Raw genomic sequence first — 57,671 nt, 5'->3', positions numbered from 1 at the left:
ATATGTATGTAGCCGATGTGACTACACCGGCAAATATGTTCCATATTTTGCGTAGGCAAATGAAAGCCGGATTTAGAAAACCTTTGGTGATTTTTACGCCAAAGAGCTTGTTAAGGCATTCTAAAGTAATTTCAACCAAAGAAGATTTTTCAAAAGGCGGTTTTCAGCCTTTACTTGACGATCCAAAAGCAAAGGCAGAAGAGGTAAAAACCCTTGTGTTTTGTACCGGTAAATTTTACTACGATTTATTGGAGTATAAAGAGGAGAATGGGCGTGATGATGTGGCATTGGTGCGTGTGGAACAATTATTCCCGTTGCCTACAGATAAAATGAATAAAACTATTGAAAAATACAAGAATGCAGATGATATAGTTTGGGCCCAGGAAGAACCAAGAAATATGGGTGCTTATGGGCATATGTTATTGCATTTTGACCAAGCTAAAAACTTTAGGGTTTGCAGTAGAAAATTTTATGGTTCTCCTGCTGCCGGAAGTTCTGTAAGATTTAAAAAGCGTCACGAAAAGGTGATTGCAAGCGTTTTTGATAAAACAGTAGAGAATTAAAAAGAATTTAAAATAACGAATCCAATGTTTTCGCCTGGCGGAAACTTTAAATAAAAACAAAGATCATGGCCTTAGAAATGAAAGTTCCTTCTCCGGGAGAATCTATAACCGAAGTTGAAATAGCTGAATGGTTAGTTGAAGATGGCGACTATGTAGAAAAAGATCAGGCAATTGCCGAAGTAGATAGCGATAAAGCTACCCTGGAACTTCCGGCTGAAGCTAGCGGAATTATTACACTAAAAGCAGAGGAAGGTGATGCTGTGGCTGTAGGTGAAGTAGTTTGTCTTATAGATACCGAAGCTGAAAAGCCGGGTGGAAGTGACGATAAAAAGGAGTCTAAAGATGGGGCTTCAAATAAAGAGGAAGAAAATAAAGATAAGGCAGCACCTAAAACTGAGGAGCCTTCTAAGTCCACAACACCTGCGCAAAAGCAAGATTCTCACGCAAAAGGGAGCCCGTCTCCTGCAGCTAAAAAAATCCTGGACGAAAAAGGGATTGATAAGAAGGATGTAGAAGGTAGCGGAAAAGATGGTCGTATCACAAAAGAAGATGCGGTTCAGGCCAAAGCTTCTATGGGTAGCCCGGGTAAAGGAAAACGAGGGGAGTCTAAGAAGAAAATGTCTATGCTTCGTAGAAAAGTAGCTTCTCGTTTGGTTTCAGTTAAAAATGATACCGCTATGCTTACTACTTTTAATGAGGTAGATATGCAACCTATTTTTAATTTACGAAAGAAATATAAAGAAGAATTTAAAGATAAGCATGGGGTTGGTTTAGGCTTTATGTCTTTCTTTACCCTTGCAGTAGTGAGAGCCTTAAAGCAATTTCCTGATGTGAATTCTATGATAGATGGAGATCATCAGGTTAAGTTTGACTATCAGGATATTAGTATTGCAGTTTCTGGCCCAAAAGGCTTGATGGTGCCTGTAATAAGAAATGCTGAAAACTTAAGTTTTAGAGGTGTAGAAGATGAGGTGAAACGCCTTGCATTAAGAGCGCGTGATGGGAAAATTACTGTAGATGAAATGACCGGGGGTACTTTTACTATTACAAATGGTGGGGTATTTGGTTCTATGCTTTCTACTCCAATTATAAACCCTCCGCAAAGCGCAATTTTAGGAATGCATAATATAGTAGAGCGTCCTGTTGCTATAGATGGTCATGTAGAGATTCGACCTATTATGTATTTGGCACTTTCTTATGACCATAGAATTATTGATGGAAAAGAATCTGTGGGTTTCCTGGTGGCTGTTAAAGAAGCTATAGAAAACCCGGAGGAGCTATTGATGGATAACGATGTAAAAAGAGCTCTAGAACTTTAATTGGAAAGAGTGATAATCAAAAAAAAAGAGGCAACGAATTCGTTGCCTCTTTTTTTGGTAAAAACAAATTATAATAATAACAACAAATTCGCGATGTTTAAAGACAAAACACAAATCACAAAGATTCCCAATAGTATATAAAGGAAAATATGTGGATTTTTATTTTTTGAAACGCTGGACATTCTACTAACATTAATTAGCTCAAACTTAGGTAGAATGTGGTTTCACGACAAGGGGATAAACCCCCTTTTTTACTATTTTAAGTAAAGAGCCGGTGCTTTGTAGTCTATAATGGCTTTCCCTTTTTTTAACAGGTCTGCGCCAATAATTCCATGTACTTTTTCAGCTTCATGATTTGTAAGAGCTTCGTTTACATGTCTTAAATCAAAAAGTACAAGGTCTACTTTTTTCTTTTTCCAGCCTTTAATTTCAATTTGATTCTTTTGTGCAATTTGGGTAAGCATATTGGTTGCCCCAGCCCCGGCAGCTTTTATATCGCTATCTTCTGCAAGCAGTTTAAAGTGTTCTACTGCTTCAAGGCCTACACAAGTACTGGAGGCGCCTGTATCTAGAATAAAGTTTCCTTCAATCCCATTAATTCTGGCTACTAATTCCAGATGCTGTGTTTTTGTATATTTTAGCTTTACACGCTTAAAGCCTTTTTCTTTAAGTAATTTTTTTAAAGATGACATTCTTTGTATTTTTCACAAAGATAGGTCTTCAAAATAAATTATTTTTGCTTTTATGATTTTAACCGATACGCATATACATCTTTATAGCGAAGACTATGAAGATGACAGGGACCAGCTTATAGAAAATGCATTTAAGCAGCATATTGAAAGATTTTTTCTTCCGGCAATAGATTCTGAAACAACGCAGGCCATGTACGATCTGGAAGCTCGTTACCCCGAGCATGTTTTTTTAATGATGGGCTTGCACCCAACGCATGTTCAGGAGAATTTTGAAGACGAATTAAAGCATGTGGAGGAGCAGTTTGGGCAAAGAAGGTTTTATGCGGTGGGAGAGATAGGAATAGACTTGTATTGGGATAAAAGCACTTTGGCGATACAGCAGGAAGCTTTTAGAAGGCAGATTAGATTGGCAAAAAAACATAAATTGCCGGTTGTAATTCATTGTAGAAAGGCTTTTGATGAGGTTTTTGAGGTGTTAGAAGAGGAAAAAAGCGATGATCTTTTTGGGATTTTTCATTGTTTTACAGGTAACCTGGACCAAGCTAAAAGGGCGCTCTCTTATAATTTAAAGCTCGGCATTGGTGGGGTGGTTACGTTTAAAAATGGCGGCATCAATAAATTTTTGGATCAAGTTCCTTTAAAAGATATTGTTTTGGAGACCGATGGGCCATATTTGGCACCCTCGCCCTTCCGTGGAAAACGAAATGAGCCTGAGTATCTTCTAAAGGTAGCAGAAAAGATAGCAGACATTTACAAAAAACCCTTAGCTGAAATCGCTCAAATAACGACCCAAAATTCAAAAGATATCTTCGGGATATAAAGTAGGTTAGGATTAAAATTTGTTCATTTGCCTAGTTAATAAAATTTGCGTGAAAGAATTCGAAGACATAAGGTTTTATAAAGATAGCGAGGTACAGCCTGCCTTGATGGAATATTTGGGGCATCCTATGATAAAAGCGCTTCTACAATTTACTTTTCCCGAGAAAAGTTCAGAAGAAATTGCAGCTATATTGGGTACTTGCCATTCTATCAGGGATTTTCAGTCTAAAGTGATTTATAATTCTGTATTAAAAGTTATTGAAAAAAGTACCGAGGGGCTTACGTATAGTGGTTTTGATAAGTTAGATGGCCGGCAGGCGTATTTCTACATGTCAAATCATCGTGATATTATTCTTGATACCTGCTTGTTGAATACAACATTGTATGAGCAAGATCTAATAATGACAGCTTCGGCTATTGGTGATAATTTAGTACAGAAACCTTTTTTAATGACATTGTCTCGTTTAAATAGGAATTTTTTGGTAAAACGAGGGCTTGGTCCCCGGGAAATGCTTAAAAGTTCTATGGTCCTTTCAGCTTACATTAAAAAGTTGCTCTTAGAAGATGGTAGGTCGGTTTGGATGGCGCAAAGAGAGGGTAGAACCAAGGATGGAAGTGATTATACCCAGCAGGGAGTGTTGAAAATGCTTGGTATGGCCAAAGGCAAGCAAAGCCTGGCACAGTATTTTGCCGATCTTAAAATTGTTCCGGTGGCGATTTCCTATGAATTTGATCCTACAGATATTTTGAAAATGCCTGAAATTCTAGCCAAAAGAATGAAGGAGGAATACGTGAAGTCTGCGAATGAAGATTTTAATAGTATTATGCAAGGTGCGCTTGGTAATAAAGGGCGTATTCATATTAATGCAGGAGAAGTTTTAGGTAAAGAGGTTTTTGAAGAAATTGAAGAGAAACATGCTTCAATAAACGCACAGTTAAAAGCTATCGCTTCAAAAATAGACGAACATATTTATAGAAATTATAAATTATGGCCGGCTAATTATATCGCATTCGATTTGCTTAAAAATTCAGAAACCTATGCTGAAAAATATTCAGATAAAGAAAAAAGGCAATTTGAACGTCGCCTAACTCGTAGGATAGATGTGAAAAATCCGCTTGAGCTTAATAGTTACTTATTAATGTATGCAAATCCGGTAATTAATAAAGAAGCGCTTTATGAATAAAAAAGCTAAAATCCTTTTAATTTATACCGGCGGAACTATTGGGATGATAAAGGACTATGGTACAGGAGTCCTAAAAGCTTTTAATTTTGATGAATTATTACATAATATTCCTGAACTTAAAATTCTTGAACACGAAATAGATACCTTGAGCTTTGAAGATCCTATAGATTCTTCTAATATGAATGTAGCATGTTGGGTGAAAATAGCCAATACTATACATGATAATTTTAAAGCTTACGATGGTTTTGTGGTTTTGCATGGAAGTGATACCATGTCTTATACCGCTTCGGCCTTAAGTTTTATGTTTGAAAACTTAACCAAGCCTATCATCTTTACAGGGTCTCAGTTACCTATTGGAGATTTAAGAACTGACGCGAAGGAAAATCTTATTACCAGTATTCAAATTGCAGGCTTGCAAAAGAATGGGAAACCGGTAATCTCGGAAGTAGGTCTATATTTTGAATATAAATTATATAGGGCTAACAGGACTACAAAAATTAATGCTGAACATTTTCAGGCCTTTGCATCTCTAAATTATGAACCTTTGGCCGAGTCTGGTGTTTACCTGTCGGTAAATTATAATGCACTTTGGCGACCTAACCGAAGACAAAAAACAAAATTACATACCAATTTTAATAACGAGGTATTGGTTTTAAAAATGTTTCCTGGTGTAAATGCAGCTACGGTAGACCATATATTGTCTAAGCCAGGATTAAAGGGAGTGGTGTTGGAGACTTATGGGAGTGGTAATGCTCCTAGCGACGATTGGTTTCTGGATATTTTAAAGAAAAAAATTTTAGAAGGTTTAATTATAGTAAATGTTACACAGTGCATAGGAGGTAGTGTGGTGATGGGGCAGTATGAAACAAGCGTAGGGCTGAAAGAGATAGGTGTGATTTCGGGAAAAGACATAAGTACAGAGGCTGCGGTAGCCAAATTAATGTATCTTTTAGGGAAAGAATTGTCTCCAAAAGTGTTTAAAACCATCTTCGAAACTTCGTTAAGAGGGGAAATGTCATAAAAATAACGGCAGATGCTTGACGGAGTATATTTTTTTTCGTTATTTGGCGAACCGTTTTAGAAACGTTAACAAAAAGAGAGGTGGCCGAGTGGTCGAAGGCGCACGCCTGGAAAGTGTGTATACGTCACAAGCGTATCGAGGGTTCGAATCCCTTCCTCTCTGCTATAATTATTATATTTTTATTAAAAATTTATTTTTATATCTTTAACCCTTTAACTAATTAAATTAAGACAAACAGTAATGAAAAGATTATTTTCTATTTTGGTAATCGCCGCGGTGATGGTGCTTGGAGCCGGAAACCTGAATGCGGCCAACGATGTTAACACATTACCTGGAACAATTGTGAATTTTGTTCAGGATGAAGAGGCTGCAGCTTCCGCAGATGAGGCAGGCGAAGAAACTCTTGGTTTTCATCAGGAACTTAAAAAACGTTTTATAGAAGGTGGTCCTGCATTTATGGGGATTGTTCTTTTATGTTTAATTCTTGGTTTGGCTGTTGCCATTGAGAGAATTATCTTTTTAAATCTTTCTACTACGAACACTAGAAAATTAGCTAGAAATGTAGAAGATGCTTTAAATAGTGGTGGAGTAGAATCAGCTAAGGAGGTTTGTAGAAATACAAAAGGGCCTGTTGCTTCTATCTATTACCAGGGTCTGGATCGTGCAGACGAAAGTATTGATGCTGCAGAAAAAGCTGTTGTAGCTTACGGTGGTGTTCAAATGGGGCAATTAGAGAAAAACGTTTCCTGGTTGTCTTTATTTATCGCTATTGCTCCTATGCTTGGTTTCATGGGTACTGTAATTGGTATGATTACCGCCTTCGATAGAATTGAAGCAGCTGGTGATATGCAGCCATCTCTTGTTGCCGGAGGTATTAAAGTAGCACTTCTTACAACCGTATTTGGTTTGATCGTAGCTATTATTCTTCAAATATTTTACAACTATATTATTGCTAAGATAGATAGTATTGTAAATGATATGGAAGATGCATCTATCACTCTTATCGATATGTTGGTAGCTTACAAAAACAAAAAAAGAATCTAAGACCAGATTAAATTATGACTTTACATAAAATATTAAAATATGTATCTATCGTTATTGGCGTTATAGGGCTTATCCTTCTTGGAAGGATCCTTGCCGAAGACGGTGATGCTATAGAGGCCTCGGCCGATTTGCAAACCAGTTTGCTCAATCCATTTATGTATGTTGCATATTTAGTATTGGCAATAGTAGTTGCTTTGGTCCTTATCTTTGTGGTACAAGGCCTGTTTAAAGGAAATATAAAAAACACATTAATTGCCGTAGGAACATTTTTGGCAGTTATTGTAATAGCTTATCTTGTTACAGATGGTTCTCAAATGACGCTTAAAGACGGAGACATACTTTCGGCTAGCGCGGCCCACTGGATAAGTGCAGGTTTAGTAACTTTTTACATCCTTGCAGGAATCGCTATTTTAGCAATGGTAATTTCCGGAGTTAAAAAATTAATGAAGTAAAATTATGGCAAGAAGAGAAGCACCAGAAGTTAATGCCGGCTCTATGGCCGATATTGCTTTCTTGCTACTAATCTTCTTTTTGGTAACCACAACCATTGAGACAGATAGTGGGATTAGTAGAAAACTACCCCCATGGCAGCCAGAAGAGCAAGAGCCACCGGTAATTAAAGAACGAAATATCTTTCAGGTTTTGGTTAACAGTAACAACCAATTACTTGTAGAAGATGAGGAGATGGAGATAGAGGAGCTGCGACAAGCTGCAGTTGAATTTATCGATAATGGTGGAGGAACAGGTGATGAAGCTTGTGATTTCTGCCAGGGAGCGGGAGAAGCCACTTCTTCTGTAAACCCACAGAAAGCTATTATCTCTTTGGTAAATAACCGTGGAACCGAGTATGGAACTTATATCTCTGTACAAAACGAACTTGTGGCGGCTTATAACCAACTTAGAGATAGAGAAGCGCAGCGTTTATTCGGTACCAGCTTTACTGAGATGGAAGCTAAATATAACGATTCGCGTACAAGTGAAGGCGCTAAAGAAACGCTTAAAGAGAGAATTGAATTAATTAAAGATATGATTCCTCAAAAGCTTTCTGAAGCTGAACCGCAGAGTTAATAACCTAATTAAAACTTAAATTTAAGACTCAATTATGTCTAAATTCAAAAAGAAAAAGAGCGAAGGGCAACCAGCCATTAGTACAGCATCTTTACCAGATATTGTATTTATGTTACTGTTCTTCTTTATGGTTGTTACCGTTATGCGCCAGAATACGTTAATGGTACAAAATAAACTACCATTCGCCGATCAGGTTGAAAAGCTTGATAAGAAGGATCTTGTAATGTATATCTATGCAGGAAAGCCAAGTTCGAGATACCAGCAAACGTTTGGTACTGAGGCAAGGATTCAGTTGAACGATAAATTTGCCAGTGTTGGTGAAGTTCAACAGTTTATCTTTTCTGAAAGAGAAACAAAACGAGAAGAATTGATACCATATCTTACAACTGCCCTTAAGGTAGATGAAGAAACAAATATGGGGCTGGTTTCAGATATTAAACAAGAATTAAGAAAAGCTGAAGCTCTTAAAATCAACTATACAACCAAAGAAGGTGATGCATTACAAAATATGCAATAAAGACCAATAGGTCATTTTTTCAAAACTGTATTAAACATCCTGTCTAATTTTAAATATTAGGCAGGATGTTTTTTTTATATTTGAGTCTAAATATACCTGTAGACTAAAAATGAATAAATTATTCAAATTTCTTTATGGCTTGTTTGTTGTTTTTAGTCTGCCTTTATCAGCTCAAACCGAGATAGAGGAAGAATTGGAACGTATACCTGATTCGGTTCCATATATTTTAGATAGTTTATATCGCGAAGATCAATTCTACCTGGGACTAAGCTTTAATTTTATTAGTAATAAGCCTGAGGCTATTTCGCAATCTGGTTTTTCAGGAGGTATTCATGCCGGATTTACCAGGGATTTTCCACTTAATAAACGTCGAAATGTCGCTATAGCAGCCGGAGTAGGTTTTTCTTTAAATAGCTATAGTCAAAACCTCTTTATAGGGGAAGATAATAGTGGAGAAAGTATCTTTAGGGAACTGACAAATAATATCGACTATAGTGTTAATAGATTTACTACACAACTAATAGAGGTGCCTTTAGAGTTTAGATGGCGCACTTCTACGGCTGAAACTTATAAGTTCTGGAGGATTTATACCGGATTGCGATTTGGATACATCTATCACTTTAAAAGTAAATTTATTCAGCCCGGGAACGAGGTTATCCAAACCGATGTTCCAGAATTAGATCGCTTTCGAATGGGGGCAACTTTTACTTTTGGTTACAACACCTTTAATTTTCATTTGTATTATAGTTTAAACCCATTGTTTCCTGATGCATCAGTGAATGGTGCGCCAATAGATATTTCGGTATTTAGAGTGGGTCTTATGTTTTATATATTATAGCCATAAGTTTAGTACTATAATTTGCGTTAAGATTCCGCAAGCAAGGCCCAATACTAATTCGTTGATTGTGTGTGCTTTGTAATAAATCCTTGAAGAGGCTGTTAGCCCCAGTGCAAGTATTAAAAAACTAATGGTATATACTAAATTTATTTTAAAATTTAAACTGATGCCAATTAGAAAAACCAAAAGGGCGCCCATGCCTATCATATGTAAACTCAGTTTTACTTTTAATAAAACCAGGACAAAGGCGACTATAGTGGCGAATAGAATTCCAGTAAAGTAGTAATAAAGCGCAGCATAATTATAAGCGTTTAAAATCTGGTTTAGTACCATAGTAATTAGAATCGCGTAGAATAATAGTGGCCACTTTCGTTCTCTGGTATTTATTAAAAAGATAGATTGTGCTTTTCCCAAATTTTTTAATAGAAAATAAAATACAATAGGTATAAATATAGTAAGTATGGCTATTGCCAATAACTTTGCTTTTGCTATACCTTCAGGAAAAAACCTGGGGGTAAAAATAAAGTAGAAAAAACTTGCCGCTAATGGCAGCCATAGCGGGTGGAAAATAAAAGATGCACTTTTTAAAAGGAATCTCATTAAATTTCTTTTCGAAGTCTGGCCACAGGAATGTCTAATTGTTCTCTATATTTTGCAACCGTTCTTCGTGCAATTGGATAGCCTTTATCTTTTAATACCCTTGCGAGTTTTTCATCGGTAAGGGGTTTACGTTTATCTTCTTCCTCGATAGAAATTTCCAGTATTTTTTTAATCTCTCTGGTGGAAACATCTTCTCCCTGATCGTTTTTCATAGACTCAGAGAAGAATTCCTTAATGAGTTTGGTTCCGTAAGGTGTGTCTACATATTTACTGTTGGCCACCCTTGAAACTGTAGAAACATCCATCTCTATCTCATCGGCAATATCCTTTAAGATCATGGGCCTAAGGTTTCGCTCGTCGCCGGTCAAGAAATATTCTTTTTGGTAGTTCATAATAGCACTCATGGTAACCATAAGCGTTTGTTGTCTTTGCTGTATGGCTTCAATAAACCATTTTGCGGCATCCAGCTTTTGTTTTATAAACATAACTGCATCTTTCTGTGCCTTTGTTTTTTCTTTAGATTCTTTATAGCCTTTTAGCATGTCGCTATAATCGCGAGAGACGTGCATTTGTGGTGCATTGCGGCCATTAAGGCTTAACTCTAAATCCCCATCTACAATTTTAATGGTAAAGTCTGGGATTACGTGCTCTATCATTCTGGTGTTTCCAGAATAAGAACCTCCCGGTTTCGGGTTTAAATGTTCAATAACATCTATAGCTTCCCGAAGTTCATCTTCCGAAATATCGTGCCTGGAAATTATTTTGGTGTAATGTTTTTTGCTGAATTGGTCAAACGAGCGGTCCAGGATATCTTCGGCTAATTCTACGGCTTTTGTAGGCTCTTTGCGTTTAAGTTGAATAAGAAGACATTCTTGAAGAGATCTGGCTCCTACACCAGCTGGATCCAATTCCTGCACCTTTTTAAGTACCTTCTCTACCGCATCTTCATCTGTATAAATATTTTGGGTAAAGGCCAGGTCATCTACAATATCCTGCAGCTCTCTTCTTAAATAACCACTTTCATCTACGCTACCTACCAGAAAGGCAGCTATTTGTTTTTCGCTTTCATCAAATCTAAGCGTACTTAATTGAGTGGTTAGGTATTGTGTAAACGAAGTGCCGGCTGCATAAGGTACGCTTTTTTCGTCATCATCGGGACTATAATTATTGGCTTGAAGCCTATAGTTAGGTACCTCATCATCACTTAAATATTCGTCAACATCTATTTCAGCCTCAATAGATTCGGTTCCTTCATCTTCACGATCTCTTTCCTTGTAATCATCTTCATACTCCTCAAATTCATCTCTGGCTTCTAATTTGCCATCTTCCAAAGCTGGATTTTCCTCTAATTCCTGTTTTATACGCTGCTCAAATGCTTGCGTAGGAAGTTGTATAAGCTTCATGAGCTGTATCTGCTGCGGAGAAAGCTTTTGAGATAATTTGAGATTTAATTGCTGTTTAAGCATAAATTTTATAATCGAGATTTAAAAGAGCTGCTTTTAAAAGCCGTCACCTTAAGTTTACTTCAAGATCTAACATGTTTTGTACTCAGTGAGCATGTTAGAAACTGAAACGAATTTCAGCTTGATCAAAATAGACTTTCAGGCAGCCTCCTTTTCTTTTTGTTTAATCAGTTAACCTATTCAACGCCGCTTTGATATGTTTGTTGTCTCTAATTATAAGACCTATAAACTATCTGGGTGTCTTACTACAAAAATAGGCAAAACAACGCTAGTTAGGCTTTGGCACAGTAAATGATTGTGGTAAAATTTTGTTAAGTATTCTTAACTAATTCCTTAAAATCTCTAAATCTCTTTGGAAGATCGAGCTCAAAATAAAGCAATTTTTCTGTTATGGGGTGTCTAAACTCAATGGCAGTAGCTGCTAAAAATAAACCTCTTTTTTTTATATTTTCTGAAGCCTTTCCATATATTTTGTCGCCAACAATCGCATTTCCATTTTCAGCCAAATGAATTCTTATTTGATGCGTTCTCCCTGTTTTTGGAAACGCTTTTACCAAACTAAATGATTCATTTTTAAACAGAAACTCTTCAATAAGTTCTATTTTGGTTTCGGCGTTTTTGTTTTCGATAGATTTATTTATAACAACAGAATTTGATAGACTGCCTAATACCAGGGCATGATAAGTTTTTTCTATTTTTTTTTCTTCAAAAAGCCTATTTAAAGACACCTGCGCAGCTTTGGTTTTGGCAATTAATAATATTCCCGAGGTTGGATTATCTAATCTATGTACCGGCAGAGGAGCTGGCAAAGCATCTTTTTGGTTGGATGTGTTTAAATTAAATGGGAGGGCATTGCTAATGGTTTTAAAATAATTTCCGCTGGTAGGAATTCCGGCAGGTTTATGTATTACGGCAAGATAATCGTCTTCAAAAATAACCTGCAATTTTTTGGTAAACAGCTTTTGTGGTTTTTCTCTTGATTCCAGCAACTCTATTTTTTGACCTTCTTTAATCCAATCTGAAGTCTTTGCGGGCTGGCCGTTTAATAGAATGAGTTCCTTTTTTAGAGCTTTTTTAAGGGAGCTTTTAGTGGGAAGGGAAGGGAAAATTGCAATAGCATATTCCTGTAGCCTGATTTTTTCTGTAATCGCGGGAACAATATGCGTTTCTTTTATTTTCAATGGGTAGTTGGTTGTTGGGAAGAAATCATATTCTATTTTTAAGATCTTCATCCTGAATTTATCTCGGGATCTGATGAAGCTAAAATCATCCTGGAAGTTAAAACAAGTTTAGCTTGACGATTACTAATAAAAAACCTCACAGGTTTTAAAACCTGTGAGGCTAGAGAATATCTTAAAACTCGGCGTTTTGCGGAGTTCTGGGGAAAGGAATTACATCGCGTATATTTCCCATTCCGGTTACAAATTGTACCAGTCTTTCAAACCCAAGTCCAAAACCACTATGCATGCAGGTCCCGAATTTACGGGTATCCAGATACCACCAGAGTTCTTTTTCGTCTATATCCAGTTCTTTCATTTTACCTCGAAGTATATCCAGGCGCTCTTCTCTTTGCGAACCACCAACAATTTCACCAATTCCCGGGAAAAGTATATCCATAGCCCTTACGGTTTTGCCATCTTCGTTTAGGCGCATATAAAAGGCCTTGATATTTGCCGGGTAATCAAATAAAATTACAGGGCATTTAAAATGTTTTTCTACCAAATAACGTTCGTGTTCACTTTGTAGATCGGCGCCCCATTCTTCAATAATATAGTTGAATTTCTTCTTTTTGTTGGGTTTACAATTTTTAAGGATCTCTATTGCCTCAGTATAGCTTACCCTTTTAAAATTATTGTCTAAAACAAAGTGAAGTTTTTCCAGAAGTCCCATCCCGGTGCGTTCTGCCTTTGGTTTAGATTCTTCTTCCGTCTTAAAGCGTTTATCTAAGAATTCCAGGTCGTCCTGGCAGTTTTCTAAGATATATCTCAACACATATTTTATAAAATCTTCAGCTAAATCCATATTGCCGTCAAGATCGCAGAAAGCTACTTCGGGCTCTATCATCCAGAATTCAGCTAAATGGCGTGAAGTGTTTGAGTTTTCGGCCCTAAAAGTGGGTCCAAAGGTATAAATTTGACCAAGTCCCATGGCATAAGCCTCTCCTTCTAGTTGTCCCGAAACGGTTAAATTAGTTTCTTTTCCGAAGAAATCTTCACTAAAATCGATGCTGCCATCTTCTTTCTTTGGTGGGTTTTCCATATCTAAAGCACTCACTCTAAACATTTCCCCGGCTCCTTCGGCATCACTTCCGGTAATAATTGGTGTATTTACATAGTGGAAATTATTTTGCTGAAAATAACTGTGTACTGCAAAAGACAGTTTTGAACGTACACGCATAATAGCGCCAAAAGTGTTGGTACGAACCCTTAAATGGGCCTGCTGTCTCAATTTCTCGAGGCTGTGACGCTTTGGAGAAAGGATGGTAAGCTTCACTTCTTCAGGATTGGCATCTCCCAGAATTTTAAATTCCTTTACTTCAATTTCAACTCTTTGTTGATTTCCCTGGCTTTCAACCAGCGTACCTTTTACCGAAATTGCCGAGCCAACAGTGATTCGTTTGAGTTCGTCCTGGTCAAAATTTTCAAAATCTATTACACATTGTAGGTTGTTAATGGTAGAACCATCGTTTAAGGCAATAAAGCGATTGCTCCTAAAAGAACGTACCCAGCCGTTCACCTCAAATTCCTGTAGGAATTGATTGCTGTCTAATATTTCAGCAATTTTTGCTTGTATCATTTATGTAAGATTTTAGAAGAAACAAATATAATTTATCCGTCTCAGCCTGCAAAGCAAGCCGGTTTTTATTAATCTTTATAAATACATTAATTTTCCGGCGGCCTGCTACAATTAAAATAATTTTTCACTAAACCTCAAGAGACTAGCCACGAGGCTTAATTATCTTTTAGAACTCTTTGATGTTTCTTTTTCAATTTCATCTTCGTCTTCTTCGGTGTCAATAATTTTCATGGCCGGTTCCTTTAATACCTTTTTATTGGCAATATTCTTCTCTAAAGAAAGTAATAAAGAAGGTAGTAATAGTAAATTGGCAAGCATGGCAAAAAGCAAAGTTGCCGAAACCAGGCCACCAAGGGCCACCGTACCTCCAAAACTACTTATCATAAATACCGAAAATCCAAAGAAAAGCACGATAGAGGTATAAAACATGCTCACGCCGGTTTCACGTAAAGCGCCATAAACCGAACGTTTAATTTTCCAATTGTTGGCTTTAAGTTCCTGCCTGTATTTGGCTAAGAAGTGAATGGTATCGTCTACCGAAATTCCAAAAGCAATACTAAAAACCAGGATGGTAGAAGGTTTTATGGGAACGCCCAGGAACCCCATCATTCCGGCGGTTACCAACAATGGTAATAGGTTGGGGACAAGGGATACAATAATCATTCTAAAAGACCTAAACATCCAGGCCATAAGTAGGGCGATTAATAGAATGGCCAGGGAAAGGGATAGCACAAGGTTCTTAACCAAATAGTTGGTTCCTTTTTGAAAAATAAGGGCTTTCCCCGTCATGGAAACCTCGTAACGTTCTTCGGGGAAAATCTTGTTTATTTTTGGCCAAAGGTCTTCTTCTAAATCTTCCATTTTATCGGTGCCAATGTCTTTCATGTAGGTGGTAATTCTGGCATATCTTCCGGTGCTATCTACATAGGAAGACAGTAAATTCTCTCCTGACGAAAAACCTTTTGCGTAGGGCATAATAAAATTTTGTTCCTGGGAACTGGGCAGCTGATAATATTTAGCTTCACCATTATAAAATGCCTGCTTGGAATATTTTACAAGTCTTGTTACCGAAATTGGTTGCGAAAACTCGGGGATTTCGGCAAGATGGTTTTGTAATTCTTCCATGCGTTTAAGTGTAGCCAATTTTAAAACGCCATTCTTTCTTTTAGTGTCTACAAGAATTTCTAAAGGCATTACCCCGTCAAATTCTTTTTCGAAGAATTTTATATCCTGAAAAAACGCAGCTTCTTCAGGCATATCTTCTAATAAACTTCCTGATATTTTTATAGTATAAATTCCAATAATACTAGCTACCAGGAGTATTATTGATGTAATATAAATACTAATACGGTGGTGCCGTACCATTTGCTCCATCCAGTTTACAAAACCACCAATCCATCGTTTATTAAGATGTTTTAGGTGTTTGTATTTCGGTAAATTCATATAACTATAGATAATAGGAATTATCAATAGACTTAGAATAAATATGGCAACAATATTAATGGAAGCTACGATGCCAAACTCTTTTAATAAAGTGCTGTCGGTAAGTATAAAAGTTGCGAAACCAGATGCCGTGGTAATATTGGTCATTAAGGTGGCATTTCCCACTTTAGTAATTACACGTTGTAAGGATTTAGCCTGATTTCCATGTTTTTTTATTTCCTGTTGGTATTTATTTATCAGGAAAATGCAATTGGGAATTCCTATTACAATTATTAGCGGCGGAATAAGTGCGGTAAGTACTGTTATTTCGTAATGTAAAAAACCAATAACTCCAAAAGCCCACATTACACCAATACAAACGGTGATCATTGAAATAATGGTTGCCCTAATAGACCTGAAAAAGAAGAAGAATATAAGCGAAGTAACCGCAAGTGCTGCGAGGATAAAAAGCTCGATTTCATCTATAATATTCTGTGAATTCAGGGTTCTTATATAAGGCATCCCCGATACTTTTACATCTATGCCTGTATTTTCTTCAAAATTGAGAATAAGTGGTTGTAGCTCATCTATTATAAAGGTTTTACGCTCTTTAGAGTTTACAATTTCTTTGTTCATATAGATCGCCGACTGTACCGTATTGGAGTGCGAGCTATACACCAGGTTTTCGTAAAAAGGAAGTTGGTTATAAAGTTTGTCCTGATATTGTTGAAGTGCTTCTTTTGTAGGTTTTTCTTCACTAATAAAAGGAACCATCTCAAATCGGCTGGGATCTTCAAACTTTTTTAATTGTTGAAGATTGCTTAGGGATATGGTAAAATCTACGGCTGGAGACGACTCTAATGTGTGGGTTAGCTTCTTCCAGGCCTGAAAATTTTCAGGTTCAAAAAGTGCCGAATCCTGAATTCCAAGTAGTACTACGTTTCCCTCTTCGCCAAACTTATCTAAAAATTCGTTATAAGCAATATTGTCTTGATGATCGTCGGGCAAAAGATTGGCTTCTGTAAAAGAAAAGCGCATATTCTTCCACTGGCTGGCAAAAAACACAGTGGTAGCTATAATAAGTAGAAGTATAATAATTCTGTTACGCAATATTAAACGCGCAATAGAATTCCAAAATCCGAAACTAAAAATCTTGGCCATGGGAAATTTTTAAGCGAGCGCAAAGGTATAAAAAGGAAGCCTATTAATCAGGCTTTAAGCAACTAAAGTAAAACTTGTTTAGATATCTAAATGAAAGGTGAATTTAAAGGCGAAGTTTTCATCAAAAGTAGATAGGCTATAAGGGCCGTATCTATAGGCGGCTCCTAGCCCAAAACCTAATAATACTTTTTGTAATTCTATTCCAAATTCATGGTAGCCATGCTTTAAACTTTTTATTGGAATACTGTGTCTTTCGGGATTACTAATATCCCCAATTGCGTGACGGGATATAAAAACGAGCTCTGGTTTAATTAACTTATGTATAGTTATGGGTCTTAGTTGATGTTTAAGATGCAACATGGCTTGTTTGTCGCTAAAAAACTCATTGTAGTACATGGTTTCAAAGCTGCGCCTACCTGCCACCGAAAACCTTCTTAAGATACCGTTTCGCCTGGGGCTATTTGGTAAGGCATGAAATAAATGCGTGAGCGGTACCTGCCCCGTGGCATAATTGCCCTCCAGGATAATTTCTGTTCGAGACTGGTTGAGTCTTTTAATTTCGTGTTCTACCAACAGCCCAAATTTAGTGTAGTCAAAATCGCCTCCAAAAATACCAGAAAAGCCTTTGGTGATTTGTCCGGTAAACTTGGGGTAGCCTTTTTCTATTAATTTAGTCGAATTTGGGGTTTTTAAGAAGGTTGCAAACGGGCGCCATAAAAAGGAAAATGTAGCTTCAGAAAGCTTGTAATTTGAAAATTCCCGACCGTTTAAAAGAAAACTGTAATCTTTGGTTTGATAAATATCGCTTTTGGTAAATTGAAGTTCGGTCTTAAAATCAGATCCAAACCTATGGGTAAAGCCACTGCTTATTGTATGATGTTTATAGAAAAAATTAATGTTTACAAAACGTGGTTCTATAATAGAAAATTCATTTTTTCCCTGTAAATAATTAAAACTTCCAGTTTCAATAATATCGCGCGTATAGTTTAAATTAAAATTGGTTTCGGTGGCTTTATGAAGATAGATTGAAGTGCCCAGACTATATTTAAAAAGCTCATCTTTTGTGCCATAAACCAAATAGCCGTTTAAATTGAATTTATTTGAAATTTGATTATTGGTTTTTCCGCCAAAGCCCAATCTAATCCCTTCATAATTATTGAACTTAAAAAATTTACCAAGGTCAAAATCCCAGAATTTCACCGGATAATAACCCTGAGAAACTGCATTTTTTAAATTTATTTGTTCCTCAATTTTCTTCTCTTTAATCAGCCATTCGGCTTTTTCCCGGGTAATTTTATCTTGAGAGCTTAAATCTTCAGTTCTACTTTCTCTCCAAAAAGATTCCGGACGGAAATTTGCTTTGGGGTTTACAGTGATTTCTGCGGAAGAATTGAAGTTTTTCCCGGCATTTAAGTCAATGTCAAAGTTGGTGCTGGTGGTTGTAAGATATAAATTGGGGTCAGATTTTCCCGGAGTCAGAATATTATTAATGATAGATTGCTTTTTTTGTACAGTCCCCGAAGAAATCATCCCTCCAAAAACAGAAATAGATTTTCCGCCATTTCCAGGTCTTATGGTGGTTTTTTGTGTTTTTGGAAACCATAAATTCTCATTAGGGAAATATTGATATTCCTGATCTATTTCGAGTTTTACGGCGCCCAAAAGTTGTGCTTTTGTTTTTTGAATAGCCAGACTTTGTTTGTCTAAATAAAGTACGCCTTCCAAACCGGCAACGCTATGCTGTCTTTTTGGTTTAAAATAGATTACATAAGCAGGTCTGGCAGTAGCTGTAGTGTCAAGAATTTTAAAGTCATAATTTTTAAAAGCCGATTTCTGTAACGGCCCGGCATAATTGGTTTTAAAAATGCGAACATCTTTATGGTAAAAAGAAAACGGATTTACAGATAGCAAAAGAATCTCATAAATAGGCTTTTTAAAGCCGGCGTTTCTTAAGCCCAGCACCTCTTCTTTTAATCCTTGTTTTTTTGAAAAATAGAATTGTGATACTTTTTCTGAAAAATAACTGGCCTCAGAGTTTATAACAGTGCTTAATTCAAAATTGGTACTGTCACTTTGTAGTTCTAGCCCATTGTTTTCATTATCTATTAAAAACTTGTTGTAATTCTTAAAATGATAACTTATTAGACGCTCTTGAGGGGCATTTTGAGTTTTACGAGCAATGGCTTTTTTAATAATACCATTTGCTTTATTGGTTTCAGAAATAATGGTAACCGTTGTAAGCCATTGTGGCTTAGGGGTTAGCTTTACCCTAATATATTCAACGGCTTGTGAAACCGTAAAATTTTGAGGTTCAAAACCTATATAAGAAAATTTAAGTTCTGTTTGGTCTTTGGTAAGGCTAAGGCTAAAGCTGCCATCTATTTTGCTAAGGATTTCGCGGCCCTGATATTGTATTTTTGCATAGGCTAACGGCTTACCGGTTTGTTTATCTAATACTCTGCCTTTAAGCTCTTGCTGGGCAAAGCAAATACCTGTAAAAAGCAGAAAAATAAGCAATAACAAATGGCGCATAGTGTTTTCTGAATTTTAAATAATTTTGCTGAAGCCCTAAAATAGAAGAAGCTGTGTGAAAAATTTATTTCGTTAAGCTGCCCAATTTATTGGGGTAATTTAGCTTCTAATATGCTTTAATTTTCAACATCTTAGACCCTGAAACTTGTTCAGGACGAATTATAATTCTTCAAACAGCCTCTAAATTAGTATAAGAAACCGACTTTTTATTATATAGTCATAATTTCTTTTTCCTTGTTTTCAAGAATTGAGTCAATACGGCTAATGTAGGTATTGGTTAATTCCTGAACTTCATTTTCGGCATCTCTTTGTGCATCTTCAGAAATATCTAATTTCTTTAATTCGTTATTAGCAGACTTTCTATCGTTTCTTACACCAATTTTAGCATCCTCTGCTTCTGCTTTCGCCTGTTTGGTTAGTTGTTTACGACGCTCTTCGGTAAGTGGTGGGACGTTTATAATAACATTTTCACCGTTATTCATTGGGTTAAACCCAAGGTTAGCCTGCATAATTCCTTTTTCAATTTCAGGAATTAGTTTTTTCTCAAAGGGCTGTACAGAAATGGTTCGGGCATCTGGTGTATTTACGTTAGCTACCTGTTGTAAAGGAGTTAAAGCTCCATAGTACTCTACCTTTACACTGCCAAGCATTGCAGGGTTTGCTTTCCCCGCACGTATATTTTGCAATTGCTTTTTTAGGTGTTCAATTGCGTTTTCCATGCCTTCTTTGGCAGAGTCTATAATAAATTCAATATCATCTTCCATTTTTAAAATATTTATTGCGCGTAAATTTTTATAAATTAACTTTAGTGCCTATTCTTTCACCTGTAACCACTTTTAATAAATTTCCCGGGGTATTCATATCAAAAACAATAATAGGAAGTTCGTTTTCCTGGCTTAAAGTAAAGGCAGTGGTATCCATTACTTTTAAACCTTTTCTAATCACATCATCAAAAGAAATAAAATCGAACTTTGTCGCTTCTTTGTCTTTTTCAGGATCGGCATTGTAAATTCCATCAACACGGGTTCCTTTTAAGATTACATCGGCCTGAATTTCTATGGCTCTTAATACGGCGGCAGAATCTGTTGTAAAATAGGGGTTTCCGGTACCACCTCCAAAAATTACCACCCGGCCTTTTTCTAAATGTCGTATAGCTTTTCTTCTAATAAAAGGCTCAGCAACTTCATTTATTTTTACAGCCGATTGCAACCTGGTTTCTACTTCGGCATCTTCCAGGGCACTTTGTAAGGCCAGTCCGTTAATTACGGTAGCCAACATGCCCATATGGTCACCTTGCACACGGTCCATACCTTTGCTGGCTCCGGCAACACCTCTAAATATATTTCCGCCACCAATAACTATGGCTACTTCTATTCCTTTGTCGGTTACTTGTTTAATTTCTGCGGCGTATTCTGCCAACCGATCGGGGTCTATGCCATATTGGCGCTCTCCCATTAATGCCTCTCCCGATAGTTTTAAAAGTATTCTTTTATACTGCATAGTTTTTTTGTAGTGATTGATGCAAATATAGGTAATATCTTAAATTGAGAAATAACATATTCACAATCAATCTTCCGCTAATTACTAATTTTTTTGTGGAAGCCGAAGCTTGAATTCAGTTAAAATTATTCCAATTTAATTTATCGTGACATACATACTTAAGATTTTAAATGGCGAGGTTTTTGCTATCTTTGAAACACTAAAAATTAATAAAACTATGTTAGGATATTATATAATTGCCGGGCTTATTTTTATAGTGAGCATGTATGTGAGTAACAGGCTGAAAAGCAAATTTAAAAAATACTCAAAGGTTCATTTGCAGAATGGCATGAGCGGAAAGGAGCTGGCCGAAAAGATGTTGCGTGATAATAATATTCACGATGTAAAAGTTATTTCTACGCCGGGAATGTTAACCGATCATTACAATCCGCAAAAAAAGACCATCAACCTTTCTGAAGGGGTCTATAGCCGGCGAAATGCTGCTGCGGCGGCAGTGGCCACTCACGAAACCGGTCACGCTATACAGCATGCAAATGCCTACAGCTGGTTAACCATGAGAAGTCAGTTGGTGCCGGTGGTAAGTGTAGCCTCAAGATTTTCGCAATGGGTTATTTTTGGAGGTTTAATCCTAATGGCAACAACGGCTATTGGAAGTACTGTATTGCTTTTAGGAATTATAATGTTTGGAATGGGAACCTTATTTAGCTTTATTACCCTTCCGGTAGAATATGATGCGAGTAAACGTGCCCTGGCCTGGTTAGAAACCGAGAATATGGTTTCGGGCGAAGAGCATAAGGCAGCCGAAGATTCTTTAAAATGGGCGGCCAGAACCTATGTGGTTGCCGCAGTTGGTTCTTTAGCAACCTTACTTTATTTTCTTAGTATTTATATGGGAAGAGACTAATATTGAAATTATTTCTTCGGAAAAATAATAAAAGAAAACCCGCTTCAACTGAAGCGGGTTTATTTATTTAATATAATTAGAAAGCCTTTATTCGTAAAGCTAAATTAGTTGTAGCTTCTGAAAAGTTTTGATATTGAGCAATTTACATTCTGAAATAAAATCAGAATAAGGATGTAAAAGAAAGCTGAATTTCAAAATAAATACTTTCCTAAAAATCTATTCCGGGCGTTTTTCTCTAATTTGTGGAATGCGTTCATCCAGTAATTTAAGCCCCAGACCATCGGTTCCCATAAGATCAAATAACTCTAGTGCACGGCGCATGGTTTGTTCTTCCTCCATTTGCTCCTGGATAAACCATTGTAGAAAATGCTCTGTCGTATAATCGTTTAGTTTTCGGCATTTTCCCACCAGATTGTGAATAGATTTGGTAATAGAAATTTCCTGGTCTAAAGCCGTTTCAAAAATTTCTTCCAAAGATTTAAAATCGTGATTTATATTGTTCACTTCCGGAGAAAATGCAGTGCCGCCATTATCATTAATGTACCTAAAGATTTTCATCATATGTTCCCTTTCTTCCAGAGACTGTTCATAAAAGAAATCGGCACTATAGCTTAGGGCATTATGGTCGCACCAGGAGGCCATTGCTAAATAAGCCGAAGAGGAATGTGCCTCTTTTTCAATTTGTTTGTTTAAAAGGTCCATGATATCTACATGGATGCTTAATTTTTGTCTTACTAAATCTTTCATGGTTCATTTTTTATAAAATTAGCCAAACAGAAACTAAGAACCTAATTGCAAATTGAATTTAGAAATAGTCTAAAGTGTAGCTTTTAAGCTGATGTGGTTAACAGGGAGTTGAGTTCCAGCATAGTAAAAGTGCCGGTAATAAACTCTTTAAGGTCTATGCTTTCTAAAGTATTAAATATAAAGAAATGCTGGCGGTTACAAAGCATTAACATTTCCATTCCGTGATGATTTTTTCCGTTAAAATGTGTTTCCAAATCAATTTTATTTACCTGCTGCCTAAATGCCAACAACTGGCAAAAACCAAGTTGAATTGTTTTATGGGGAAACGCTATAAAAAAGCATCGTTTCTTATCGCATTGATAAGAAGTAAAGAATTGCGACTGGTGTAATACTTTCATACTGACGCCAAAATTAATTCTTATTTAGAATAAATCCAAAGAATTAAATTTTGATTTGCCTTTTTATTTGCTGATTTAAAGAAATAAAGGTTTCTGTGCGTGATATACCTTCAATAGCTTGAATGTTTTTATTCAATACTTGCATTAAATGCTCGTTATCTTTACATAGAATTTTTATGAAAATAGACCAGTTACCGGTTGTATAGTGGCATTCTATTACTTCAGGGATTTCGCTAAGCTGCTTTACAGCTTGCGGATTACTAACAGCTTTATCTAAATAAACCCCCACAAAAGCCAAAGTTTTATAACCAAGCAAGCGAGGGTTTATCATAAGTTTCGAGCCTTCAATTAAACCGGCTTTCTCCAATTTTCGCAAACGTTGGTGTACAGCTGCACCTGTAATGCCAATAATCCTTGCAATTTCAAGAATAGGTTTCTTGGCATCTTCCATTAGGAAATTTAAAATGGTTTTATCTATACCATCTATAACAACATTTTCGTTTACTACTTTCATTGGTGGGGTTTATTGGGTTAAAAAGCTAAAGTAGGAAATTGAATTCAAAAATTTAATTTCCTACTTCACCAAAAGGGTTATATCCTAAATATTCGGTTTCTTTTTCTTTAAAAACAATATGGTGCTTTTCCAATTCTTGCAATATAGGTTCGTAAACTTCCTTTTTTATGGGAAGTTGAACCCCCGGGCTGGTTATTTCTCCTTTTAAAATTTTTAAGGTAGCTATTGCTACCGGAAGGCCTACCGTTTTAGCCATTGCAGTTTCTGCCTGGTCTTTTCCAATATGTACCATAGTGGCGTCTATCTGTTTTTTCTTTCCATTGAGTTCGTAGCCAAATTTATGATACATCACAATCATATCTTTGTCATCTGGGGCAAGGCTCCATTTATCCATTAAAATTTTTTGAAGAGCCTGGGCGGGAGTAGCTTCTTTAATACCTATTTTTTTATCTTTATTGAAGATGTCTAATTCTAACAGCTTTTCCCACATAAGGTCGTCCTGGTCTATTTTAAGGTTGTGTCTAAGTTTAAGCTCTACAGAATCTGTAGGGGAATAGGGGAGAAAGGAATTCACAAAATCACGATAGCTCATATTTTCTGAATCTTTTATGCTAAAGCTGTCATCTGTCATTCCCAGTTGCACAAACATATTCCAGGCGCGGCTAAAACCAACCCTTCTAATAGTGCCCCTGTAAAGTGTTAGTACATCATCAAGGCCATAAATACTCATATAATCCAGAGAGTTTCTATTGGCATAGCCTTCAAATTTCCCATAATTTTCTATTTCTAAAAGTTCAGTTCTTCTAAACAAACGGTGATATGGTATATATTTATACTTTCCTTCCTGTATAAATTTTGCAACGCCCCCTTGTCCGGCAACTACCACGTTTCTTGGGTTCCAGGTGAATTTGTAATTCCATAGATTGGTGTCGCTTTCGGGGGCAACAAGCCCTCCGGTAAAGGATTCAAATAAGAGGATTTTCCCGCCTTTTGCCCTAATTCGGTCTATTACCTGCATAGCACTCATATGATCTATGCCGGGATCTACCCCAATTTCATTCATAAATATGAGTCCGTTTTTCTTTACTTCAGCATCTAAAGCTTTCATTTCTTTGCTGATATAGGAAGCGGTCACCATGTTTTTTTTGAACTTTACACAAGCTTTGGCAACTTCAATATGAAATCTTGCCGGAAGCATAGAAATCACGATATCGGCATTTTTCACTGCATTTTCCCTGGCTTCAGCATTAAAAACATCTAAATGAAATGCCTCGCAATGCTTTTTGTCTTTGCAGGCTTTTTTAGCATTTTCAAGATTGATGTCTCCAATTTTTAAAAATAAATCTTCGGTCTCAGTTTTAGACAAAAGATGTTCAATTAAGACAGAAGTAGATTTTCCCGCTCCTATTATTAAGATTTCTTTCATAAAATAAACTAATTTTGTGTGGTGGTTACGAATGTATTAAATATTTAATTGATAAAAAATCACTTAAATGGATAGAAAATTTTTAATAACAGGAGCTGTTTTTGGGCTTTTATCGGTAATAATTGGGGCTTTTGCTGCGCATGGGTTAAAACCTTTACTGGACGAAGCGGCTATAAATTCATTTGAAACAGGAGTAAAATACCAAATGTACCATGCTTTGGTATTTCTTTTATTGGGAAGTGTGCAGCGAAAGCAATTCAACTTTCGAAAACAGGTTTTTTTCTTGCTTTTATTGGGAGTGATTTGCTTTTCAGGATCAATTTATTTACTGGCAACCAATGCTTTAACGCCTATAGATTTTAGTGGTATTGCGTTGGTTACACCGCTTGGAGGTATGTTGTTAATAGTGGCATGGGTGTTTCTAATAATTGAATTCGTGAAAATAAAACACAAATAATTTTAAGAAAGTTTAGCAGTTTATCTCTATAAGATTTATAATTTTGTATCCATAAACAAACCACACATTTTAATTTTATGGATGTACATACCCAAACTACGAAAACGATTTCGTTAGAAAAATATGGAATCAAAACCACTAGGGTACATTACCAATTATCTCCTGAAGAACTTCATTATGATAGCATTGAGCATGGCCTGGGAACAGAAACGAATTCAGGTGCTTTAGCCATCAATACTGGTAAATTTACGGGCAGGTCACCAAAAGACCGATTTATTGTAAAAGATGAAGTGACTCGTGATAAAGTTTGGTGGGGAGACATCAATATCCCTTTTGATGCGGATAAGTTTGATAAGCTTTACACTAAAGTGGCTTCGTACCTTTCTGATAAAGAAATTTATACACGTGACGCTTATGCGTGTGCAGAAGATGAGTATCGCTTAAATATTAGGCTTATTAACGAATACCCCTGGTCTAATATGTTTGCTTATAATATGTTTTTGCGCCCAAAGGAAAGTGAATTGAACAACTTTAAAGAAGATTGGTTGGTTTTAAACGCTCCCGGCTTTAAAGCAAACCCTGAAGTAGATGGGACAAGGCAGGAGAATTTTGCGATCCTTAACTTTAGTAAAAAAATTGCTTTAATTGGAGGAACCGGATATACCGGGGAGATAAAAAAAGGTATTTTTTCGGCTTTAAATTTTATTCTTCCGGTTTATAAAGATACACTTCCAATGCACTGCTCGGCCAATGTAGGAGAAGATGGAGATACCGCCATATTTTTTGGGCTTTCAGGAACCGGAAAAACCACCCTTTCTGCAGACCCGGACCGCCGACTTATTGGTGATGACGAGCACGGTTGGACTAAAGAAAATAAGATATTTAATTTTGAAGGTGGGTGCTATGCTAAAGTGATTAACCTTACTGAAGAAAATGAACCAGAGATATACGGGGCTATAAAACCGGGCGCCATTTTAGAGAATGTTATGCTAGATGATGAGGGCAATGTAGATTTTACTGATACAAGCATTACTCAAAATACAAGGGTAAGTTATCCTATTTATCATATAGATAACATTCAGGTGCCTTCGGTAGGTGATAATCCCAGAAATATATTTTTCCTGGCTGCAGATGCCTTTGGAGTGCTACCTCCTATAAGTAAACTTACTCCCGGGCAGGCTGCTTATCATTTTATAAGTGGTTATACTGCTAAGGTTGCAGGTACAGAAGCCGGTATTGAAGAGCCCTTACCAAGCTTTTCGGCTTGTTTTGGCGCGCCTTTTATGCCATTACATCCCACTAAATATGCCGAGATGCTTAGCGCTAAAATGAAGGAGGCCGGTGTGAATGTATGGCTAATTAATACCGGTTGGACAGGTGGATCTTATGGAACCGGTAACCGAATGAAACTTAAATATACCCGTGCCATGATTAGTGCTGCACTTAAAGGGGAGTTAGCGCATGTAGATTTTACTACTCACCAGGTTTTTGGTTTGCAAATGCCGGTGCACTGCCCTAATGTTCCAGATGAGGTTCTAAACCCGAAAGCTACCTGGGAGGATAAAGCTGCTTACGATAAAAAAGCCCTGGAACTGGCAAATTCCTTTAAAACAAACTTTAAGAAATTTGAAGAATATGCTAATGATGAAATTATGGCCGGCGGGCCTACCTCCTCATAGCATTGTTTTTAATTAGTTAATTGAGTTCAAAAAAAAAATCCGGTGCAAATTGTACCGGATTTTTTATTAAAAAATATATAAATGGAAGGTAATCTTAACTCAATAATTGAGGTTTAAAATTCTTCTATAAGTTTACTTCTTGTTGGTTTCTGCAATATACTTCTGCAGCGCCATAGTCATAGACGGTGTATCTGGTGTTGGAGCCTTTATGTTTACGGTTAACCCGTGCTCTTTGGCCGCTTTAATAGTGGTGTTGCCAAATACTGCTATTTTAGTTTGATTTTGTTTAAAATCGGGAAAATTTTCGAATAATGATTTTATACCGCTTGGGCTAAAGAAAACCAAAATATCATAAGTTACGTCCCGCAGGTCAGATAGATCGCTTACCACAGTTTTGTAAAAGGTTGCCTGTTTCCACTCCACACCTAGTTTGTTTAAGGTTTTAGGAACATCTGGCTTAAGCATATCTGAAGAGGGTAATAAGAATTTCTCGTTCTTATATTTCTTTATAAGCGGAGAAAGATCGGCAAAGGTTCTTTTTCCTACATAAATTTTTCGTTTTCTATACACCACATATTTTTGTAGATAATAGGCTACGGCTTCACTCAAACAAAAGTATTTAAGACTATCTGGTACTTTGTAACGTAAATCCTCGGCGATCCTAAAGAAGTGATCTACAGCGTTACGGCTAGTAAGAATAATAGCTGAATAGCTGCTAAGATCTACTTTCTGCTGGCGAACCTCTTTAGAAGAGACGCCTTCTACATGGATAAAAGGGATGAAATCAATTTTTACTTTTTGTTTTTCCTCAAGCTCAAAATAAGGAGAGTTTTCTACTTTAGGCTCAGGTTGGGAAACTAAAATTGTTTTCACTTTCATATGTCAATACTTTTATTTTATCCCTTTTTTAAATTGTAATTAGCTTGTACAAAATAATATAAGGGGAAATTTCGAGAGCGCAAAGGTACAAAATAAAATAAAACCAATTAGCTGTAATAAGACTTTGATTTTTTCTGTAAATCAATAACAGGCTAAATATATTGGATAGGACTAAAATACCTAACAAGCTATATAAGCTCAAGGCAGTAGGAGTAAAGGTGTAAATAAATATTGAACCCGGAATTAATAATACAAGTCCTATAAAATTTCGATAACTTATTTTTTGATAGAGGTAGGCGTCTATCTGGGCGTCTAAATAAAAAACGTTCCCAATAATTTTCTCCAGCCCAAACTTTAACAATACAAAACTAGCATAAGCGGTGGCAATTCTAATGAATAAAAAAAGCGGCTCTAAAGACGATTTTGCCCAGAAGAAATTGAAAAACAGGAAAAAAATAAGCGAAAAAGAGATAAGGTGAACAAAGAAAAGCAATATGTTAAAAGGATGAAAAGCCTTGTTCTTTTTCCCTCTAAACACCATAAATTTGTTAGAGGCAAGTAGGGACATAAAATCGTCGAACCTCTGCGGATATGCGGTTCTCACGATGGCTAATATTAAGAATGCCCCCATTAAGGTTAGGGTAATCCAATCTATAGAGCTTATATGTCTTTCTACAGCTTCCAATATTAAAATTTTTATGCAAATGTATAATTATTTTGAGGTTAAAACTTGATGATTAAGAAGGGAAACGAAGATTTAAAATGCCTACATTTGTGCAAAAACTGGTAAGATGGTAAAGGGGATAGTTATTATACCCACCTATAATGAGATTGAAAACATTGAGCGCCTGGTTAGAAATGTGTTTTCGCAGCAGAAAGAATTTCATATTTTGGTGGTAGACGATAACTCTCCAGATGGCACCGCAACCAGGGTTAGAACATTGCAAGCCGAGTTTCACGATAGTCTTTTTCTTGAAGAGAGAGTAGGGAAACTTGGTTTGGGAACTGCTTACATTCACGGTTTTAAATGGGCCTTACAACGGGATTATGAATATGTTTTTGAGATGGATGCCGATTTTTCCCATAACCCAAACGACCTGGTAAGATTGTTTAATACCTGTAAAAGAAATGATGCCGATGTGGCTATAGGTTCCCGCTATGTTACCGGTGTAAACGTAATTAACTGGCCCATGAGCAGGGTTTTACTATCCTGGTTGGCGTCTAAATATGTAAGATTTATTACCGGTATGAATATTCATGATACCACGGCCGGTTTTATTTGTTATAAACGGAAAGTGCTCGAAACTATAGACCTGGATAGTATTCAGTTTGTGGGCTATGCGTTTCAGATAGAAATGAAGTTTAAAGCATATTTGTTAAAATATAAATTAGAGGAAGTTCCTGTGATATTTACCGATAGAACACAGGGAACTTCGAAAATGAGTGGCTCTATAATTTCCGAAGCTATTTTTGGTGTAATAATAATGAAGATAAAAAGTCTTTTTAAGCAGATTAAATTGAAATGAAGAAGGTCTTAATAAAAAATGCGAAGATTGTAAATGAGGGTAAAATAATTGAAGCCGATGTTTTTATTGAAGGCGGAATTATTGTAGAAATTTCAGAAAGTATTAGTGCTAAATCCCCGGATGTACAAATCTTTGATGCCGAAGGTACGTATTTGCTACCCGGAGTAATAGACGATCAGGTGCATTTTAGAGAACCGGGACTTACCCATAAAGAAAACATAGAAATGGGTTCTAAGGCAGCAGTGGCCGGGGGAATTACCTCTTTTATAGAAATGCCCAATACGCTTCCACAAACAACTACCATCGAAAAACTTGAAGAAAAGTTTAAACTGGCTGAAGCTAAATCTTATGCTAACTATTCTTTTATGTTTGGTGGAACCAACGATAACCTGGAAGAGATTCTAAAGGTAGATCCTAAAACTACAGCAGCTCTAAAACTGTTTCTAGGTTCTTCTACAGGTAATATGTTGGTAGATAATGAAAAAGTCTTGGAGCAAATTTTTTCAAAATCCCCTTTGCTTATCGCTGTTCATTGCGAAGATGAAGAAACCATAAAAAATAACCTTCAGGAATATATAGAACGTTATGGAGATGATATTCCAATTGAAGAACATCCTAATATTAGAAGTGCCGAGGCTTGTTATAAATCTTCTTCCCGAGCTGTGGCGCTTGCCAAGAAAACAGGAGCCAGATTACACGTGTTTCATGTTTCTACAGAAAAAGAATTGAGTTTATTTAGCAATAAACAAAAGCTAAAAGACAAGAAGATAACTGCCGAGGTTTGTATTCATCATCTTTGGTTTAACGATTCAGATTATAAGAAAAAAGGAACCTTAATAAAATGGAATCCTGCTGTAAAGACTAAACAAGACCAGGAAGCTTTGATGAAAGCTTTAAATAACGATTTGTTGGATGTGGTGGCTACAGATCACGCACCACATACCAAAGAAGAAAAGAAAAACGTATATACCAAAGCCCCAAGCGGTGGCCCATTAGTGCAGCACTCACTTGCAGCAATGTTACAATTCTATCACCAGGAAAAAATTTCTTTAGAGAAAATTGTTGAAAAAATGTGCCATAATCCTGCTATCTTGTTTCAAATAAAAGATCGCGGATTTATTAGGGAAGGTTATAAAGCCGATTTAGTCCTGGTAGACCTTAATGCACCCTGGTCGGTTCAGGCAGATAACATTCAGTATAAATGTGGGTGGTCTCCTTTTGAGGGCGTTACTTTTAAATCTAGGGTAACCCATACTTTTGTTAATGGGAATTTAGTGTATAGAAACTTCAAGCATCAGGCTTTTGCTCCGGTAGCAGAGCGTTTGCAGTTTGATAGATAATATGTTGAAAAAAATTATATTACTGCTTTGTGTTGTTGCGACATTTGTCGCCTGCCAGGATATTGAGAAATCTGAAAAACCAGAAAACCTTATTCCTGAAGATAAAATGGTAGATATTATTACAGAAATTTCCCTGTTGCAATCTGCCAGGAACTTTAGTAAACGTATTTTTGAAAGTACCGGGATTCAAGGTCAGGAATATATATTCAAAAAGTATAATATAGATAGTCTTCAGTTTAAACGTAGCAACGATTATTACGCTGATAATTATGAAATTTATCAGCGTATTTATGATAGTGTAAAGCAGGGTTTTGAAAGGATGAAGGTGAAATTAGATACTCTTCAGCTACAGGAAAAGAAGATTAAAGACTCTATTGCTACCGCGAGAAAAGATTCTTTAAAGAAAGCGGGAGATACTATAGAGCCAGATTTTGAGAAGTTGTCAGATACAATTACAAAAGAAAAAGACAGCCTTATTAAAACTAAACCGGTTGTTGATAGTCTTCCTACGCCGGTGTCTGGAAATTAGGAGTTGTCTTTTTTATAAAACTTAGCTGTTTCAACAATTACTTCTTTTACTGGGGTAAATTTAAAATCAATATGTTCCCTAATCTTTTGGTTGGTATAAAAACTATCCTGAAATAAAGTTTTCACCGTATTTTTTGTAATGCTTCTTTTTGCACCAAAAAAGCCGCCAATTTTCTGGAAAAACCATCCCATCCATAGCATCCGTTTTTTGAGTTCTTTTTTAGGCGTTGGCTTGTTTAATGCAGTGGCGGTTAGGTCAAAAACCGTTTTAAAGCTAAGATTTTCTGAGACCAATATGTAATCTTCAGTTTTAATTTCGCTCTCCATTAGTTGCTGCATTGCACAAACTACATCATTTACGCCAACAAAACCAGCTGTTTTAGGGAAGTGATATTTCATTCCCTTATTAACTTTTGAGAAAATTTGGCCGGTACCTTCTTTCCAAAACCCCGGACCAATAATAATCCCGGGCTTTACAATTATGGTAGGAACACCTTCCTGGGTGCCTCGCCAAATTTCAATTTCGGCACCATACTTAGATATGGCGTAGTCGCTGTGGTCTTCTTCGGGGTTCCAAATACTTCCTTCGTTAATTTCCTTGCTTTTTAAACTTTTTCCAAGGGCAGCCACACTGCTTACGTAACACAACTTCTTAATATTAAATGCGATACAAAGGTTAACTATGTTCGCGGTACCTTCAATATTAATTTTTCTAAGCTTTTTGTCGTCTGTAGGATTAAAAGAAACCAGTGCTGCACAATGAAAAACATAGGCTATATTCTCGAAAGCTTTATTGAGTTGAGGTATATTTGTGATATCGGCTTCAAACCATTCAATCTGTTTGAATAGGCTTGTTGCTTCTTCTATAGAAGTATAATATTTAAAAACACGCTCAACTGCTTTTAGATCGCTATTTTTTCTGTGAAGAGCCCTAATTTTTTTACCGGCTTTTAATAAATTCAACAATAAATGTGAACCTACAAGTCCGGTGCCGCCTGTAACTAAAATCATGTGGTAAATATACCAAAACCACTTAGGAAAAATAAGAGTTTGTATTATCTTTACTTCTTAATCCTATTTTATTTCTCCCGGCTTTTTACTGAAGTTTAAAAATTTTCGTTAATAGTGCTTTTGTGGTGCTGGCTTTAAGGGAGATACTATTATTTTTGTGCAAAATTATTAGAATTATGAATAAGAACTTTGTAGAAGAGCTTACCTGGAGAGGTATGTTGCATGATGTAATGCCTGGTACCGAAGAGCATTTAAAAGAAGCAATGCGATCTGCCTATGTTGGAATAGACCCCACTGCAGATTCTCTTCATATAGGCCATTTAGTGAGTGTTATGATGCTTAAGCATTTTCAGTTGTGTGGGCATAAACCTTATGCTTTAATTGGTGGTGCTACAGGAATGATTGGTGATCCATCTGGAAAATCTGCAGAACGAAATCTACTTGATGAAAAGACTTTGCGCCATAATCAACAGGCAATAAAGAACCAGCTTTCTAAATTTTTGGAATTTGGAAAGGATGAAGAAAATGCCGCGGTGATGGTGAATAACTACGACTGGATGAAAAACTTTAGTTTTCTTGAGTTTATTCGTGATGTAGGCAAGCATATTACTGTAAATTATATGATGGCCAAAGATTCGGTTAAGAAACGATTAACTTCTGACGCTGCCGAAGGAATGTCTTTTACCGAGTTTACGTATCAAATGGTGCAGGGGTACGATTTTCTGCATTTATTCAAAGAAAAAGATTGTACGCTGCAAATGGGTGGTAGCGACCAGTGGGGTAACATCACCACCGGTACAGAGATGATTAGGCGTATAGGTAATGGCAAAGGTTATGCTTTAACCTGCCCACTGATAACCAAAGCCGATGGGACTAAATTTGGGAAAACTGAAGGTGGGAATGTTTGGCTTGACCCCAAACGTACTTCCCCCTATAAATTCTACCAATACTGGCTAAATACCAGTGATGTTGATGCCGAAAAGTATATTAAAATATTTACTCTTTTAAATAAGGAAGAGGTTGAAAAAATTGTAAAGGAGCATAAAGAAGCCCCTCATATGCGTTTGCTGCAAAAAACTTTAGCAGAAGAAGTGACTGTTATGGTGCATTCTAGAGAAGATTATGAGAATGCTTTAAAAGCTTCTGAAGTGCTCTTTGGAAAAAGTACCGCTACCGATTTAAAATCTTTAGATGAAGCTACTTTTTTAGATGTTTTTGAAGGTGTTCCCCAGGCCGAAATTGCCAAAAGCGAAATTGAAGCCGGTTTGGATATGATTGGGGCTCTAGCTGCTAAAACCAATTTTTTACAGTCTAATGGTGAAGCCAGAAGAGCCCTTAAAGAAAATTCTGTTTCTGTAAATAAAGAAAAGGTAAAAGAGGATTACACCATTACCACAAATGATCTTATTAATAATAAATATGTAATTCTTAATAAAGGAAAGAAAAATACCTATATAATTAGAGTGGTGTAGATAATTACAAAGCCCCGTAAACAGGATGTTTGCGGGGCTTGCAACTAACTAACCAATCTAATATGAAAAAATTTCACTTAGTTGTAAGAATCAACGCAGTTTATTGAATTGTCATCTTACATATAGTAAGTCGATAAACCCCCTGAAAATTTACAGATTTTAATATTTTTTAACTATAACTACTTGATTTTTAAGCTTTAATTAGCTAATGTTTTTCTTGATCATTTTATAGAACTAAGAGGTTGCAGCCTCTAATATCGCTATTATCAAACCTCCCAAGAATCTCTGTGAGGTTTTTATCTTTTTTTCTCCCTAAATCTTGTGTGGCTATAAATGAACAAGAGTTAAAATTTGCCAGATCTATCACATTTATGCCGCCGGTTTTGTTATGTGGGAGGTAATTTAGGGCATCTTCGGGATCCCGTATAAGAAGTCTCATCCAGGCAGGAGTCTCAAAAATACCATCGCCAGTAGAGTAGGCCTGTGAAAGTAATTCAGTCATTCCATATTCACTATGAATTTTGCTTACTCCAAATCCGTTGGCAAGAACCTTATGCAATTCTTCGCGAATCATTTCTTTACGTCTTCCCTTCATTCCACCGGTTTCCATGATTATGGTGTTTTTTAGCTGAAAATTGTAGGTTTCTACCAAATCCAGCAATGCAAACGAGACCCCTAACAATAAGATTTTTTTACCGTTCTTATCTAAGACTTTAAGTTGTTCTTGTAGAGCATTAAGATTGTCAAGATAGAAGCCGCTTTCGGGGTGCTTACTACGTTTTATTAAGCTATCGGCCATATAGATTAAGGACGAACCCTGGCGTTCTAAATAAGAGGGTAGAAGTGCTAAAATTACCATTTCTTCGGGATTTCCGTAAAATTCTTTAAAAGCTTTAAAAAAGCTTTCTTCGTAAACCCTTAAATCGGTAACGTAATGCTTGCTGGTAGTGTTGCCGGTAGTTCCGCTACTGGTAAAAGTAATTTCAGTTTTGGCTCGCGAAGAAACAATTTTCTTTTTTTTAAAAAATTCTATGGGTAAAAATGGAATATCTTCTACCAGAAAAACGTTTTGAGGAGTACGTTGTAATAATAAACAAAACTCTTTGTAAACAGGATTATGTTGAAACTGATAAGAAAAAACTTCAAGGCTAATCTCGTCAAAATCCTGTTGGCTAGAAATATTAAAAATTCTTTCAGCTAGCATTCTTATAGGAATTTAGAAAAGCGAAGGTAAGAAATATTGGCTAGCCGTTTGCCCTAAACAACTTTACTTGATAATCGCGGTTTATCATGATAATTATTGGGACTTTAAAGCTTGCCTCGAAATTAAAAGTTTGTTTCCAACGAATGCCTCGTGGCCTTGGCTTGAGGTAGTTTACTGACAGATTTTTTCGGAACCTATTGCAAAGTGAATTATCTCACCACCAATTTTCTGGTTGCCGTAGCTTTTTCTTCCTTAATTTTTAGAATGTAAATCCCTGCGCTAAGATTAGACACATCAAGCTCTCTTCCTCTTAATTTTGTACGTTGTACAGGTTTTCCTAAAACATTATAAATCTGAATATCCTTGTCCTTATTTTGTGAAGTGCTAATGTAGACTTTTCCGTTGGTAACCGGATTGGGATAAATAGATAGGCCTTCTATAGGAATTTCGGTTTTATTCCCCAAGCTGGTAGTGTCCTGAGAATAAACTGCATTTGGTGCAGCGAACGTTAGGAAAACAGCTATTATGAAGGTATAGAAGTAGTATTGCTTCATTCTTTGTGCTAGGGGTTTGTACAAACTTACAATAAAATTTTCAAAAATCCTGCCAAGTTTATTGTGTATTTAATCATAATATTATATTAGAAAAGGCTGCCGGTGGGGGCAGCCTTTAAGTAGATTTTTATACAATACCTTACTTTTTTATTTTGTATGTATTCTCTCCGGACTTTATTATATATATACCATGCTCTAGATTTTGGATAATAGCATTTTCTTCATCTTGGGAAGAGATTTCGTCCTTTGTAACCCTAACGCCTGACAAATTATATATTTGCAAAACCTTTTTTGTTGTATATTCCCTTTGAATAGTATTTTTGTTAAATTTAATAGAACTTCGAGAAGGGTTAAAATATACTCTTACCGCTACGGTGTTGTTACTGTTGTTTGAATCATCAGCTTTAATCTTTGCAATCACGTACCAATATCCCGATAAACCAGATTCAAAATCATTGACAAATAAGGTTTTGCTAAAATGCCCATCAGAATTTCCTGCTGAAATTGCTGGGATTGATAAGACTTTATTTATTGGGGCATCATCATTCGGATCAAAAATTGAGTTGCCTGATCTGTAAAATTCAATTTCCGTAGCATTTGACTGGGCATCACCGATATTGTCTATTAAAAAATTAAATGTAAGCATACTGTTAGTAAAGTCTAATCTATGTGTTGCGCTTATATCAAAAGAATTGGCATCACTGTAAACTGAAGAGCCATTCAAATTAAATTTCAAGTCTGGTTCATCACTTCCACCTGAGGTGGAACAATCCGGATAATAACCAGAAGACGTGTTTGAACTTGGTATTGTAGTATCTGCAGAATTACTGGCTCCTGATTGTCGTGAGGTAACTTCGTACCAGCGATATCCGATACCAGTCCCTCTATCTATCTTGTATATTTTACCAACGGTTAATGATGCATTTTGAATATTAACACCGACACTTGCTTCCTGATCATTGTTACATTTGGAATCTGTGGCTGCACTTTTTGTCTGACCACGATATTTTATCACATGATAATTAGATAAACTTTGTGGGGCTTCATAGTATAATTCTTTATAATAATTTTTACTAGGAACGGATACAACTAGAATAAACCTATTACCAGGAATTGTAAAGCTCTTATTTTGCCATGCATAGCTGATAGTAGTCCACCATTCTTTTTTGGTCATAGTTGGAAAATCTAAATATTCATCCCCCTCTCTATTCCACCGGCTTAATGATATTAGGTTTTGGGAATTAACTGATTCATAATAAACTGATAATTTAATTTCATCGTATTCGTAACGACCAGTAATTTCAAATTCAAAATCAAACCTTGAACCTGAATTCCAAGTATAGGTTGTAGATCTATCGGCGGTCACAACAAAATTTTGGACATCAGGTAATCCTAAGCCTACCTGACTTATTCCGCTAAGCGAAACCATCAAAAATAAAATAATTGTAATTTTTTTCATATTTCATATATTTATGTTAAAAAAAGGAAAGTACTAAATGTCTTATTTTTCTGTGTTAAATTATTGCTATGTGTATATTAAAAAAGGCTGCCGGTGAGGCAGCCTTTTTCTTTGGCTAATTCAAACTTAATTTCAATACTTAAAACTTGTAACTATAACTTAATGAGATTGGAGTACCGGGTTTTCTTAAAGAAAAAATTTGGTCTTCGGCTTCAAAAGACTGGAATCTACTTTCAATATCATCTCCCAGTATATTGGAAACCTTCAAAGAAATAGTAGAATTCTTCTCTTCTCCAAAAGATTTATTCAAATTTAGATTAAGACTGTGAAATGGCATGGTGTAAACATCTGGAACAGTTCCTAAGCCAACAAGTTCAAGGGTTTTTCCTTGGGTATTATAAAAAATACCGGCTTGCCATCCACTTTCTGGATCGGTGTAATCAAAGCCTGCATTTAATAAAAATGGAGATTGACCTTGTAGTTGTCTTGTTCCGTCAAATTCCTCTCCGGGTCTAAGGTTACGTTCTCTAGACTCGTACTCACCGCTCGGGCTTCTATCCATTTCAACCTTGGAGTCTATTACAGAAACATTTAGGTTAGCACTTAATTTTCTAAGTCCCTCAGTGATAAATCCAAAGTTCTTTCTCATTTCAATCTCAGCTCCAATAACTGTAGCGTCGTTAACATTTCTTGGTTGAAAATTATCTGCTGAAAAATCACTGAAAACAGAAAGCTCAATTGGGTCTGTAAATCTTTTATAGAAGCCACTTACTGCGAAAAGTTGGGCATTGTCTCCATAAAGTTCGTACCTTGCATCAATATTATCTACATAAGTAGGTTGCAAATCTATATTACCAATAAAAGTCCTGTTGGTTAAGGGGTCATAAATTTGGGCAATTGAAGCTTCTTTAAAAGAAGGTCTTGCAGTAGAACGACCATAAGAAAGTCTTAGGTTACTATCTTCATTAAGACTGTATATAAAGTTTGCTGAAGGAAAAAGATCTGTTCTATCTATAAGGTGTTCATTTTCCAAAATTAAATCCCCAAGGTTATTTTGCCCTGTGTAGAACTGATCGAATTTTTCCAGTCTTACACCCAGAATGGCTTTCAGGTTTTTGGTCACATTAAATTCTTCTGAAACATATGCCGAAGCATTGGTGTTATAAGCATCGTAAGTGTTTGCGGGCTCATAGAATCCGTTTATATAAGATCCTGCCTGGTTCTCTGGAGTCCAAATATTTCCCGCAGCAAGCACCTGGTTTGGATCTCCTCCAAAATTTTGACTAATAGATCCCTGAATAAGAATTTGGTATTGATCTATGGAGAAATCCCTTTGTTTGTAAGTGTAGCCACCTCCAAATTTAAGATTAGCGTCTCTTCCAAGAAGCTGATGCTTTTTTGTAAGGTCTACAATTCCAGCAAGGTTGATCTCTTCTAGGTCTCGCCATATTCTCGTAGGACTTTCAGATGAGCTGGGACGTATACTAAAGGTATTATTGCTTGGGTTAAATTCAAACGCAGTAATTCGTACATCTTTATCGTTAACGCGGGAAAGGCTTGGTGAAAGTTTCCACTCGGTAGTCCAACTTGCATCTTCGTTGGTGTGTTTTCCGCTTAATAACGCATTGGTAATTGATCGTTGAGTATATTCCAGGTTGTCTCTAAAAACCGTGATGGCATCAGAAACAAGAATTTGTTCTTCAAAATTACCAGCTGTAGACTCTCCATTTTGAATATGAAGTAAATTAAGCTGATATTTAGATTTCTCGGTTTTAAAAGCAAGCCCTGTTAACGCGCTAACCAAAACGTTTTCTTTACCAACATCACCACTTAATAATCTTGATGGTCGCATTTCGAATTCTGATGTCTCTCTTGGTTTTAACCAGGAGTTGTTTTCAAAATCTTCAAAATACTCTGAGGTATTTTTGTAAGAAAGCGAGGCAAAATATCCCAGCTTATTGTTTTCTTTACCAACATCATACTGGTTACCTGCGGTAAAACCAATACTAAAATCCATATTGTTTCGTTGCCTTGTACCCCCTAAAGTTGGGTTAAAGCGTTGCGTAAGTCTTGTGAGTGCGGCATCATTATCAAAAGGCCTTGGGAATGTCTGACTTCTATTAATGGGACGATTTCGAGTGCCATCATCAAAGCCAAGAAAATCTGTTCCCCCGCCTTCATACTGCAGGAAATCTGAATTAAAGTGCATAGAAGGATTGTAAGTGCCGCCAATGGAAACACTATATTCTTCCCGACTTGGAAAATCTTTGGTAATAATATTTACCATTCCGCCGGTAAAATCGGCAGGATTATCTGCGGTAAGTGATTTTATCACCATTACATTATCCAGAATATTAGTTGGAAAAATATCCATCTGCAAGGTATTACGATCTGGATCCAGCCCGGGAACTTCCATTCCGTTTAGGATAGATTTTGTGTAGCGGTCTCCCAAGCCTCTTACATACACATACTTCCCGCCTTGAACGGATACTCCGGGTATGGTTTTTACAGCGGAAGAAACTTCTCCTGCTCCAATTTTATCAAAACTTTGAGAAGAAAGTCCGTTAGTAAGGTTAACGGCATTTTTTTGCATATTTAAGACAGATGCTTCTGTATCGCGAGCAGTAGTTGTTGTAATTACAACTTCATCTAAAGCGCCTGCTGAAGATTTCATCTCTATGTTAAGCGTAGTTACTTCTCCTTCTTCTACAACAACCTCAGAAACTTCTACTGTTTCGTATCCTACGAATGAAAAAACAACAGTATAAGTACCCGGCTCTGCATTTAGGCTAAAATCTCCTTCGAAATCTGATGTAGTCCCACTATTTGTGCCTTTGATAGAAACATTGGCAAAAGGCATGATATCATTAACTTCAACGTCATAAATAGTACCAGAAATCTTGCCTGTTTGGGCCTGTGCCAGACTTATGAATAAACTAAAAAATAAAACTAGTGAAAATTGGGTTTTCATATAGATACAATTAAAAATCTGAATACTAAATTGCTCGTCCCATTCAGGAGACGAGCAATTTTGTTAAGCGCTATTTAAATTTGTCTTAGAATTTTAATTAAAACGCACCACGGAAGCTAGCATAAGTCCAGCCAAAAACTGAAAGATCTGCACCTACAGTTTCCTGGTCTTGTTCTATAGCAGTTGCAAATTCACTTGAATCGCTAGAGAAATCTGTACTTTCTGTAGTATCGATAAAGATTTCTGAAACGCTGCTTACCCCTTCAGGCAGTACAACTTCCCATGCAGAGAAGCTTAAGCTTCCACTAGCATAGTTTGAAGCAGTAGCGTCATCATCAAGTTCCACATCCTGTGTGTTGTTGAAACCTCTTACGTATACATTGTTGACTGCTCCCATTGCATTATCTCTAAAATCTGCTATCTCACCAGATGGAGCGTTAGGATCTCCAATTATAGTTAGGTCTTCGATAACGAAAGCATCTTGAAAAGTTCCTTCTGGGCCATCAATTTCTAAAGCGTGATCAGATTCGGCACCTTGAATTACCAACGCATTGGTGATAGTACCAGAGTAGGCCTGATCAATATCTAATGCATCATCTCCGCCGGCGAAAGCAACAAGATTACTGGAGTTTACTGTACCACCAAACCATTCGAAACCGTCATCTACATTACCTACAATTTCTACGTGGTCTATAACTGTTCCATTACCAACACCTCCCATGGTAAGTCCGTTAATTTCATTACCTGAACCGATAAGCGCTCCACCGTGACGAATAGAAACATATTTGAATACTCCTGAATTGTCCTCAGGGTCGTTACCTCCATATCTTCCAAAATCGTCATCTGCAGGAATTCCTTCAATTTGAGATTCTTCAGAGTCACCTTCGAAAGAGCTGGGTGCACGCCCCAAGATTAATACTCCACCCCAAAGGCCACGATCGTTTTCGTCAAGGTTAGACCCTTGTTTTTCTCCAAGTTCAATGTTGTCATTAATAGAAGTAAATATAATTGGCTCTTCAGCAGTACCCTCAGCCATAATCTGACCACCACGGGCTACAATAAGTGCAGAAGCTAAAGATCCTGTTCCTTCTGCTCCTTTAATAATGGTTCCTGGCTCTATTGTAAGAACAGCTCCATCACCAACTACAAATTTTCCGTTTATTTCCCAGATTACATCATTGGTTAAAGTAAAGTCTTCTGTTAGTAATCCAGAAAGATCTTCATCTACTGGTGTTTGACCTTCTCCATCTCCTTCGCAAGAAGCACAAGGTCCTCCACAATCTATACCGGTTTCATTACCATTCTGAATTCCATCGGTACAGGTAGCAAGTTGTTCAGTTGGTGAATCATCGTCTTCACTACAGCTGGTTAAACCAAAAGTGGCGATAGCGAAACCTGCAATAATCAGTTTTTTCATAAGTCAAAAATTAAGTTTGTTTTTATTAGCTTTAATTCGAGGCAAATAAACGCACTTAGTTTAAGTGTGGTTTTAGCTTAAGTTTAAGCTTGCGTTAATTCAACGACTTTTAATGTTATTAAAAAGTTTAGTATTTCAGTTTTGTAAGCGATCAATGAGAGATGAACTTTGAAATGAACAAATGAAAACCCTTTAATTTCTGGTGGTTACAGATTTTTTAATTTAAATTAATATGTTAAGTTTGGGTTAAGCTCCAAAAAATAGTGGTTTACCGGAGTCAAATTTATGGTTACTTTTACCTCATATTTACCAATTCAATTAAACGAAAATGAAAAAAAAAGACATCAAAATTTTACTGGTAGACGATGAGCCAGATATTCTGGAAATTGTTGCTTACAATCTTTCTTCGGAAGGTTACCAGGTAATAACAGCAGATAATGGTGCCGATGGGGTGAAGCTTGCAAAAAAGAAAAAACCACAGCTTATTATCCTTGATGTGATGATGCCCGAAATGGATGGTATTGAAGCCTGCTCCCAAATTAGAAAATTGCCGGAGCTGGAAGATACAATTATCACCTTTCTTACCGCAAGGGGAGAGGATTATTCTCAAATGGCCGGTTTTGATGCCGGAGCAGACGATTATATAACCAAGCCTATTAAGCCAAAAGTTTTAGTGAGCAAGGTAAAGGCTTTGCTTAGGCGCTTTAAAGATGATACGACCACTTCTAATGTTGTTAAAATTAAAGACCTTATTATTAACCGAGACGAGTATAAGGTAATTAAGAGTGGTGAAGAGATAATTTTACCAAGAAAAGAATTTGAATTACTCTCATTGCTGGCCTCAAAACCGGGAAAAGTCTTTAAACGAGAAGATATCCTTGATAACGTATGGGGTGCGGAAGTTGTAGTTGGCGGACGTACAATAGACGTGCACATTAGAAAGTTGAGGGAAAAAATTGGCGACGAATGTTTTAAAACTGTAAAAGGTGTGGGCTATAAGTTTGTTGTTTAATGGCAAAAAAGTTTAAACGTTCATATAAGTTTGCGATAAAGACTTCACTCTATATTACCGTATTTTTGAGTATAGTGTTGGCAGGCTTTGCACATTTTACCAGTGGCCTTTTACTTGGCCCTTTTTTTACTTTTATACTTATTACCTATTTTGTTTCTTTTTTTATTATCCAATATAGGGTAGAACATTTTATTTATAAGCGAATAAAAAAGATATACGATAATGTTTCACTTTTGGAATCTACTAGCCTAAGTCCTAACCGGGTTACTACCGATATGGCTACACTTACCCGCGAAGTTGAAAAATTTACCAAAGACAAGAAGCTGGAGATAGATAGCCTTAAGGTTCGCGAAACCTATAGAAAAGAATTTATGGGTAATGTCTCGCACGAACTTAAAACTCCTTTATTTACAGTTCAGGGGTACATACTTACCTTGCTTGATGGTGCCATGAAAGATAAAACGGTACGTAAAAAATATTTGCAGCGTGCAAGTAAAGGTGTAGAACGTCTTATTTATATAGTTCGGGACTTAGATATGATTACCAAACTAGAGACAGGAGACCTCCATTTAGAAAAAGAAGATTTTAATATTGTAGAAATAATTCAGGGCTCATTTGACCTTCTGGAAATGAAGGCTGCAAAAAAGAATATCACGCTTACTTTTGATATTGATTATGATAAGCCTATTTGGGTTTATGGCGATAGGGATCGAATTCAGCAGATTTTAACGAATCTAATTGTAAACTCTATCAAATATGGAAAGGAGGACGGGACTACCGAAATTAGCATAGAAAACCTTATAAAAAATAAAGTGATAGTGCGGGTAACCGATAATGGTGAAGGAATTGAAGAAGAAAACCTCCCTCGTGTTTTTGAAAGGTTTTACCGTGTAGATAAAAGTGGCTCCAGAAAGGAAGGTGGTTCGGGTTTAGGGCTCTCTATAGTGAAGCATATTATTGAAGCCCACGATGAAAAAATATATGTAGAAAGTGTTTTTGGTGTGGGTAGTGAATTCTCATTTACGCTCGAAAAAAGTAAAGAAATCCCGGAAATCGACACTGAAATTGAAACCCCCGAAGCCTGAAAAATGTTTTGAATCATCAAGTTTTGAAATTGTAAAATTTTCCTGTTGACAATAAGCTGCAACACCTTGTTTCATAAATTTTTTGGCTAAATACTGTTGTTCGTATTGTCCCGGGGTAGGGATAAAAAATGCTTTTTTTTCTAGTTTGGCCAAATCCATTATACTGGAGTATCCAGAACGGCAAATAATTAAATCGCTTTCCAGAATCACTTTTTGCAGGGCTTCTGAAGTTAAGTAATTTTTGATGTAGATATTCTTATTGCTAGATAACATCTCCTTTTCGTTTATCACTCCTCTTACCAGGATAATTTTTTTGTCAGATGCTTTAAACGAGTAAAGTAGCTTTTTTTCAAGCATTGTTCTTTGGGGTTCTGGCCCCGATAAGATTACTGCATAATTATATTTTTTTGGTTGAGGCGTATTCTTAAATCGGCTAAGCGGCCCAATATACTTCACATTTGCAGGTGTTTTTTTTAAATGTCCCATCATACCGCTTAAATTGTTGTTTCCAGGTAGATCGGGAACCCAACATTCATTAAACTTTGAAATATATTTTTGGTGCATATTACTGCTTAAATAGGTGGTGCTGCCACTTAGAACATTTAGCTGATGGGTAATAAAAACAGAGTTAATTTTACTATGTCTGCAGCCAAATCGGTTGTCAGAGATTATTCCGGAAAATTTATAAGCTTCAACAAGCCTTTTAACCTCCTTTTTTTCCCTATTTATTGCCTTTAGAATTCCTGGAGTTTCCCTAAGTAATTTCCATTTAAAAGTGTGGGCAGATTTGCTATAGGAAATATTATAGGAAGGAAGTTCGAAAGCTTTAATATTGGGGAATTCTTTTTTTAGTAATTCCAGCGCAGCCCCGTCTGAAGCGATAAAAACCTTGAAATCGTGCTCTTGCAAGGCTTTAATAATTGGGATACATCGTGTAGCATGGCCAAGTCCCCAATTTAAAACCGCTACTAAAATTCGTTTCTTAGGCATATATCAAATATATTATTAATGGCCTGTGCGCTATTTTCTTTAGTTTTACCAAAATATTAAATTAAGGCGTGGGAAGTAAAAATAAACTAAGACGATTTAGGGAGAACGAAACATTTGAAAATGTAATACAGCCCTCCCGGGAAGAATTGGAGAAGGACCAGTTTAAATTAAAAGGAAATTGGAAAAAAGATTTCTTTAAAAACAATAATCCTATAGTGTTGGAATTGGGTTGTGGGAAAGGAGAATATACCATAGGTCTTTCTAAACAGGATTCGGGAAAGAATTTTATAGGAATAGACATTAAAGGTGCCCGTTTTTGGAGAGGGGCAAAAACTGCCCTGGAAGAAGACCTGGCAAACGTTGCTTTTCTAAGAACTCAAATAGAATTAATAGATCGGGTTTTTGCAGAAGACGAGGTAGATGAAATTTGGATCACTTTTCCCGATCCGCAAATTAAATATAAGCGTACCAAACACCGCTTAACAAACAGTGAGTTTCTTCAAAAATATAAAGATATTTTAAAAGCCGAAGGACGGGTGAACCTTAAAACCGATAGTGAATTTATGCATGGCTACACGCTTGGCTTGCTTCATGGCGAAGGTCATGAAGTTCTTTATGCGCATCACGATATCTATAAAAATGAATATTCTCCAAAAGAAGTAAGGGAGATTCAAACTTTCTACGAAAAACAGTATCTTGAGCGGGGAAAACCAATAACCTATATTCAATTTAGAATAAAATAAGTCCCTTTTGGAAGAAACAAAGCTTTTTCTAATTACTTATTTTGCGGCACTACTTGGAGTCGTGCCGCCGGGCTTGGTAAATATGACTGTGGCTAAAACCTGTGTTGAAAAAGGAAAGAAAAACGGGCTTTATGTTGCATTTGGGGCTACTATTGTAGTTGTTATTCAAGCTACCGTTGCTGTTTTACTGGCAAAATATATATTTAAAAATGAATTTGTCCAGAATGTTCTACTGCGTACAGGCCTGGTTGTATTTATACTCTTAAGTATTTATTTTTTTATTCAGGCAAAAAAGCGAGGGGGGATAGAACATAAATCAAGCAAAGCAAACTCCAATAGCATCTTTAAGGGAATGCTGGTGGCCGGCCTAAATATTTTTCCGGTTCCTTACTTTGTGGCCATAGCAGGGGCATTAAATATTGGAGTGGGAAGCTCTTACGATTGGTCCCGGATTGTCGCGTTTATTTTGGCCGCTTCCCTGGGCAGTTTTACTACCTTGTATGCTTATGTGCTTTCTTTTGTTAGAATTGAAAAACAGGCAGAAGCTGTTTCAAAATATTCCAATTATTTTATGACCGCATTAATGCTCATCTTAGTTATTGTTACACTTATAAGAATTTATTACGTCTAGTTTTGGAAGAAAAAAGTTTTTTTGAAAGGGTTTACGATGTGGTGAGACAAATACCAGACGGAAAAGTTACATCTTATGGTGCGATCGCAAAATGTATAGGTGCGGCAAAAAGTGCGAGAATGGTGGGCTATGCTATGAATTCGGCAAAAGGCCTGGACGATGTGCCTGCACACCGGGTGGTGAATAGAAATGGACTCCTTACCGGGAAAAGTCATTTTGGCGATCATAATGCAATGCAACAAATGCTAGCTGCCGAAGGTGTTAAAGTGAAAGATAATAAAGTGCAGGATCTTGAAAAATACTTTTGGGATCCCATGGAAGAAATAAAATAGAAATTTTGCTCATAATAACACTATAGCTTTGCTTTATTCCTGAATAAATCAATTATGGTCAAATACTTCGTTTTCTTAGCTTTTACACTTATATTTGCGTTTAGAATGAATCTATATAAGCTGCCTGAATTATAGAAAATACTTAACAGGCAGCTAAAAGTATCCTGACTTTTTGGGATAATAAATATTTTTTAAATGAAGTTAGACAGAAAAGAAATATTAAAAGCGCTTGAAACTATCTCTGTGGCCGGAGAAGGTAAAAACATGGTGGAAAGCGGGATTGTTCAAAATGTAATGAGCTTTGGGGACGAGGTAGTGGTAGATTTGGTGATGCAAACTCCTGCTTTACATATTAAAAAACGGGCAGAGGTAGATGTAATGAAGGCTATCCATGAGCATGTAAACCAAAAAGCAAAGGTAAAAGTAAATATAAAAGTAGAAGCTGCCGATAAAAAGCCGGAAATTAAAGGAAAAGCTATTCCCGGAATTTCCAATATTATTGCTGTAGCTTCCGGAAAAGGAGGGGTTGGTAAATCTACGGTAACGGCGAACCTGGCAGTAACTTTGTCTAAAATGGGTTTTAGAGTAGGAATTTTAGATGCCGATATTTATGGACCTTCTATTCCTATGATGTTCGATGTAGAAGCTGAAAGACCTCTTTCGGTAAATTTAGACGGAAAGTCTAAAATGAAGCCTGTAGAAAATTATGGCGTAAAAGTTCTTTCTATCGGTTTTTTTACCAAACCAAATCAGGCGGTAATATGGCGTGGGCCTATGGCTTCTAAAGCTTTAAATCAAATGATTTTTGATGCGGCCTGGGGAGAGCTGGATTTCCTTTTAGTAGATCTTCCACCGGGAACCGGAGATATACATTTATCTATTATGCAGTCACTACCGGTTACCGGTTCGGTAGTAGTTAGTACCCCCCAAAATGTGGCCCTGGCCGATGCTAAAAAAGGAGTTGCGATGTTCCGCCAGGAAAGTATTAATGTTCCTGTTTTGGGAATCGTAGAGAATATGGCCTATTTTACTCCCGAAGAATTGCCTGAAAATAAATATTATATCTTCGGAAAAGAAGGTGCTAAAAATCTTTCAAAAGATATTGATGCACCGTTTTTAGGTGAAATTCCACTTGTTCAAAGTTTAAGGGAATCTGGAGATATTGGACGTCCTGCAGCCTTGCAGGAATCAACGCCTCTGGAAACAGCCTTTCAAGAAATTACGCGTAAAATGGTTCAGGAAACAGTGAACCGAAATAAGAGCCTGCCTCCAACTGAAGCAATTAAGATTACTACAATGGCAGGGTGTAGTGCAGTTAAATAAAAATAAATGACGAGCGAAGAAGTAAAAATAAATGTAGAGAAAGCGCTAGACGAAATTCGTCCTTTCCTGGAAAGTGATGGAGGGAACATTTCTTTGATCTCTATCGAAAACGATAGGCTGGTTAAAGTGCGTTTGGAAGGTGCCTGTGTAGATTGTACCGTAAATCAAATGACGCTTAAATCGGGAGTAGAAATGACAATTAAAAAATATGTACCGCAAATAGAAAGTGTGGTAAATATTCAAAAGTAGGCGCTAGCCTCGCATAAATATGCAAATATGATTAAAACCGATATACTTATAATTGGCGCAGGGCCAACAGGCCTTTTTGCGGTTTTTGAAGCCGGATTGCTAAAGTTAAAATGTCATTTAATAGATGCACTTCCTCAACCAGGAGGGCAATGTTCTGAGATTTACCCTAAAAAGCCCATTTACGATATTCCTGGATTTCCCGAGGTCCTGGCAGGAGACCTGGTAACGAATTTAATGGAACAAATAAAGCCTTTTGAACCGGGATTTACGCTTGGGGAAAGGGCGCAAACCATAGATAAGCAAGAGGACGGTAGTTTTATAGTTACCACTAATAAAGGAACTAAACATCACGCTCCTGTAGTGGTAATAGCCGGAGGTTTGGGAAGTTTTGAACCAAGAAAACCCCCAATTGCCAATATTGCCAATTTCGAAGATAAAGGGGTGGCTTACATCATTAGGGAGCCCGAGGTTTACCGGGATAAAAAAGTAGTAATTGCCGGTGGTGGTGATTCAGCATTAGATTGGGCTATTTATTTGGCTGATGTTGCTTCAGAAGTATCGCTGGTACACCGAAGAAGCGATTTCCGCGGTGCTTTAGATTCTGTAGAGAAAGTAGAAGAACTTTCGAAAATTGGAAAAATAAACCTTATCACCAATGCTGAGGTAACCGATCTTAAAGGTGAAAATGAGCTGGAAAGTGTAGTGATTACCCATAAAGCTTCAGCTTCTGAAAAAGAAATTAAGGAGACCGATTACTTTATTCCGCTATTCGGACTTTCCCCAAAATTAGGTCCTATTGCCGACTGGGGGCTGGAGATAGAAAAGAATGCGATTAAAGTTGATAATTCTTACGATTATCAAACCAATATCCCCGGGGTGTATGCTATTGGAGATGTTAATACCTATCCCGGAAAATTAAAATTGATTTTATGTGGTTTTCACGAGGCGGCCATTATGTGCCAAAGTGCTTACCAACGCATCTTTCCAGATAAAAAGTATGTGATGAAGTATACCACCGTAAGCGGAGTTAGTGGTTTTGATGGCAGTAAGAAAGAGGCGAAAAAAGAAGTTGTAAAGAGTATAAATTAAAATTATAAACCTTACAGGTCTCCAGGACCTGTGAAGTTTTTTGCGAACTATGTCTGATATAAAAATAACAATAATAGACCGGGAAGGAGAAGCTCACGTAGTAGATGCTCCAACAGATATGAATATGAACCTTATGGAGGTAGTTCGTTCTTATGAACTTGCCCAGGAAGGCACTATTGGAATTTGTGGCGGAATGGCTATGTGTGCCTCGTGCCAGTGTTATATTCTTAATTTAGAACATGTTTTGCCCGAGCAAAGTATGGAGGAGGAAGATATGCTGGACCAGGCATTTTTTGTGGAAGATAATAGCCGATTAAGTTGCCAGATTCCTATTACCGAACAATTAGATGGTTTGGAGGTAAAACTTGCTCCTGAAGCACCTTAAAATTATTTTTAGACGTCACCCTGAAACGGTTTCAGGGTCTAAGTTGATAGATACTATTCGTGTTAGATTCCCGAAGTAAATTTGGGATAAAGTCTTAAATAAGCCCGCCTGAACGGACGGGCAGGTTCAGCATGAAGTTTTTTTATAAAAGGCTGTCTGAAATGTCTAGTTTCGTCAAGCTGAACTTGTTTCGGCTTCTAAGATGTTTTGATTATCAATATTTTAGATCCCCGATAAAAAATCGGAGCAGGCTCTGAAATAAATTCAGGATGACGATTTTAAGAATTTTTCCGACTGTCTCATATATATTTAATTAGATCTCCGAATAATTTTTAGGGCAAGCTCTGAAATAACCCCGAAAGTTTTTGCAACAGAAGGACGATGGTGTAAGGTTTATTTATTGTTAAAGGAATCCTTTAAGCCGTTTGCAATTTCCTGGAATCTATATTATTCTCTGAAATTTCCTTTTCAATGCCCTTCCATAGTTCTAAACGGGCGTCAAGGGCTTTTTCTGCGGTAAGATAGACTTCTTTCCATTTTTCTTCATCATTACCACAAAGCTCTTCTATCATTTTAAAAGCCATGGGGCCGTGCTCATCACCATCTAGTTCTATATGCCTGTCAAAATAGTATTTAAAAAGGCTAAGGTCTTCTTTAGGGAAATTCTTCTGTACGTTCTCTATAATAGAATTAAACATGCTGGGAATTAAGCCTTCGCGGCCAAATGTAAAGGCCGAGGCTATTTTATGGGTTTCTCCTTCATCAATAACCTCAAAAGTGTTTTTTAGAAAGATTTTTATATTATGGGGAAGTTTTGTAGCTGCAATTAGTAGAAAAATATCTGTACCATGGGAAACCTGTAGTAAAAAATCGGTGATTTTTTTTGTATCAGCACCGCTTTTTTGCATAGCATCCAGGTACATTTCAAAATGGCTTTGACGATCTCCGAAGTAATTAATATCGGTTTCTTCGGCCAGTACAATTTCATTGATTAGATATCTTATCTCCGGATTGCCAACCGGAACCCACGGATTAGTGGTTCTGGTAAATTTTTCCTGTAAAGCAGTAAGCAACGACATAAAATCCCAAACGGCAAAAACGTGATGTTCCATAAATATCCGTAAATGCTCGGGGGTAGTTATTTGTTGATATAAAGAATGATCTAAAAGTTGGTTTACTTTAGGCTGTAGCGCCCTGTTTACCTCGTCTATTTTATTTTTCTTTCCCATGCTGCAAAAGTAAGCTTCTCTTTAGGATTTGTAAAATATAAACATTGATTTAAAATTGAATTAACGCTCAATTTCAGCTTTTTGAAGTATATTAAACCTATGAAATTTCAGGGTTTGCAATTTTATAATGTGATCGTTTTTTATTCAAATAAGTCTAAAGATTATTTGCAATTAGATGGGGTAGTGGCCAAAAAACCAAAACCCCTTAAAAAAGAATGTTGTGAAAAATACAAAAAGGGCAAACGTTGTAAACGATGCCCCTGTTTTGATTTGATGTAAGAAAAAACGTCTGTATTGGCCTTGTTCGGGAAATATTTTACCGTCAAGCTGAACTTGATTCAGCTTCTAAGTTTTGTTCATATTAGATCCTGAAACAAGTTCAGGATGACGTATTTAAGTACATTTTATAAGTTTCTAATATCTAAATTCTATCTTTTAAAAAGCCGAAATTCCGGTAATATCCATTCCTGTTATCAGTAAATGTATATCGTGAGTACCTTCATAAGTAATTACACTTTCCAGGTTCATCATATGTCTCATGATGCTGTATTCGCCGGTAATTCCCATTCCACCTAAAACCTGGCGTGCTTCACGGGCAATATTTATAGCCATCTCCACATTATTTCTTTTTGCCATAGAGATTTGAGCTGATGTAGCTTTGTTTTCATTTCGTAACACTCCAAGTCTCCAGGCCATAAGCTGTGCCTTGGTGATTTCAGTAATCATTTCTGCCAATTTTTTCTGCTGAAGTTGTGTGGCGGCAATTGGTTTATCAAACTGTATGCGTTCCTTTGCATAGCGCAAGGCAGTATCATAACAATCCATAGCTGCGCCTATGGCGCCCCAGGCAATACCGTAGCGTGCAGAGTCAAGGCAGCCTAAAGGGGCTCCCAGTCCGCTTTTATTCGGCAATAAATTTTCTTTAGGTACTTTTACGTTATCAAAGATAAGCTCCCCGGTTGCACTGGCACGTAGCGACCATTTATTATGGGTTTCGGGAGTAGAAAAACCTTCCATACCTCTTTCTACTATGAGTCCGTGAATACGGTTGTTTTCGTCTTTGGCCCAAACTATAGCAAGATCGGCAAAAGGAGCGTTAGAGATCCACATTTTAGCTCCATTAAGTAGATAATGATCACCCTTATCTTTAAAATTGGTGGTCATTCCACCAGGATTAGAGCCGTGATCTGGTTCGGTAAGGCCAAAACAGCCTATAAATTCTCCTGAAGCTAATTTTGGAAGGTATTTTTTGCGCTGTTCTTCTGTACCATATTTAAAAATTGGATACATTACCAACGAACTTTGAACAGATGCTGTAGAACGTACCCCGCTGTCGCCACGTTCAATTTCCTGCATGATAAGTCCGTATGAGATTTGATCCAGTCCGGCGCCACCGTATTCCTCCGGAATGTAGGGGCCAAAAGCTCCAATCTCGGCTAAGCCGCTAATTATAGATTTTGGGAATTCTGCCTTTTGGGCAGCATCTTCTATTATTGGTGATACCTGGCGTTTTACCCATTTTCGGGTGGCATCACGCACTATTTTATGTTCATCTGTAAGTAGCTCGTCAAGATTGTAATAATCAGGAGCCTGGAAGTTATCTGTTCTCATTTGTGTGGTGTTTTACACAAATGTAACCAAGCTTTTTAAAGCAAACAATTTTAAGATTATAATTTAAGATAGAAGTCTTTTACCAGGTTTTTATAATCATTTGTATAATGATGGCGTGAAATTTCTATAATAAGTTCATCTTTGGTGGTTTTGGTTTCTTTAAACCCAAAACTCAGTAAACTTCTTTTAATGGGGGAAGCTTCGTTACCTTTAACTCTGGTAATTCTCCTGGGAAAAAGACCGAATTCCGCGGCTAGGCCAATAAAATTTGTTTCTTCTTTAAACGGAATAATAGTATTAAATTCCCCTTCTGGATGAAGTAATTTTGAAACACCTTCGGTTAGTTGTGAAAAGGGTAGAGCTTCAGTGAAACGAGCCTTTTTTCTACTTTCGTTTTCAGAAATATAGTCTTCAACATAGAAAGGTGGATTGGAGATTATGAGCTCATATTTTTCCTCATCCTGCATTTCCTCTACAAATTCATCAAAGGCTGCATGGTAGCAAAACAGGCGATCTCCCCAGGGGCTGTCTTCAAAATTGTCTACAGCTTGTTCGTAAGCATTTTCATCAATTTCCAGGGCATCTATTAGTGTTGCGGTAGAACGTTGGGCTAACATTAAAGCGATTAGGCCGGTTCCTGTGCCAATATCAAGAATACTTTCAGGTTTTCTGTCTAGTGTTGTCCAGGCGCCTAAGAGAACACCATCAGTGCCAATTTTCATGGCGCAGCGATCTTGTTCTATCTTGAATTCTTTAAATTGAAAAGCTTTTTCTGACATTTTGTGAAATTAAAAAAACCGCTTCATTATTCTGAAGCGGTTTTTGAGTTTATTGAGACTTCCCGTCTTCGCGGAAATGACTTTATTACTCTCCTAAAGCAACTCTTTCAAAACCTACAACAGTAAGATCTGCATCCAGGGTTTTTACATAACCTGCAACGCTTTGTTTGCTGTCTTTAATAAAAGCCTGGTTAACTAAAGTGTTGTCTTTAAAGTAACGCTGAATTTTTCCTTTTGCTATTTTGTCTAGCATTTCTTCAGGTTTACCTTCCTGACGAAGGGTGTCTTTAGCGATTTCTATTTCTTTGTCTATGGTTTCCTGGTCTACACCTTCTTCATTAAGGGCAATAGGATTCATAGCGGCAGCTTGCATAGAAACATTTTTTGCTGCTTCATCGGCACCTTCAACATTTTTAGAAAGACCTGTAACTACAGCAATTTTATTCCCTGCGTGGATGTAAGAACCTACGAAAGGAGCTTCTAAAGATTTAAAAGCACCAATTTCTATTTTCTCACCAATCACTCCTGTTTGCTCAGTTAATTTATCTTCAACTGAAATCCCGTTGTAATCTGCTTTAAGTAACTCTTCTTTAGAAGAAACTGTAAGCGCGATATCGGCAAAATTGTTGGCCATTTTGATGAAATCGTCGTTTTTGGCAACAAAGTCGGTTTCACAGTTAAGAGAAATAATAACACCTTTGGTGTTATCGTCGTTTACTTTAGCGATGGCAGCACCTTCGGCTGAATCTCTATCGGCTCTCTTAGCAGCAACTTTCTGTCCTTTTTTACGAAGAACTTCAATAGCTTTATCAAAATCACCTTCTGCCTCTACAAGTGCCTTTTTGCAATCCATCATTCCGGCACCGGTAGCTTTTCTTAATTTATTTACTTCTGCGGCGGTTATTTTAGCCATAGTATTATTTTTTATTTAAAAAAGTCGTTTAGAGACCAACTGTTAAGAAAGAAACTAAACGACTTTTTGAAGGTTATAAAATGTTGTTTTTATTCTTCTTCGTTAGATGCAGCTTTGTCTAAAGTTTCTTTTTTAGACTCAAGTTTCACATCTTTTTTAGCTTCTTTCATTGCCTTTTTGTCTTCAGCATCTTTAGAAGGAACTTCTCCCTCTGGTTGCTTGGCAGCAGCCTTTGGGGCTTTCTCTTCCTTATCAGCTTTCTCTTTTTTAGACTCTTTTGAAGCTTTTCTTTCAGAAAGGCCGTCTACAATAGCATCAGCAACATAAGAAACCACTTTGTTGATAGACTTTGAAGCATCGTCATTAGATGGGATTACGTACTCAACCTCACGAGGATCTGAGTTTGTATCTACCATTGCGAAAATTGGAATGTTTAATTTTTGAGCTTCTTTAATAGCAATGTGTTCACGAGTAATATCAACAACAAAAAGCGCTCCTGGAAGTCGGCTCATATCAGAAATCGAACCAAGGTTCTTTTCTAATTTAGCTCTTAAACGATCTACCTGAAGGCGTTCTTTTTTAGAAAGTGTATTAAAGGTACCATCTTTTTTCATTCTATCTATAGAGGCCATTTTTTTAACGGCTCTACGAATAGTTACAAAGTTGGTAAGCATACCACCGGGCCAACGCTCGGTAATGTATGGCATATTTGCTTTTTCAGCTTGTTCGGCTACTATTTCTTTAGCTTGTTTTTTGGTAGCTACGAAAAGTATTTTTCTACCGCTGGCTGCAATCTTGGCAAGGGCATCACCTGCCTCCTGCATTTTAGCAGCACTTTTGTATAGGTTGATGATGTGAATCCCATTACGTTCCATATAGATATATGGGGCCATATTTGGATTCCATCTTCTTGTAAGGTGTCCAAAATGTACACCTGCATCAAGTAATTCTTTTACTTCTACTTTATTTGCCATTTTTGTAATAGTTTACGTTCTGTTGAAGATAGCAACACGTAAGTGGCTGTTTTAAAAACACGGCCTTACCTGTTTAGATGCTAAACTAACTCCCAATAGCAACTGGGATAACAACAAAATTCTTTTTAATATTAAATGAACTTTGGAATATGAATTCCAATAAAAATTAACGTTTAGAGAATTGAAATTTCTTACGGGCTTTCTTCTGTCCAAATTTCTTACGCTCTACCATTCTTGGATCCCTGGTCATTAAACCTTCAGGCTTTAATATAGAACGGTTCTCGGCATCTAACTCTACCATTGCTCTGGAAAGGGCAAGACGAATGGCCTCTGCCTGTCCGGTAATACCACCACCGTAAACATTTGCGGTAATATCAAAGTTACCATCGTTTCCGGTAAGGTTAAGGGCCTGATTTACTTTGTAAAGTAAAGGACCTGTGGTAAAGTAGTCTTTAAGGTCTTTTTTGTTCACGCTAAATTTTCCGCTTCCTTCAGAAACATAAACACGCGCAACTGCCGTTTTTCTACGGCCAATTTTGTGAATAACCTCCATTACTTAAGATCGTTTAAGTTAATAGTTTTAGGCTTTTGCGCAGTATGATCATGTTCAGATCCTGCGTAAACCTTTAAATTTCTAAATAGATCTGCTCCAAGTTTGTTCTTTGGTAGCATTCCTTTTACTGATTTTTCGATAATTCGCTCCGGATTCTTTTCGAATAATTCAGCGGCTGTTAGACTTTTTTGTCCACCCGGGTAACCTGTGTGACGAATGTATTCTTTCGAATCCCATTTCTTACCGGTTAAGTTGATCTTCTCTGCGTTGGTAACAATTACGTTATCACCACAATCAACGTGCGGGGTGAAGTTAGGTTTGTGCTTACCTCTTAGTAGCTTGGCTACTACAGAAGATAGGCGGCCCAACGTCTGTCCTTCAGCATCTACGTGTACCCATTCTTTGGTCACGGTAGCCTTGTTGGCTGATACTGTTTTGTAGCTTAATGTGTCCACACTAATTAAATTTACTTGTTATTAAACATTCCATTCCCAATTCCCAACACGAATCATGTCGGGAAATTGGGGTGCAAATGTACAATTATAAATTCATATAGCAAATTGGAAATTAATTAATTTATTTTGAGGGATATAGCCTTAATTTCTATTCTCGGAAATAGAATCACACTATTTGGAATTTACTTTCAAAAGGCAAGTATAGCCATATTTTGTTCCCTGATCTAGAAGATTTAATATCGATGAAATGCCTGTAAATGTGTTGAGTGGTAAATTTTATGTTAAAAAAGTCATAAAATTGTTTGAATGCTTTGTATTTTTGTAGTCTCAAATTGAATTAGCTATGAAATACCTACTTAATTTTAAAAATGTTATGGGCATATTTTTAGCAGCACTTGCTTTAGTGTCTTGCGAGCCTAATGAAGATCATTTGAATTCGAACCAATTAAATCCTGCCAATGCTACAGCTACTATTACTCCAGCCGATCTTGAAGGTGAATGGATACTCTCGGCTATGGAAACCGATACTGTAGTAGATCTTAATGATGATGGTGTTTTTAATTCAAACATACTTTTGGAAACAAATTGTTTTCAGGATATGGGGGTTAATTTTTTACAAAATGGAGATATGATAACTACCAACTCAAAGTTAGATTTTAAAGCCGGAAACAATGATGATGAATTCGCATGTCTTTCGGGCCGCACAGATTCGGGAAACTGGGATGTTGAAAATCTTAATAATGAAGAGCGTTTGGTGATTACCATGACCATAGATGGCACCACAAGAACCCATAGCAGGGTTCTGGAAAGAACTGCCAATACTTTCGCTTTTGACATTAGTAAATTTGAATCTGAACAATATTATGGGAATCCGGATGGAACCGATGCGGAAGACGTTAGGGTTTTATCTTTAGAATATACAAGGGTACAAGGGTAAATTAACCAGCCAATATTTTTAATGTTAGATAGAAAAAGAAGCGGTCTGAAAAGGTTTTAAAACCGTCATCTTGAATTTATTTCAAAGCCTGCCCCGATTCTTTATCGGGGATCTAAGGTGTTGGTAATTAAAAACATGTTAGAAGCTGAAACAAGTTCCTTTAGACTTGCAAGAGTAAAATTTGTGTAAATTAAGGATTAAAAAAGAGTAGGCTAACTATAACAAGTTCCAGTTAAAAGAGCTATATGCTGATTCAGTACCTACTCTTTCCCTAAATAGTAACTCAAATAGAAATTCGGGATTAAAAGCCCATTATTAAGGAATTGAGTCCTATTTAATTTAATCCATTCATAACTAAAACCAAAATTATGAAAAATTCATTGACTTTTGTAGGTATTGATATCAGTAAAAACACATTGGATATTTGTTCTATAAAAGGTGAGAAGAAACTGGCCAAACGTATTGATAACAACAAAAAAGCTATAAAAGTTTTTTTTAGTGGCTCAAAGCCACAAAGTTTAAAAGTCTGTATTGAGAATACGGGGCGATATGGCCGTAAGATTATTGAAGTCTTAACCTCTTTAAATATCGTTTTTTACGAAGTAAATCCTTTGCATTTACACAAAAGTATTGGACTCACCAGAGGAAAAGATGATATTATAGATGCCTTCCGTATTGCTAAATTCCTGGAAAAAAACCACACAGAACTCGAACCACATCAAAAACCAGAACCGGGAATAGAAAAGCTGAAAGCACTTATATCCCATAGGAACCTGTTAATTAAGCAAAGAGCCCAACTCAAAGCAAAAAACAAAGAAAACCTACTGATTGCAGATCTTGACTTGCCGCAACTGGAAGAGCACGGAGCTGAACTTATTCAATTACTAACTGAAAAAATAAAACAAACCGACAAATCAATAATTGAGGTTATTGAGCACAATAGTGTATTGAAGCACCAATACCATTTAATACGTGCTATTCCTGGAGTAGGTCCTATTTTATCGTGGAATATGTTGATTAAAACAAATGCATTTAAATCGATCACAAATCCTCGTAAATTTGCCTGTTATGCTGGAGTGGCGCCATTTTCAAAAAGTTCAGGAACTTCTGTTTTTGGTAGGGCATCGGTTTCTATCTATGCAGATAAAGGCATTAAGAAAATACTGCATTTAGCAGCCATGAGGGCGATCCAATTGCCTTCTGATTTAAAACAATATTACCATCGAAAGGTAAATGAAGGCAAAAACAAAATGAGCGTCTTAAATGCTGTAAGAAATAAGATCATTCATAGAATTTTTGCCATCATAAAAAATCAAAAAATATATAATAATAACTTGCAAGTGTCATAGAAATCAG

General features: G+C 36.7%; 58 protein-coding genes and 1 tRNA gene (1 of these 59 running past the window's edge). 30 read left to right on the top strand and 29 right to left on the bottom strand.

Annotated features, from left to right (window positions below; all coding sequences use genetic code 11):
- Both I6U49_RS06115 and odhB read left to right on the top strand, forming a co-directional pair.
- On the top strand, nt 1-563 hold the end of the coding sequence (locus I6U49_RS06115; protein WP_193710126.1) for a 2-oxoglutarate dehydrogenase E1 component. It extends 2,206 nt beyond the left edge of the window; the window shows 563 of its 2,769 coding nt (coding positions 2,207-2,769); the start codon falls outside the window, past its left edge; its stop codon occupies nt 561-563.
- A 65-nt stretch (nt 564-628) separates the two neighbouring features.
- Nucleotides 629-1,882, top strand: coding sequence for a 2-oxoglutarate dehydrogenase complex dihydrolipoyllysine-residue succinyltransferase (gene odhB, locus I6U49_RS06110; protein ID WP_198627985.1), 1,254 nt, complete (start codon nt 629-631; stop codon nt 1,880-1,882).
- 254 nt (nt 1,883-2,136) lie between these two features.
- On the opposite strand, the gene I6U49_RS06105 is transcribed toward odhB, so the two are convergent.
- Nucleotides 2,137-2,574 (bottom strand): retropepsin-like aspartic protease, encoded by a 438-nt coding sequence (locus I6U49_RS06105; protein WP_193710128.1) that lies wholly within the window; start codon nt 2,572-2,574, stop codon nt 2,137-2,139.
- 52 nt (nt 2,575-2,626) lie between these two features.
- Between I6U49_RS06105 and I6U49_RS06100 the strand changes: the two genes are divergently transcribed.
- From I6U49_RS06100 to I6U49_RS06060, 9 genes are all read left to right on the top strand, one after another.
- Nucleotides 2,627-3,394 (top strand): TatD family hydrolase, encoded by a 768-nt coding sequence (locus tag I6U49_RS06100; protein WP_198627984.1) that lies wholly within the window; start codon nt 2,627-2,629, stop codon nt 3,392-3,394.
- Nucleotides 3,395-3,443: 49 nt separating this feature from the next.
- Complete coding sequence (locus I6U49_RS06095; RefSeq protein WP_193710130.1) at nt 3,444-4,577, top strand: 1-acyl-sn-glycerol-3-phosphate acyltransferase; 1,134 nt, start codon at nt 3,444-3,446, stop codon at nt 4,575-4,577.
- A complete protein-coding gene (locus I6U49_RS06090) occupies nt 4,570-5,598 on the top strand; it encodes an asparaginase (RefSeq protein WP_198627983.1) in 1,029 nt (342 codons plus the stop codon). The genes I6U49_RS06095 and I6U49_RS06090 overlap by 8 nt, the downstream gene beginning before the upstream one ends.
- Before the next feature lie 74 nt (nt 5,599-5,672).
- Nucleotides 5,673-5,760, top strand: a tRNA-Ser gene (locus I6U49_RS06085).
- A 78-nt stretch (nt 5,761-5,838) separates the two neighbouring features.
- Nucleotides 5,839-6,642: a MotA/TolQ/ExbB proton channel family protein gene (locus tag I6U49_RS06080; protein WP_193710132.1), complete on the top strand. Its 804-nt coding sequence runs from the start codon at nt 5,839-5,841 to the stop codon at nt 6,640-6,642.
- A gap of 14 nt (nt 6,643-6,656) precedes the next feature.
- Nucleotides 6,657-7,094, top strand: a complete 438-nt coding sequence (locus tag I6U49_RS06075) for an Asp23/Gls24 family envelope stress response protein (RefSeq protein WP_193710133.1) — start codon at nt 6,657-6,659, stop codon at nt 7,092-7,094.
- Between the two features lie 4 nt (nt 7,095-7,098).
- Nucleotides 7,099-7,710 (top strand): ExbD/TolR family protein, encoded by a 612-nt coding sequence (locus I6U49_RS06070; protein WP_193710134.1) that lies wholly within the window; start codon nt 7,099-7,101, stop codon nt 7,708-7,710.
- Nucleotides 7,711-7,744: 34 nt separating this feature from the next.
- Nucleotides 7,745-8,227, top strand: a complete 483-nt coding sequence (locus tag I6U49_RS06065; RefSeq protein WP_193710135.1) for an ExbD/TolR family protein — start codon at nt 7,745-7,747, stop codon at nt 8,225-8,227.
- Nucleotides 8,228-8,336: 109 nt separating this feature from the next.
- The gene (locus I6U49_RS06060) at nt 8,337-9,065 is read left to right on the top strand and encodes a porin family protein (protein ID WP_198627982.1); all 729 of its coding nucleotides are present in this window, start codon (nt 8,337-8,339) and stop codon (nt 9,063-9,065) included.
- Here the strand turns inward: I6U49_RS06060 and I6U49_RS06055 are convergent.
- From I6U49_RS06055 to pyrH, 8 genes are all read right to left on the bottom strand, one after another.
- A complete protein-coding gene (locus I6U49_RS06055) occupies nt 9,060-9,665 on the bottom strand; it encodes a hypothetical protein (RefSeq protein ID WP_198627981.1) in 606 nt (201 codons plus the stop codon). The two genes, I6U49_RS06060 and I6U49_RS06055, sit on opposite strands and share 6 nt — an antisense overlap.
- On the bottom strand, nt 9,665-11,131 hold the full coding sequence (rpoN, locus tag I6U49_RS06050; RefSeq protein ID WP_198627980.1) for an RNA polymerase factor sigma-54: 1,467 nt from the start codon (nt 11,129-11,131) through the stop codon (nt 9,665-9,667). Before rpoN ends, I6U49_RS06055 begins: the two co-directional genes overlap by 1 nt.
- Before the next feature lie 308 nt (nt 11,132-11,439).
- Complete coding sequence (locus I6U49_RS06045) at nt 11,440-12,360, bottom strand: RluA family pseudouridine synthase (RefSeq protein ID WP_232804646.1); 921 nt, start codon at nt 12,358-12,360, stop codon at nt 11,440-11,442.
- Nucleotides 12,361-12,481: 121 nt separating this feature from the next.
- Nucleotides 12,482-13,924 (bottom strand): asparagine--tRNA ligase, encoded by a 1,443-nt coding sequence (gene asnS / locus I6U49_RS06040; protein WP_198627979.1) that lies wholly within the window; start codon nt 13,922-13,924, stop codon nt 12,482-12,484.
- 159 nt (nt 13,925-14,083) lie between these two features.
- A complete protein-coding gene (locus I6U49_RS06035; RefSeq protein ID WP_193710140.1) occupies nt 14,084-16,507 on the bottom strand; it encodes an efflux RND transporter permease subunit in 2,424 nt (807 codons plus the stop codon).
- A gap of 78 nt (nt 16,508-16,585) precedes the next feature.
- The gene (locus I6U49_RS06030; protein ID WP_198627978.1) at nt 16,586-19,039 is read right to left on the bottom strand and encodes a DUF5686 family protein; all 2,454 of its coding nucleotides are present in this window, start codon (nt 19,037-19,039) and stop codon (nt 16,586-16,588) included.
- A gap of 209 nt (nt 19,040-19,248) precedes the next feature.
- Nucleotides 19,249-19,803: a ribosome recycling factor gene (frr, locus tag I6U49_RS06025; protein ID WP_193710142.1), complete on the bottom strand. Its 555-nt coding sequence runs from the start codon at nt 19,801-19,803 to the stop codon at nt 19,249-19,251.
- A gap of 28 nt (nt 19,804-19,831) precedes the next feature.
- Entirely contained in the window at nt 19,832-20,539 is a 708-nt protein-coding gene (gene pyrH, locus I6U49_RS06020) for a UMP kinase (RefSeq protein ID WP_198627977.1), read from the bottom strand.
- A 217-nt stretch (nt 20,540-20,756) separates the two neighbouring features.
- On the opposite strand from pyrH, the gene I6U49_RS06015 reads away from it, so the two are divergent.
- The gene (locus I6U49_RS06015; RefSeq protein ID WP_198627976.1) at nt 20,757-21,443 is read left to right on the top strand and encodes a zinc metallopeptidase; all 687 of its coding nucleotides are present in this window, start codon (nt 20,757-20,759) and stop codon (nt 21,441-21,443) included.
- 216 nt (nt 21,444-21,659) lie between these two features.
- Here the strand turns inward: I6U49_RS06015 and I6U49_RS06010 are convergent, their stop codons facing one another.
- The 4 genes from I6U49_RS06010 to I6U49_RS05995 form a co-directional block, all read right to left on the bottom strand.
- Nucleotides 21,660-22,190, bottom strand: coding sequence for a ferritin (locus tag I6U49_RS06010; protein WP_193710145.1), 531 nt, complete (start codon nt 22,188-22,190; stop codon nt 21,660-21,662).
- An 83-nt stretch (nt 22,191-22,273) separates the two neighbouring features.
- Complete coding sequence (locus I6U49_RS06005) at nt 22,274-22,588, bottom strand: hypothetical protein (protein ID WP_198627975.1); 315 nt, start codon at nt 22,586-22,588, stop codon at nt 22,274-22,276.
- A 43-nt stretch (nt 22,589-22,631) separates the two neighbouring features.
- On the bottom strand, nt 22,632-23,102 hold the full coding sequence (locus I6U49_RS06000; RefSeq protein WP_193710147.1) for an Lrp/AsnC ligand binding domain-containing protein: 471 nt from the start codon (nt 23,100-23,102) through the stop codon (nt 22,632-22,634).
- 52 nt (nt 23,103-23,154) lie between these two features.
- Nucleotides 23,155-24,528: a saccharopine dehydrogenase family protein gene (locus tag I6U49_RS05995; protein WP_198627974.1), complete on the bottom strand. Its 1,374-nt coding sequence runs from the start codon at nt 24,526-24,528 to the stop codon at nt 23,155-23,157.
- A gap of 67 nt (nt 24,529-24,595) precedes the next feature.
- Here I6U49_RS05995 and I6U49_RS05990 point away from each other — a divergent pair, with 67 nt between their 5' ends.
- Together I6U49_RS05990 and pckA are read left to right on the top strand one after the other, a co-directional pair.
- Nucleotides 24,596-24,985: a DUF423 domain-containing protein gene (locus I6U49_RS05990; protein WP_198627973.1), complete on the top strand. Its 390-nt coding sequence runs from the start codon at nt 24,596-24,598 to the stop codon at nt 24,983-24,985.
- A gap of 77 nt (nt 24,986-25,062) precedes the next feature.
- Entirely contained in the window at nt 25,063-26,664 is a 1,602-nt protein-coding gene (gene pckA / locus I6U49_RS05985) for a phosphoenolpyruvate carboxykinase (ATP) (protein ID WP_198627972.1), read from the top strand.
- A 132-nt stretch (nt 26,665-26,796) separates the two neighbouring features.
- Here pckA and I6U49_RS05980 read toward each other — a convergent pair whose 3' ends face one another.
- Together I6U49_RS05980 and I6U49_RS05975 are read right to left on the bottom strand one after the other, a co-directional pair.
- Nucleotides 26,797-27,543: a uroporphyrinogen-III synthase gene (locus I6U49_RS05980; protein ID WP_198627971.1), complete on the bottom strand. Its 747-nt coding sequence runs from the start codon at nt 27,541-27,543 to the stop codon at nt 26,797-26,799.
- A gap of 28 nt (nt 27,544-27,571) precedes the next feature.
- A complete protein-coding gene (locus I6U49_RS05975) occupies nt 27,572-28,228 on the bottom strand; it encodes a DUF4271 domain-containing protein (RefSeq protein ID WP_262894946.1) in 657 nt (218 codons plus the stop codon).
- A 106-nt stretch (nt 28,229-28,334) separates the two neighbouring features.
- On the opposite strand from I6U49_RS05975, the gene I6U49_RS05970 reads away from it, so the two are divergent.
- Genes I6U49_RS05970 through I6U49_RS05960 form a run of 3 tightly spaced genes read left to right on the top strand, consistent with a single transcriptional unit; the run spans nt 28,335 to nt 30,938 of the window.
- Nucleotides 28,335-29,069, top strand: a complete 735-nt coding sequence (locus tag I6U49_RS05970; RefSeq protein ID WP_198627970.1) for a polyprenol monophosphomannose synthase — start codon at nt 28,335-28,337, stop codon at nt 29,067-29,069.
- Nucleotides 29,066-30,409: a dihydroorotase gene (locus I6U49_RS05965; protein ID WP_198627969.1), complete on the top strand. Its 1,344-nt coding sequence runs from the start codon at nt 29,066-29,068 to the stop codon at nt 30,407-30,409. The genes I6U49_RS05970 and I6U49_RS05965 overlap by 4 nt, the downstream gene beginning before the upstream one ends.
- 1 nt (nt 30,410) lies before the next feature.
- Complete coding sequence (locus I6U49_RS05960) at nt 30,411-30,938, top strand: DUF4296 domain-containing protein (RefSeq protein WP_198627968.1); 528 nt, start codon at nt 30,411-30,413, stop codon at nt 30,936-30,938.
- Here I6U49_RS05960 and I6U49_RS05955 read toward each other — a convergent pair.
- On the bottom strand, nt 30,935-31,948 hold the full coding sequence (locus tag I6U49_RS05955) for an NAD-dependent epimerase/dehydratase family protein (RefSeq protein WP_198627967.1): 1,014 nt from the start codon (nt 31,946-31,948) through the stop codon (nt 30,935-30,937). The two genes, I6U49_RS05960 and I6U49_RS05955, sit on opposite strands and share 4 nt — an antisense overlap.
- A gap of 176 nt (nt 31,949-32,124) precedes the next feature.
- Between I6U49_RS05955 and tyrS the strand changes: the two genes are divergently transcribed.
- A complete protein-coding gene (gene tyrS / locus I6U49_RS05950; protein WP_198627966.1) occupies nt 32,125-33,420 on the top strand; it encodes a tyrosine--tRNA ligase in 1,296 nt (431 codons plus the stop codon).
- Nucleotides 33,421-33,646: 226 nt separating this feature from the next.
- Here tyrS and I6U49_RS05945 read toward each other — a convergent pair whose 3' ends face one another.
- The 5 genes from I6U49_RS05945 to I6U49_RS05925 all read right to left on the bottom strand — a co-directional run bounded on the left by I6U49_RS05945 (nt 33,647) and on the right by I6U49_RS05925 (nt 41,025).
- Nucleotides 33,647-34,624, bottom strand: a complete 978-nt coding sequence (locus I6U49_RS05945; protein ID WP_198627965.1) for a LuxE/PaaK family acyltransferase — start codon at nt 34,622-34,624, stop codon at nt 33,647-33,649.
- 209 nt (nt 34,625-34,833) lie between these two features.
- Nucleotides 34,834-35,178: a T9SS type A sorting domain-containing protein gene (locus I6U49_RS05940; RefSeq protein ID WP_198627964.1), complete on the bottom strand. Its 345-nt coding sequence runs from the start codon at nt 35,176-35,178 to the stop codon at nt 34,834-34,836.
- Nucleotides 35,179-35,317: 139 nt separating this feature from the next.
- Nucleotides 35,318-36,637: a T9SS type A sorting domain-containing protein gene (locus tag I6U49_RS05935; RefSeq protein ID WP_198627963.1), complete on the bottom strand. Its 1,320-nt coding sequence runs from the start codon at nt 36,635-36,637 to the stop codon at nt 35,318-35,320.
- 139 nt (nt 36,638-36,776) lie between these two features.
- Nucleotides 36,777-39,608: a TonB-dependent receptor gene (locus I6U49_RS05930; protein WP_198627962.1), complete on the bottom strand. Its 2,832-nt coding sequence runs from the start codon at nt 39,606-39,608 to the stop codon at nt 36,777-36,779.
- A 97-nt stretch (nt 39,609-39,705) separates the two neighbouring features.
- A complete protein-coding gene (locus I6U49_RS05925) occupies nt 39,706-41,025 on the bottom strand; it encodes a hypothetical protein (RefSeq protein ID WP_198627961.1) in 1,320 nt (439 codons plus the stop codon).
- 328 nt (nt 41,026-41,353) lie between these two features.
- Between I6U49_RS05925 and I6U49_RS05920 the strand changes: the two genes are divergently transcribed.
- Together I6U49_RS05920 and I6U49_RS05915 are read left to right on the top strand one after the other, a co-directional pair.
- Nucleotides 41,354-42,037 (top strand): response regulator transcription factor, encoded by a 684-nt coding sequence (locus I6U49_RS05920; RefSeq protein WP_193710162.1) that lies wholly within the window; start codon nt 41,354-41,356, stop codon nt 42,035-42,037.
- The gene (locus I6U49_RS05915; protein ID WP_198627960.1) at nt 42,037-43,122 is read left to right on the top strand and encodes a sensor histidine kinase; all 1,086 of its coding nucleotides are present in this window, start codon (nt 42,037-42,039) and stop codon (nt 43,120-43,122) included. Before I6U49_RS05920 ends, I6U49_RS05915 begins: the two co-directional genes overlap by 1 nt.
- Here the strand turns inward: I6U49_RS05915 and I6U49_RS05910 are convergent.
- Complete coding sequence (locus tag I6U49_RS05910; RefSeq protein WP_198627959.1) at nt 43,054-44,112, bottom strand: glycosyltransferase; 1,059 nt, start codon at nt 44,110-44,112, stop codon at nt 43,054-43,056. The two genes, I6U49_RS05915 and I6U49_RS05910, sit on opposite strands and share 69 nt — an antisense overlap.
- Nucleotides 44,113-44,180: 68 nt before the next feature.
- Between I6U49_RS05910 and trmB the strand changes: the two genes are divergently transcribed.
- The 7 genes from trmB (at nt 44,181) to I6U49_RS05875 (ending at nt 48,864) form a co-directional block, all read left to right on the top strand.
- Nucleotides 44,181-44,855 (top strand): tRNA (guanosine(46)-N7)-methyltransferase TrmB, encoded by a 675-nt coding sequence (gene trmB / locus I6U49_RS05905; RefSeq protein WP_198627958.1) that lies wholly within the window; start codon nt 44,181-44,183, stop codon nt 44,853-44,855.
- A gap of 7 nt (nt 44,856-44,862) precedes the next feature.
- Nucleotides 44,863-45,486: a LysE family translocator gene (locus tag I6U49_RS05900; RefSeq protein ID WP_198627957.1), complete on the top strand. Its 624-nt coding sequence runs from the start codon at nt 44,863-44,865 to the stop codon at nt 45,484-45,486.
- Nucleotides 45,487-45,488: 2 nt separating this feature from the next.
- Complete coding sequence (locus tag I6U49_RS05895; RefSeq protein WP_198627956.1) at nt 45,489-45,818, top strand: MGMT family protein; 330 nt, start codon at nt 45,489-45,491, stop codon at nt 45,816-45,818.
- Nucleotides 45,819-46,013: 195 nt separating this feature from the next.
- Nucleotides 46,014-47,141: an Mrp/NBP35 family ATP-binding protein gene (locus I6U49_RS05890; protein ID WP_198627955.1), complete on the top strand. Its 1,128-nt coding sequence runs from the start codon at nt 46,014-46,016 to the stop codon at nt 47,139-47,141.
- A 6-nt stretch (nt 47,142-47,147) separates the two neighbouring features.
- Entirely contained in the window at nt 47,148-47,390 is a 243-nt protein-coding gene (locus tag I6U49_RS05885) for a NifU family protein (RefSeq protein ID WP_193710169.1), read from the top strand.
- Nucleotides 47,391-47,417: 27 nt separating this feature from the next.
- Nucleotides 47,418-48,479, top strand: coding sequence for an NAD(P)/FAD-dependent oxidoreductase (locus I6U49_RS05880; protein ID WP_198627954.1), 1,062 nt, complete (start codon nt 47,418-47,420; stop codon nt 48,477-48,479).
- A 49-nt stretch (nt 48,480-48,528) separates the two neighbouring features.
- Nucleotides 48,529-48,864 (top strand): 2Fe-2S iron-sulfur cluster-binding protein, encoded by a 336-nt coding sequence (locus I6U49_RS05875; RefSeq protein ID WP_193710171.1) that lies wholly within the window; start codon nt 48,529-48,531, stop codon nt 48,862-48,864.
- Between the two features lie 416 nt (nt 48,865-49,280).
- On the opposite strand, the gene I6U49_RS05870 is transcribed toward I6U49_RS05875, so the two are convergent.
- Nucleotides 49,281-50,093, bottom strand: a complete 813-nt coding sequence (locus I6U49_RS05870; RefSeq protein WP_198627953.1) for a DUF3050 domain-containing protein — start codon at nt 50,091-50,093, stop codon at nt 49,281-49,283.
- A gap of 99 nt (nt 50,094-50,192) precedes the next feature.
- Between I6U49_RS05870 and I6U49_RS05865 the strand changes: the two genes are divergently transcribed.
- A complete protein-coding gene (locus I6U49_RS05865; RefSeq protein WP_198627952.1) occupies nt 50,193-50,372 on the top strand; it encodes a hypothetical protein in 180 nt (59 codons plus the stop codon).
- 156 nt (nt 50,373-50,528) lie between these two features.
- Here I6U49_RS05865 and I6U49_RS05860 read toward each other — a convergent pair whose 3' ends face one another.
- From I6U49_RS05860 to rplM, 6 genes are all read right to left on the bottom strand, one after another.
- Nucleotides 50,529-51,704 (bottom strand): acyl-CoA dehydrogenase family protein, encoded by a 1,176-nt coding sequence (locus I6U49_RS05860; RefSeq protein WP_198627951.1) that lies wholly within the window; start codon nt 51,702-51,704, stop codon nt 50,529-50,531.
- Nucleotides 51,705-51,760: 56 nt separating this feature from the next.
- Entirely contained in the window at nt 51,761-52,483 is a 723-nt protein-coding gene (locus I6U49_RS05855) for a tRNA1(Val) (adenine(37)-N6)-methyltransferase (protein ID WP_198627950.1), read from the bottom strand.
- Between the two features lie 85 nt (nt 52,484-52,568).
- Nucleotides 52,569-53,396 carry a translation elongation factor Ts gene (tsf, locus tag I6U49_RS05850; RefSeq protein ID WP_198627949.1) on the bottom strand — a complete coding sequence of 276 codons (828 nt, stop codon included), beginning with the start codon at nt 53,394-53,396 and terminating at the stop codon, nt 52,569-52,571.
- A gap of 89 nt (nt 53,397-53,485) precedes the next feature.
- Nucleotides 53,486-54,370: a 30S ribosomal protein S2 gene (rpsB, locus tag I6U49_RS05845; protein ID WP_193710177.1), complete on the bottom strand. Its 885-nt coding sequence runs from the start codon at nt 54,368-54,370 to the stop codon at nt 53,486-53,488.
- A gap of 166 nt (nt 54,371-54,536) precedes the next feature.
- Nucleotides 54,537-54,923, bottom strand: a complete 387-nt coding sequence (rpsI, locus tag I6U49_RS05840) for a 30S ribosomal protein S9 (RefSeq protein WP_193710178.1) — start codon at nt 54,921-54,923, stop codon at nt 54,537-54,539.
- Nucleotides 54,923-55,378 carry a 50S ribosomal protein L13 gene (rplM, locus tag I6U49_RS05835; RefSeq protein WP_193710179.1) on the bottom strand — a complete coding sequence of 152 codons (456 nt, stop codon included), beginning with the start codon at nt 55,376-55,378 and terminating at the stop codon, nt 54,923-54,925. The genes rpsI and rplM overlap by 1 nt, the downstream gene beginning before the upstream one ends.
- Nucleotides 55,379-55,721: 343 nt before the next feature.
- Between rplM and I6U49_RS05830 the strand changes: the two genes are divergently transcribed.
- Together I6U49_RS05830 and I6U49_RS05825 are read left to right on the top strand one after the other, a co-directional pair.
- A complete protein-coding gene (locus tag I6U49_RS05830) occupies nt 55,722-56,315 on the top strand; it encodes a lipocalin family protein (protein ID WP_198627948.1) in 594 nt (197 codons plus the stop codon).
- A gap of 368 nt (nt 56,316-56,683) precedes the next feature.
- Complete coding sequence (locus tag I6U49_RS05825) at nt 56,684-57,664, top strand: IS110 family RNA-guided transposase (protein ID WP_198627550.1); 981 nt, start codon at nt 56,684-56,686, stop codon at nt 57,662-57,664.
- Nucleotides 57,665-57,671 lie beyond the last annotated feature (7 nt).

This window comes from Salegentibacter maritimus (assembly GCF_016236915.1).
In the GTDB taxonomy this organism is placed as follows: domain Bacteria; phylum Bacteroidota; class Bacteroidia; order Flavobacteriales; family Flavobacteriaceae; genus Salegentibacter; species Salegentibacter maritimus.
Note: the sequence above shows the minus strand (reverse complement) of the source record. Positions and strands in the feature narration are given on the sequence as shown.

Coding starts and splice junctions, on each gene's coding strand:
- odhB (WP_198627985.1), top strand. CDS start 629: ATGGCCTTAGAAATGAAAGTTCCTTCTCCGGGAGAATCTATAACCGAA.
- I6U49_RS06105 (WP_193710128.1), bottom strand. CDS start 2,574: ATGTCATCTTTAAAAAAATTACTTAAAGAAAAAGGCTTTAAGCGTGTA.
- I6U49_RS06100 (WP_198627984.1), top strand. CDS start 2,627: ATGATTTTAACCGATACGCATATACATCTTTATAGCGAAGACTATGAA.
- I6U49_RS06090 (WP_198627983.1), top strand. CDS start 4,570: ATGAATAAAAAAGCTAAAATCCTTTTAATTTATACCGGCGGAACTATT.
- I6U49_RS06080 (WP_193710132.1), top strand. CDS start 5,839: ATGAAAAGATTATTTTCTATTTTGGTAATCGCCGCGGTGATGGTGCTT.
- I6U49_RS06075 (WP_193710133.1), top strand. CDS start 6,657: ATGACTTTACATAAAATATTAAAATATGTATCTATCGTTATTGGCGTT.
- I6U49_RS06070 (WP_193710134.1), top strand. CDS start 7,099: ATGGCAAGAAGAGAAGCACCAGAAGTTAATGCCGGCTCTATGGCCGAT.
- I6U49_RS06065 (WP_193710135.1), top strand. CDS start 7,745: ATGTCTAAATTCAAAAAGAAAAAGAGCGAAGGGCAACCAGCCATTAGT.
- I6U49_RS06060 (WP_198627982.1), top strand. CDS start 8,337: ATGAATAAATTATTCAAATTTCTTTATGGCTTGTTTGTTGTTTTTAGT.
- I6U49_RS06055 (WP_198627981.1), bottom strand. CDS start 9,665: ATGAGATTCCTTTTAAAAAGTGCATCTTTTATTTTCCACCCGCTATGG.
- rpoN (WP_198627980.1), bottom strand. CDS start 11,131: ATGCTTAAACAGCAATTAAATCTCAAATTATCTCAAAAGCTTTCTCCG.
- I6U49_RS06045 (WP_232804646.1), bottom strand. CDS start 12,360: ATGAAGATCTTAAAAATAGAATATGATTTCTTCCCAACAACCAACTAC.
- asnS (WP_198627979.1), bottom strand. CDS start 13,924: ATGATACAAGCAAAAATTGCTGAAATATTAGACAGCAATCAATTCCTA.
- I6U49_RS06035 (WP_193710140.1), bottom strand. CDS start 16,507: ATGGCCAAGATTTTTAGTTTCGGATTTTGGAATTCTATTGCGCGTTTA.
- I6U49_RS06030 (WP_198627978.1), bottom strand. CDS start 19,039: ATGCGCCATTTGTTATTGCTTATTTTTCTGCTTTTTACAGGTATTTGC.
- frr (WP_193710142.1), bottom strand. CDS start 19,803: ATGGAAGATGATATTGAATTTATTATAGACTCTGCCAAAGAAGGCATG.
- pyrH (WP_198627977.1), bottom strand. CDS start 20,539: ATGCAGTATAAAAGAATACTTTTAAAACTATCGGGAGAGGCATTAATG.
- I6U49_RS06015 (WP_198627976.1), top strand. CDS start 20,757: ATGTTAGGATATTATATAATTGCCGGGCTTATTTTTATAGTGAGCATG.
- I6U49_RS06010 (WP_193710145.1), bottom strand. CDS start 22,190: ATGAAAGATTTAGTAAGACAAAAATTAAGCATCCATGTAGATATCATG.
- I6U49_RS06005 (WP_198627975.1), bottom strand. CDS start 22,588: ATGAAAGTATTACACCAGTCGCAATTCTTTACTTCTTATCAATGCGAT.
- I6U49_RS06000 (WP_193710147.1), bottom strand. CDS start 23,102: ATGAAAGTAGTAAACGAAAATGTTGTTATAGATGGTATAGATAAAACC.
- I6U49_RS05995 (WP_198627974.1), bottom strand. CDS start 24,528: ATGAAAGAAATCTTAATAATAGGAGCGGGAAAATCTACTTCTGTCTTA.
- I6U49_RS05990 (WP_198627973.1), top strand. CDS start 24,596: ATGGATAGAAAATTTTTAATAACAGGAGCTGTTTTTGGGCTTTTATCG.
- pckA (WP_198627972.1), top strand. CDS start 25,063: ATGGATGTACATACCCAAACTACGAAAACGATTTCGTTAGAAAAATAT.
- I6U49_RS05980 (WP_198627971.1), bottom strand. CDS start 27,543: ATGAAAGTGAAAACAATTTTAGTTTCCCAACCTGAGCCTAAAGTAGAA.
- I6U49_RS05970 (WP_198627970.1), top strand. CDS start 28,335: ATGGTAAAGGGGATAGTTATTATACCCACCTATAATGAGATTGAAAAC.
- I6U49_RS05965 (WP_198627969.1), top strand. CDS start 29,066: ATGAAGAAGGTCTTAATAAAAAATGCGAAGATTGTAAATGAGGGTAAA.
- I6U49_RS05960 (WP_198627968.1), top strand. CDS start 30,411: ATGTTGAAAAAAATTATATTACTGCTTTGTGTTGTTGCGACATTTGTC.
- I6U49_RS05955 (WP_198627967.1), bottom strand. CDS start 31,948: ATGATTTTAGTTACAGGCGGCACCGGACTTGTAGGTTCACATTTATTG.
- tyrS (WP_198627966.1), top strand. CDS start 32,125: ATGAATAAGAACTTTGTAGAAGAGCTTACCTGGAGAGGTATGTTGCAT.
- I6U49_RS05945 (WP_198627965.1), bottom strand. CDS start 34,624: ATGCTAGCTGAAAGAATTTTTAATATTTCTAGCCAACAGGATTTTGAC.
- I6U49_RS05940 (WP_198627964.1), bottom strand. CDS start 35,178: ATGAAGCAATACTACTTCTATACCTTCATAATAGCTGTTTTCCTAACG.
- I6U49_RS05935 (WP_198627963.1), bottom strand. CDS start 36,637: ATGAAAAAAATTACAATTATTTTATTTTTGATGGTTTCGCTTAGCGGA.
- I6U49_RS05930 (WP_198627962.1), bottom strand. CDS start 39,608: ATGAAAACCCAATTTTCACTAGTTTTATTTTTTAGTTTATTCATAAGT.
- I6U49_RS05925 (WP_198627961.1), bottom strand. CDS start 41,025: ATGAAAAAACTGATTATTGCAGGTTTCGCTATCGCCACTTTTGGTTTA.
- I6U49_RS05920 (WP_193710162.1), top strand. CDS start 41,354: ATGAAAAAAAAAGACATCAAAATTTTACTGGTAGACGATGAGCCAGAT.
- I6U49_RS05915 (WP_198627960.1), top strand. CDS start 42,037: ATGGCAAAAAAGTTTAAACGTTCATATAAGTTTGCGATAAAGACTTCA.
- I6U49_RS05910 (WP_198627959.1), bottom strand. CDS start 44,112: ATGCCTAAGAAACGAATTTTAGTAGCGGTTTTAAATTGGGGACTTGGC.
- I6U49_RS05890 (WP_198627955.1), top strand. CDS start 46,014: ATGAAGTTAGACAGAAAAGAAATATTAAAAGCGCTTGAAACTATCTCT.
- I6U49_RS05885 (WP_193710169.1), top strand. CDS start 47,148: ATGACGAGCGAAGAAGTAAAAATAAATGTAGAGAAAGCGCTAGACGAA.
- I6U49_RS05880 (WP_198627954.1), top strand. CDS start 47,418: ATGATTAAAACCGATATACTTATAATTGGCGCAGGGCCAACAGGCCTT.
- I6U49_RS05875 (WP_193710171.1), top strand. CDS start 48,529: ATGTCTGATATAAAAATAACAATAATAGACCGGGAAGGAGAAGCTCAC.
- I6U49_RS05870 (WP_198627953.1), bottom strand. CDS start 50,093: ATGGGAAAGAAAAATAAAATAGACGAGGTAAACAGGGCGCTACAGCCT.
- I6U49_RS05865 (WP_198627952.1), top strand. CDS start 50,193: ATGAAATTTCAGGGTTTGCAATTTTATAATGTGATCGTTTTTTATTCA.
- I6U49_RS05860 (WP_198627951.1), bottom strand. CDS start 51,704: ATGAGAACAGATAACTTCCAGGCTCCTGATTATTACAATCTTGACGAG.
- I6U49_RS05855 (WP_198627950.1), bottom strand. CDS start 52,483: ATGTCAGAAAAAGCTTTTCAATTTAAAGAATTCAAGATAGAACAAGAT.
- tsf (WP_198627949.1), bottom strand. CDS start 53,396: ATGGCTAAAATAACCGCCGCAGAAGTAAATAAATTAAGAAAAGCTACC.
- rpsB (WP_193710177.1), bottom strand. CDS start 54,370: ATGGCAAATAAAGTAGAAGTAAAAGAATTACTTGATGCAGGTGTACAT.
- rpsI (WP_193710178.1), bottom strand. CDS start 54,923: ATGGAGGTTATTCACAAAATTGGCCGTAGAAAAACGGCAGTTGCGCGT.
- I6U49_RS05830 (WP_198627948.1), top strand. CDS start 55,722: ATGAAATACCTACTTAATTTTAAAAATGTTATGGGCATATTTTTAGCA.
- I6U49_RS05825 (WP_198627550.1), top strand. CDS start 56,684: ATGAAAAATTCATTGACTTTTGTAGGTATTGATATCAGTAAAAACACA.